The organism is Neopusillimonas maritima (assembly GCF_003576595.1).
Taxonomy (GTDB): Bacteria; Pseudomonadota; Gammaproteobacteria; order Burkholderiales; family Burkholderiaceae_B; genus Neopusillimonas; species Neopusillimonas maritima.
Window position 1 is genome coordinate 357,022 of the sequence record NZ_NQOU01000001.1, and the last position, 57,671, is coordinate 414,692.

Consider the following 57,671-nt stretch of genomic DNA (forward strand, 5'->3'; position numbering starts at 1 on the left):
GGTCGTTCTCCTGATTCGCGGGGCGCACCGGCAAGGGGTTTTTATTCGGAATCACGCTGGGCGACTGCCCGGGAATAATCGATTTACTGTCATTGGTTCGCTCACCACCGCGAATGGCATCCATTAAAGGCATGCGGAAATACTCGGCCATTTCCCCGAGACTCTCCCGCGGGATGAGCGCAACCAGCCACATTACCAGAAAAAAAGCCATCATTGCCGTCACGTAATCGGCATAGGCAATCTTCCAAGCCCCCCCATGATGGGCGGCGTGCTCACGGCGCTTGCGGCGTATAACGATCCGGGGCGCATCACTCATGACGTTTCCCCTGTTTACTTACGACCTGCCGAGCGCGCCTGACGCACATGCTCTTCCAGTTCCTGGAACGACGGACGCTCATCAGAGAACAACACCTTGCGCCCGAACTCAACCGCCAATTGCGGCGGATAGCCGTTCATATAGGCAAGTAATGTAACTTTGATGCACTCAAGCACCTTCAACGATGCTTCGTTGCGCCGCTCCATGGCTGAAGCGGCCGGTGCCACAAACCCGTAGGCCAGCAAAATCCCCAAAAACGTCCCGACCATGGCTTTGGAAATAAGATCGGCCAAAACGGCAGGAGGCTGATCAACCGAGGCCAGCGCTTTAATGACGCCCAGCACCGCCGCCACGATCCCGAAGGCGGGAAGCGCATCGGCAACAACTGATAAAGCGCGCGATGGAACGCTGACTTCCTGATGGTGGGCATCCAGCTCCTGGTCCATCAGGGTTTCGATTTCGAAAGGACTCATATTGCCGCTAATCATCAAGCGCATATAGTCGGTAATGAACTCGACCAAATGATGGTCTTTCAAAATTCGGGGATACTCCGCAAAAACCGGGCTTTTATCCGGCTCCTCGATATCGGCTTCAATCGTCATCAAGCCGTCGCGACGCGCTTTGTTCAACAATACAAAAAGCAGCGCCATGAGCTCCATATACAGGGCTTTGTCGTAAGGCGTGCGGCGAAATATTCCGGGAATGGCCTTGAGCAACAGTTTGATGGAGCGCATGTTGTTCGCCGCCAGGTAGGCACCCAGCGCCGCGCCCCCAATTAAAACGAACTCGAACGGCTGATACAAGGCGCCAAGATAGCCCCCCAACCCCACATAGCTGCCGAAAACCGACAACATAACGATGACAAAACCTAAAAAGATCAGCACGGGTAAACCTCTGATTAATCCTATGAGCGCACTATCATCGCCTGATTCACCCAAAATAAAAATGCCCGTCAACGGGCATTTTTACACCTAAATCCGGCGGCTAAAAAAACAAACAGGGCATTCAAACGGTTACAACCTGCTCCTCGGCCGTGCGACGCGCGCGATTGGCGCGTGTTTTGCCCGCTCTCGGTGGGGGCCGACATATCGCGCAAACAAAGCCCTTCTGAGGGTCGTGGGCATGCGCAACAAAATGCCCTGTACAACGCTCACATTGAGATAATTGCAACAGACCGCTTTCAAAAAACCTGACCAACATCCAGGCACGAGTAAAACTCAACAAGGGCTCCGAAGTATCAACGCCACCGCGGCCGGCCCCGGCCTGCTCCAGGTAAACCTTGTAGGCCTCAATAAGCGCGTAAGCGTTCTTTGAAGGCGTATGCTCGTGAATATACGAATAAATATTGTAAAAAAGGCTTGAATGAATGTTAGGAAGCCACGTCATGAACCAATCAACCGAGAACGGCAACATTCCCTTGGGCGGCGAGCAACCTTTAACCTCGCGATAAAGTTTCGCGAGCCGGTCGTAACTAAGCGAAGTTTCCGCCTGGAGCACTTGCAGACGAGCCCCCAACGAAACCATTTGTGAAGCCAGCATTATTTCTTCGGCTTCTTTAGCGACGCTTTTAATGGCCATGACGATATCCTTAAAACGAATCAGACGGCTTTATCAGGAAGCCGCAACCTCTTCGCGACGCGACAGCAATATAGTGGAGTGAGCTTGCTGCAAAACGCCGTCGAGCACACCGCGTGTTAAAGAAGTAAGCAATGCCGCGTCATCGAGACGGAAACCGCAAACCAGTGAACTTGAACTTGCCAGGCGAACCAACTGCGCCGGCGAAAGTTGCAAAAGAATATCGGCGGCATCTTTACCAATACCCAGGCGGAACATGCCGCTTGCCAGGTTATCGCGTAACAAACGTTGGGCCAGCATAAGATACGACAGGTTGACTTCCTGAATATCCTGCGTAATGTTATTTGTTTGAACTGACACGTTAGTATTCCTTTAAAGATAGAGACAATTGGATTGGCTCAAATTCTAGTGAAACATCTCGACAAGATTATGACAAACAGCTGGTAACAAATGAAAAATCATTAAAAACAAATAGGCCATTTTTCATATAAATCAGAAACTTAGCCCAAAAGGCCTAGATTCACCCAATTGCTCAAAATATCGAAAAACACTTAGCCCAAAGTAAGTTGCAACTAGAAGAGACGAAGGTAAATCAAAAATTATTAAATAAAAACAATTACTTAGGCTTTTCCGCTCTTTTTAAGCCGACTTAAATTGTTAAGTTTTGTTTTATGACGAACAAAATGTACAACACAACCGATGACTAACGGACTAGGCCTTAAAGCCCATTTACTTAAATTTAATTTTGATGTATGAAGAAAAAATACTTACTGGCACTTGACCAAGGTACTTCAAGCTCGCGCAGCGTTTTGTTCGATACGCACGGGCAATTAATTGCCATGGATCAAAAAGAAGTGTTGCCGCGCTTTCCCGCTCCCGGCTTGGTGGAACACGACCCCCATGCGCTTTGGCGTACCCAGCTTGAAACGGCGCAAAATGTCATTGCACGCGCCGGCATTTCCACCCGGGATATTCTGACCATTGGGATAACAAACCAACGAGAAACACTGGTTGCCTGGAACCGATTAACCGGCGAGCCATTGTGCCCGGCACTGGTCTGGCAAGACCGGCGCACACAAGCCCTGTGTGAACAACTTATAGAGTCCGGGCACGAGGCCCTGGTTCAAGCGCGCAGCGGTTTGCGCATCGACGCCTATTTCTCGGCCGGTAAAGCCAAATGGATACTCGACCACATACCTGCCGCAAAGGCCTGCGCCGACGCCGGCCACTTGGCACTGGGAACCGTCGATTCCTGGTTACTCTGGAATCTAACCAAAGGCGCCAATTTCGCTACCGATTTAACCAATGCATCGCGCACTTTGCTTTTCAATATTCGCAAAAACCATTGGGATACATCGCTGCTTGATTTGTTCGAACTGAAATCCTCATATTTTCCGGAAGTTCACCCGTCCGCGCATCAATTTGGTTTTGCCGACCCGCAATGGCTTGGCCACCCAATTCCCATAACTGGGATGGCCGGTGACCAACAAAGCGCCCTTTTCGGCCAGGCATGTTTTAAACCGGGCATGGCTAAAAATACCTACGGTACCGGCTGCTTTGCCCTGATGAACTCAGGCGGCACATTTCAGCTATCAGCTAATGGGTTGATCACCACACTGAATGCACAATCAACGTTGAGCTCACCCAGTTATGCCGCCGAGGGCAGTGTTTTTGTAGGCGGTGCCGTCGTTCAGTGGCTGCGCGACGGCTTGCACGCTTTCGAACGTAGCGCCGATATCGAAAAGCTAGCCCGCAGTGTGCCCGATAACGGCGGGGTTACCGTCGTTCCGGCTTTCTCGGGATTGGGCGCTCCCTATTGGCAACCCGATGCCCGAGGCACCATTACCGGGCTAACACGCGGCACGACACTCGCACATATTGCCCGCGCGGCACTTGAGAGTATTGCGTTCCAAAGTACCGCGCTATTACAAGCAATGAATCGCGATGCCCAAGCAACCGCGCGGGCCGAGCTTTCAGAACTGCGGGTAGACGGTGGCGCCAGCAGCAATAATTTATTAATGCAATTTCAGGCCGACTTGTTGGGTATCCCGGTTATTCGTCCGGCGGTAACCGAAACAACCGCCTTGGGCGCCGCTTGGCTGGCGGGCTTGAACGCGGGGATATATAGCCACACCGACGAACTGGCCGAATTGTGGCAGACTGACACTTGTTTCACGCCTTCAATGACACGCGACGAGGCTGCCGGGAAAATGGCCCAATGGGAGTTTGCTGTTCGCCAAGCCTGTGTTCCCCAATAATTTAGTATTATGCCCACGCCCCTGCCACCCATCACCCCAAAGCATTTATACCCAATTGCCGACGATTGCACTGCCGACAAAGCCTATCAGTGGATCAACCAAGGTGCGCATCTGCTTTGGTCGGGCGATTACCACAATGGCATTCAATTGCTGTCAGCCTTAAAGCGGCGCACCGATAAAAAACGCAAACAGCAGTCAGGGCCCATTAACGCAGAGGCGTTTCACCGCTATCGCATGTTTCAGTCTCAAAAGGCCAGCCTTTTAAACCGACTACTTATTAAAGTGGGCCCTGAATACGCACTCGACTTGAAACGAGCGCCCGATCTTCGAGGCGCATGTGAAGCGGCCTTCGGCGAACTCTCAAACGAAACCCTGATCCCGCTTCGTATGGTCCAAGGTGCGCTCAGCGCCTACGCCTGGCAAAACAAAGGGGTCCATATTCCCGCACTGCCCGAGCCTATTCACGTTCGCTACGGCGTTTTTTCACCGGTGCGGGGAGAATACCTGAACCTGATCCAGACCGCGAAACTGCCGGCGAACACTCAGTGCGCATTCGACATCGGAACGGGTAGCGGAGTCATCGCAGCCATTCTCGCGCAACGCGGCGTCCCGGAAATTATCGCGACCGATACCAGTGAAGATGCCATTCTTTGTGCCGCTGAGAATTTCGCGCGTCTAAAGCTTCAACATGCCATTCGGCTGGTTCAGGCGGACTTATTCCCGCCGCAACCCGCACTCGCCGATTTGATCGTCTGCAATCCACCCTGGATACCCGCACGCCCAACATCGCCAATAGAAGCCGCGGTATATGATCCCGGCAACGAAATGCTGGAAAGGTTTTTATCGCAAGTAACACAACACCTGAATCCAAACGGCCAAGTATGGCTGGTGATGTCGAACCTGGCCGAACTTATTCAACTTCGCCCACCAAACTTCATACCCTATTTGGCTGAAAAGCATGGCTTACGCGTCATTGAGCGCCTTGACACCAAGCCCGGACACGCGAAATCCAAAAATACAAACGACCCTTTATATGAAGCGCGCGCCCGCGAAGTAACAAGCCTATGGAAACTCATTCCTTCCGCCGGCGCAACCGCTAAACTATGAGCACTCTTCGAACACGGAAACATCGAGATACTTATGCTGCGTAAAGCCCTGATCCCTATTGCAGTCTTCATCATCGTTTTGGTCGCACTCACCTTTGGCGAAACAGTGGGTGCCCAAATGCTGCGTTGGCTCAACCATTTAACCGGCCTGGTCATCCATAATTTCGCGGATGTCTGGTACGCGGTTGAAATATTTGTTCACACGCACTTCACCAAAATTATCATTGCCTTGGTTTTAACCGTTCCAATCAGCGTTTGGCTCATTCGGCATCAAGGCGAAAAACTGGCCCGTGGCGTCAGCACCCGCAAAATGGCAATTATCCTGGCAATTTTCCTGGGCTGGTTGGGCGCCCACCGTTTTTATTTGGGCCAAATCGGCTGGGGTATTATTTATTTGATTATTTTGTGGGTGTTCGCGCCTCTGGTCGTCATAATCAGCTTGATTGATGCAATTCGGTATGCTTTCATGAGCGACGATGAATTTCCTGCAGTGCAATCGTAACCTGCGGCAAACCCTGATACATTTATGCGGGAAAATGCCGTTACATTATGTGGCATTGAAAATAGGGGACACAAAATGATCATGGTTTTGCCATTTCTCACCGGCGCCACCGCCGCTTGGCTCGGCGTGGCGGGCAAACGGCGCGCCTGCCTGTGGGCCTGGTTTATAACATTCGTTATATTTATTGCATGGTGCCAATACCACATGACTGACTCTTTGCCGATTTCACTCTAAGGCTGCCATGAGCAATTATCACGTTAGTGCTGCATTCACTTTTCCCCGTTTTCTGAATACGTTGGGGCTGATCGGAATTACTTTCGTACTGGCCTTCGCTTTTGTTTGGCAGTTCGCTTATAACGAACTACCCTGCCCCCTTTGCCTGCTTCAGCGCGTGGCTTTCATGCTGGTGGGTATCGGCTTTTTGCTGAACGCCCGCTTCGGTTCGTCGCCCATACATTACGGCATAACGATTTTATCGGCCATTGGTGGTGCAATCGCCTCCGGTCGTCAAACTTTGCTGCACATCGCACCGGGCGATCCAGGGTTCGGCAGCCCTTTTCTTGGCATGCACTTCTATACCTGGGCGCTCATTCTGTTTGTTGTCATTATTGCTTACTGCGCAGTCATGCTAATGCTTGACCGCACCATGAACGGCGCCGTTGTTACCACACCACCCAACGGAGTGGTGCGCTTAATAATGTGGTTGTTCGTGCTAATGATTGTGGGTAATCTTGCTTCCACTTTTTTAGAATGCGGCTTGGGTGCGTGCCCGGACAACCCCACCGAATATCTCATGCTTAAATAGCCAGGCGTACTATTATGGAAAACAAAACGGCCCGGCTCACAGTGCTGATCGACCCGCGCAAAAAAGAAGCGTTCGAACAACTGTGCGCCGCCCAAGACATCACCCCGTCGCAGGTTGTCAGGCAACTGATTCGTGGTTATCTGGCTGATCACGGCGTCAATTACACCTCGGAACCAACTGAACCGCCTAACACGGTAAAAACCAATAATTAACCCGTTGTATTTTTGTGTGGTTTCAGCCGGGGAATAAACTGCAGCCACGACAGCACCACCCCTACACACACCGCCACGACCAAATCAAGAAATACGGTTAGGGTGAAGGTAACCACCAAGGTCAACGTATCGAGCCACGACGCACGACGAAAAAGTGTCAATGCATGCGGTATTTCACTCATATTCCATGCCACGACGAACAATATTGCAGCCAATGTTGCAAGTGGAACATGGCCGGCGTAAGGCGCCAAAACAAGAATAATCAGGATTAACGTCACGGCATGGACGATACCGGCGATGGGGCTTGACCCACCGCTGCGGATATTGGTTGCCGTGCGTGCGATGGCGCCGGTTGCCGCGAACCCGCCGAACAAAGGGGAAAAAATATTAGCCAACCCTTGCCCAAACAGCTCTCGATTCGAATGGTGGCGTGTTCCCGCCATGCGATCAGCGACTGAAGCGGAAAGAAGTGACTCAATTGCGCCCAACATGGCAATGGCCAATGCCGGGCCCAACAATTGAAGCCAGCGCGCATAGTCCCAATCGAGGCTTTGAAACGTTGGCAACGCCCTGGGAATATCGCCATACACGGAACCGATCGTCGGCAACCATTCAAATCCAAACAACGCCTGCATGAGCGTCAGGACAACCAAGGCTAACAATGGCCCGGGAATACGACCCAACCGGTAAGGCAACCATCTTGGCACAACCACCAACACCAATGACACCAACGCTACGGCGGTGACAGCCCAGCTTAGATCAGGAAACGCCTGAACTAACGCCCATAACTTTTGGTGGAAATGCCCTTCGGGTGCAACCGGCAAACCGAAAAAGTCTTTCCATTGTCCAACCCAGATAATCACACCAATACCAGCGGTAAAGCCTATGATCACAGGAGGGGGAATATACCGGATCACCGCGCCCAAACGAAAAATTGCAAGCAATAACAGAATAGCGCCCGCCATCAGCGTCGCGATTTGCAAGCCGTCGATACCGTGTTGCGCAACAATATCGGCCAAGATAACAATAAATGCACCGGTGGGCCCCGCAATTTGCACCCGGCTGCCGCCGAACACTGACACGCACAAGCCCGCGACAATTGCCGTATACAAGCCTTGCTCCGGCTTTACCCCGGAAGCAATGGCAAACGCCATACCTAACGGAAGTGCCACCACGCCGACGATCAGGCCTGCCACGATATTGGGAAGCCAGTAACGACGCCTGAATAAACCGGCATGCCAGGCTTCGACCAAAGCAAACATTCAAGTACCTTCAAACAAAAAGAAGAATATGTTAATTAAATTAACATTAAAAAATAATCAAATAATATTAAAGTAGGAGAAATCCATTTTCAACGCGTCAACGTTCACGGATGTTGCTTTCCCGCTGCAAACACGCACAAAAGCACTACAATATCCCCCCAATTAACCTTTTCCGAGAATGAAAGTGAGAAAAGTTGTCGCCGGTAAGCTGCACGGCATTCGCGTCACCGGAGCCGATCTCGATTACCACGGATCCATCACTCTGGACCCGGATCACTGTGAAGCAGCAGGGATTCTGCCAATGGAGTTTGTCGACATCTGGAATAAAAATTCCGGTGCGCGTATCAGTACCTATGTGATATATGGCGAGCGCGGTTCGCAGTGTTGCATTCTGAATGGTGCAGCGGCTCGCACCTGCCAGAAAGGCGACGAAATTATCATTTGCAATTCGGTTTACGTTACCGAATCGGAAATCGAACAAATCAACCCTGTCATCCTGACCTTCCACCCCGACAACTCCATTGATGAGCGGCTTAGCTACGACGTTTCGCGCGATAGCCAGAACCGCCTCAGCTTCAATATCATCAAACACGTCTAACTCCTTTTTCAGAAGCACTTTCTTTTTTCTCTGAAATCGGTACAATTTGCCACGTTATCGCTAGGGGTGTCGCCCGGTCATTTACCGTAGGCGTCTGAGAGAGTCCCTTGGAACCTGTTGAGATCATCCTCGCGCAGGAAAGCGACCTTCGTCTTGAATGGCATTCGTGCAACTTTCCTGGCGGGGCTGTCGCCCCTGCATTTTTGGAAAATTGCCCGCTATGAACTCCTCTTCTTCAACCAATCAGGCCCTTACCCCTGTTCCCGAATCCGACCGCGTTTTCGGCTGGCACGAACATGCTTCACTATGGTTCAGCCTGGGCGTTGGACTGTTGGTCATGCAAGTGGGGGCCTATCTTGTCCCATCAGTGGGCACGCGCGACGCCGCTATCGCGATTATCTGCGGCTCGATTATTGGCGCCGGCCTGCTCGCCTGGGTTGCCCGAACGGGCTGCCGCAGTGGGTTGTCGAGTGCAGGATTGATACACCGCACCTACGGCAGTCATTTCGCTCGTCTACCCGTCATTCTGAATATTGTGCAGCTTCTGGGCTGGACCACCTTCGAAATGGTGATTATGCGAGAAGGTACCACCGCCATTGCAAATCAGGCTTTCGGGCTGGAGTTGAGCGGCACCTTGGGCGTCATTGTAATCACCCTGTTTTGGGGGGCTATTCTGCTGGCATTGCTGGCAGGCTCCATGATTAAGCTGGTACGCAAGCTCATTGCGCGATTTGCCCTGCCTCTGGTTATTTTGTCCTTACTGTGGCTTAGCTGGCAATTCCTGGTGTTGCTAAATGAACAAGGCTTGAGCGCTGTTTGGGATCGGCCGGGTAACGGTCAAATGGGGCTGTTCTCGGCCATGGATCTGGTCATTGCAATGCCTATTTCCTGGCTGCCGCTAGTAGCCGACTACGCACGCCACGGCCGCAGCACGAAAGGTGCCCTGGGCGGCACCTGGTTGGGGTACGCCATTGCCAATATCTGGTGCTACAGCCTGGGGGTCATTATCGTCAGTGTTGCAGAGCCCGATGCAGGTCTGGTTAACGCACTTTTGCTGGCACAAGGCGGCTTGGTTGCACTGGGCCTGATCATGATCGACGAGCTGGACAACGCCTACGGCGACCTCTATTCGGGATCGGTATCCACCCATAGCTTGCTACCAAAATGGAGTATCAAACGCTGGGGCATGACGCTGGCGGTTATTAGCATGGTGTTCGCTACGGTTTTACCCATTCACACGCTTGAGCCGTTTCTACTCATGTTAAGTTCCGTTTTCGTTCCCCTTTACGGCGTGATTCTGGGGCGCCACGGTATTGGAACGGGTGCAATTGCCGACAACAGAAAACGGGCCGACTGGTCGGCAGCAACAATCTGGATATTGGGCATTGTGTGCTACCACAGTGTAGGACATTGGGCGCCGGGCCTGGGTTCAGCCCTGCCAACCTTGGCGTTTACCTTTTTACTCGCCTTTGGCACGCGCAGCGCTGCAACACGCATTACCTCGTAACAGCAGTAACATTTTTATAATTATCGGAACGCAAGGTAATACGTAAAATTCCTACACTTGAACCGTCTTAATAACAAGAGGTTCAACAATGCGATTTGCAAAAACCACTTCCGTAATCAGTGCGTTAACGCTGGCAATCGCTTCCTCGATGGCGCTGGCTAAAGGGCCAGACCATCGAGGGCCACATCACGGCAAAGGCCATTCCGCCAAACATTGGGATGGCGGCAAGCACCACAAACGCGCACATCGACAAGCAGAACGATACAAGCGGCATCACGATCGCCATTATGACCGTGGACGAAACTACCATGACCGCCACGACTCAGGAATCGATATTTATGTATCTTTCTTCGGTGACCGACATCGCAGGCTTGCGCGCGATTATTACCAAGAACACTATTACGGCCATTGCCCGCCCGGGCTGGCAATGAAACGCAATGGCTGCATGCCCCCTGGGCAAGCAAAAAAATGGCGAAGGGGATACCCGCTTGGACCCGACATTACGTATTACGATCTGGATCGACACTTGCGTATTCGTTTAGGCCCACCCCCCGACGGACACCGTTACGTGCGTGTTGCATCTGACATCTTGCTGTTGGCAGTGGGTACCAATCTGGTGGTTGATGCCATTGAAAACCTGGGGCGATACTAATTACGACGCCCGGTTTAAAACCTGAAAGGAGCGCACTATGCAATTCGCCAAACCAGCTTATTATGTTGCCACGCTTGCTTTTGTTTTGGCCTCATCAATTGTTGCCGCTCAAGGACCCGGCCCTAAAGGGCCCGGCAACGGTAACGGGCCGCCTGACAAAGTGCAAAAGAGTCATAACAACCAACGTGCTTCAGGATACGACCAAGGCCCTGAATCTCGTCACTCCGGTTCCGCGATCGAAATATCTTTCTTTGGCGACAACCACCGCCGGATCGCCGGGGATTACTACAATGACATGTTTCGCCGCGGCCACTGCCCACCGGGTTTGGCCAAGAAAAACAACGGCTGTATGCCGCCAGGGCAAGCAAAGCAATGGCGATTGGGTTACCCCCTTGGGTCTGACATCACGTTCTATGACCTGGATCGAAACTTACGCATCCGCCTGGGCGACCCTCCGGATGGCTATCGATACGTGCGCGTGGCCTCGGACATTCTATTACTGGCGGTGGGTACCAATATGGTCGTAGACGCGATTGAAAACCTGGGCCGCTATTAAATCATTAAAAAACACCCCGTCGCCAAGTTGAACTGCACCCCAAAAGTTGGACACCCGTCCTAACTTTTGGGGTGTTTCCTATTCGCAACATTAAGCACCGTAAGCTGTTACAGCACAAAAAATGCCATTTAGCGGCCGGCTTGCTTGGCGGTAAGCCCGCCTTTTACACGAATATTCGTTTTCAGAATGTCATGCAAAATGCCGTGAATCTGATCTTGAGAATAACCGGTTACTTCGTTGGCCAGCTTGCCGAACGCCGCCAGTAATTCGGCTTTCTGTTCTTCCGTGCGCCCTTCAATCATGTCGACGTGGAAAATAATGCCCGGCGCATCCCATTGCCCGCCATCCAGGTAGTGGCCTTCCGGCAATTCATGTAACATCACGCGGACTGAAGGCAAAGCGGAGCCCAAAACCTGAACAATGGCATCGCTGGATTTTTCAATCAGCTGTTTTTTCTGAACATTGTTCAAACCTGAAGTGGTGGTAATGGTGACGTATGGCATGACTACCCTTTAAAAGTTATTGAAACTGGATGGCCATTATCGCTTTATGGCCGCTTTTTTTACAAGTCAAAAATCGAACGCTAGCACGGTAGCATGCCGGAGTGAACTGAATGAACTGGACGCAGGAACTGATCGACAGTGCAATATGGCTTTCACAAGTATATGTCGTTACGCTGATATGCTTCGGTTTAACGGTTTGGTTTTTGGCACGTCGCACAGTGTGGGGGCGTCAGTTCTGGCAACTTTCGGGAGGGTATTTTTCCCCCCGGCGCAGTTGGAAGCCCATTCTGACCATTGCTTTTATTCTGTTCCTGACCCTGGCAGGCGTGCGTTTACAGGTGTTGTTTTCAAACTGGTATAACACCATGTATAGCGCCCTTCAGGATTTAAATGAAGCGGCATTCTGGCTGGCCATGTGGTTATTTGCGGCCCTGGCCACCGTCCATGTTTTGCGGTCGCTGCTCGACTACTATGTTCAGCAGGCATTTTCAATTCACTGGCGAACCTGGCTCAACAACCAGTTGCTTGGCCGTTGGCTCGACCGCCAATCCTACTACCGCACCCAACACCTGGAAAAAGGCGTCGATAACCCCGACCAACGTATTCAATACGACGTTACGGTATTCGTGCAGTCGTCGCTGACGCTGTCCATGGGTGTCGTCGACGCACTGGTATCAACGGTTGCCTTTACGCTTATTTTATGGGGTTTGTCGGGGCCGCTGGGCTTGTTTGGCGTTGAGATTCCCCGTGCCATGGTATTTCTGGTTTTTGTTTATGTTTTGGTGGCCACCCTATTGGCGATTCGAATCGGTCGACCATTGATCATGCTGAATTTTTTGAATGAACGTTTCAATGCCGACTATCGTTACGCACTGGTCAGGTTGCGCGAATATTCAGAAAGTATTGCTTTCTACGCCGGTGAAAAAGTGGAAAGCACGCTCCTGCGCGGCCGATTTGCGCAAGTGATCAGCAATGCCTGGGCGATTGTGTATCGATCATTGAAGTTTTTGGGTTTTAACTTTTCGGTTACGCAGGCAGCCGTTGTTTTTCCATTCATTATTCAGGCCAAACGCTTCTTTTCCGAGCAAATCACGCTGGGCGATCTAATGCAAACAGCACAAGCATTCGGGCGTCTGCAAGATAATTTGTCTTTTTTCCGCAATGCCTACGATGAGTTCGCGTCGTACCGCGCAACACTCGACCGTCTAACCGGATTCAACCGGGCGATTGATGAGGCGCAGCAATTACCGCGCCCCAACCTTAATGACCATGCAGACCACCTTAGCATCCGAAATTTAACGGTACACACTCCCAACAACCGGTTGCTGATAGACAAACTTGACCTCTCTCTTACGCCGGGCGATGCGCTGCTTATTCGCGGGCCATCCGGCGCGGGTAAAACAACGCTATTGCGTGCCATCGCCGGCCTTTGGCCTTTCTGTGAGGGTGATATAGAACGGCCTCAAGACCATCTGCTGTTCCTGGCACAAAAACCGTACTTGCCACTGGGCTCGCTGCGCCAGGCTTTGTATTATCCGCAAATCGTCAGCACCCGGGAAGGCCTGCTTATCGACCGCGAAGAGCAGAAAGAGGCGGCAGTGGCAAGTTCCGGCTCAGCGCCCCAGAATCTGGATGAACAGGTCGAAACTCCCTCCACAGTCACCCCTTTGGCGACGCACCAAGACCCTCAGGCGCGTGAAATACTGGAACAAATTCAACTGGGCCATTTAACCGACCGACTCGACGAGGTGAATGACTGGAGCCGGATTTTGTCGTTGGGTGAACAACAACGGCTGGCGTTCGGTCGGCTGATGGTGGCGCACCCAAAAGTTGCCTTCCTGGATGAGGCCACTTCCGCAATGGACGAAGGCCTGGAAGACGCCATGTATCGCTTGATTCGCCGGCATTTACCGGATACCGTCTTAATTAGCGTCGGACATCGCAGCACACTGGTCCGACACCATGCCAAACAACTTAACTTAAAAGGAAACGGTCAGTGGTCGATGTCCAACGACCTGCCGGCCTGACACTGCCATGCTCTCTTATACGATCCTGAAGCATCTGCACGTTACCGCAGCCGTTATCAGCCTGGTGTTCTTTATTGTGCGCGCATACTGGTCGGTCATGCGCTCGCCCAGACTGCAGGGCCGGTTTGTGCGCATTGCACCGCACGTGGTTGATACGATCCTTCTATTGTGCGGCCTTGCCCTGGCCTTCATGATCGGCTTTCACCAAACCTGGATCCTGGCCAAGATCATTGGTGTTATTTTCTACATTGCGGTTGGCATGGTCGCCATCAAGAAAGGCAAAACCGCGACAACGCGCGCGCTTGCCGCAGTCGTGGCAGTATTGATCTTTTTCTATATTGTTGGTGTCGCTTTAACGCATAACCCATTGTCGTGGTGGTCGTAGCAAGGCGCCAAACTAGCGCCTTCCCCGGCCCAGTACGATCACACCGGTTAACACAAAGGCAGTACCAATAAGTTGCAGCACGGTAATGGGCTCACCCAGTAACCAGGCGGCCAAAAACAATACCGAAACGGGGCCGATCAGGCCAAGCTGCGACGTTAACGGTGCACCAATGCGGGCCACCGCCCACATAATCATGAATGTGGGCGCGACCGTATTCAACGTGGCATGAATCAACGATAACTGATAAACCGGCCAGGGCTGTTGCAGGCCCGCCCACGAATGGACCCAGAAAAACTGCGCAATCGTAAAGGCAGCCGATACTGACATTGCATAGGCAACCAGGCGTGTCGCCCCAACCACTTTGATAATTTCGGCCGAGCCAATCAAATATACCGAGTAACAGAGGGCCGACGCCAGCACAAACCCGGCGCCGACAATCACGGCCGGCCCGGCAAACGATAAGTCGTGCAAGAACACAAAAACAACGCCTGCGTATGACAAGGCCAGCGCCAACCACTGGCGTGGCGCAATCGGGCGCTTGAAGTACAACGCAGTGATAAGCAGGACGAAAGTTGGCGAAAGGTACAACACCACTCGCTCCAAACCGGCCGAAATCGTCTGCAGGCCCAGGAATGCGAGAAAACTGGATAAGTAATAACCGATGAAGCCAAGCAGCACAATTTGCCAGCGCTGACGCACGGTAAGGCGCGGTATTAATCCTTTATGCGCCTTGCTCGCCTGGTACGCGGCAACCGCAAGAAAGATAGGCCCAGAAAGAAGCATTCTGAAGCCGATAATCGTAACGGCATCAACCCCTTCGTAAAGATAGGTCATTTTGACGACGACACCCTTGGCCGAAAAGAAGATGGCGCCAAGAATCGCCAGACAATAACCTGCCCAAAACCGCTTTGCAGAGTTAACCGGCATCATTCAATAAATAAAGGGATCGACACAACCAGCAACACGACATAAATAAGGGGGTACAACCGCCCTATTACGCGATTCAGGGAACGGGCCGAATCGGCCCCCCTTTCGGTAAATACGGCGGCAACCAGGCATGACGTTAACAGACTGATCGTTAGCATAATAATGGTGACGTTAAACAACACGTCGGCCAGCGTTAAGTAATGCACCACCGGCAACTCGCGCCCCAAAACAAACTTCAAGGCAATGGTAGTCAGTATCAGGGTTGTTGTTCCCCCTATTCTTGGTGAAGAAAAAGCAGGCTGAACGGTGGGATTGAGCCATAACAGGCCCCACGATGCCAACGCAATAACAATTAAAGGGAGTAAAACCTTGTGAACACCGTCAAGAAAATCATGCTCCACCCGAATATCAATGTCGATTTGTGGATACAAATTACTGGAATGCACCATGCGAGTACGCTCACTAACGTTCCAACTCACATCTTCGGGAACCCAGTTACCGTGAATAACCCGATCAACGGCAGCAAGATCCTCTTTGGGGGTCAGCTCACCCAATTCAAATTCGATTTGCCGACGGTCCATTGCCGCGCTGGTTAAAGTAAGGCTTAATGTTAAATGGCCAAACGGAAACCACGTTAGCTCGCCATCGAAACGCGGCGTCGCCGAGAATTTCTCACGCAACTCCACATGGCCATCGGGCCAGATACTAAGCGAATAGACACGTGCAACCGACAACCCCTTTTCACCGTTAACGTCGATAATCGGATGCCAGATTTGTTGTAACTGCTGTTCCGCGCGCGCGCCCATCCAGATGCGCGGCCCCGGTCTGCCGGGCTCCGGTTCAAACTCCAGACGGGGATCATGCCAGCGCATACCGAACTGCGCGGTTAAGTCGAAGGTGCCGGAACCCAACTTAATATCGTTGATATCCTCAAGCTTCAGGTCAACATTCACCAATGTTGGCTTGTCGGGGCTGGGCGGTGGAATATCAGCCCAAGCCGGCTGCAGCACAACACAGAACAACAACGCAAAAAAAATATACCGGCCGAATTTTGCAACACTCATTCTAAAACCTTTACCCAGCTTAAAACCCCATCAGGCCAAGTCTTGGCAATCACACTTTGCCCAAACTTAATGTAGCCAAAGGACGCCATATTAACCTGCCCCCCGAAACTCGGTCTCCAAACGGGCCAATACGGTTTCAAGCACCGTAATCCGCGCGTGGTGTTTATCGTTGGCCGACACGAGATGCCAAGGGCCAAGAGAGGTGTGGGTACGGCCCAGCATGTCATTCGTTGCTACCCAATATGCATCCCATTTTCGCCGATTACGCCAATCCTCAGGCGTTATTTTGAAAGACTTAAAAGGTGATTTGCGGCGCGCGTGAAAGCGTTCCAGTTGTTCCTCTTTGGTAATGGCCAGCCAGAACTTGATCACAATGGCACCATTGTCAATCATTTGCTGTTCGAACTGATTGATTTCGTCGTATGCATGCTCCCACTGCAACGGCTCTATAAACGACTCCACCCGTTCAACCAGGACGCGCCCGTACCACGAACGATCGAAAATGGCGATTCGCCCAGGCTTGGGCAACCGCCGCCAAAAACGCCATAAATAAGGGCGAGCCCGCTCTTCGTCGGTAGGCGCTGAAATGGGAATGGCCCGGTACTGGCGAGCATCCAATGCCGCCGTTATTCGGCGAATCGCACCCCCTTTACCAGCGGCATCCTGACCTTCAAACACCAGCACCAACGAGCGATTTTTGAATCTCGTATCGCGCAACATACGAGCCAGCCGGCCTTGCAAAACGGGCAACTGATTTTGATAGTCGGCTTTTTTGAGTTTGACTGAAAAATCAATTCCGTCGAGCGAAACGGGCGATATACAAGACAATGACACGGGCGGCTCTGAACAGAACGGATAAACCGGACGCCAGGTCGAAGACGGGCGTTTACGTAAGCCTTTAAGTACTGCTTGCGCGGTGCTGATGACCCGATACAAATCATGTGCTGAAGGAACGATTTGCCAAGGAATACGCGGTTCATGCGTTAAGCTCATTGCCACGGCCCCAGCACGGCGCGCACGATCGAATTTTTTACGTACCTTGAAATCAAGCGACTCTACCTGCCAGGCGGTCTCCGGATTAGCCAGTAACCCGTCTATGTGCGCCTGCTGGGCCTGTTTCGACATGTGAAACCAAAGCTTAACAACCTGTACCCCGTTGCGACTTAAGGTCGTTTCGAAATCACGAATGGCGTGCGTCACCGCCTCCACCTGTTTCCAATCGGGTCGTTTTTTCTTCAATAACTCAAATAACGGCCGATACCACGAGCCGAACACAATTCCGGTAGTGCCTTTTGCAGGCATATGTTGCCAATAGCGCCACAATGGTGGCATTAATGATGCCGGCGCTTCAGGTTCACCAAAAGCCAGGGTGTGAACATAACGCGCGTCCATCCACTCATTCAACAGATTAATGCAGCGGCCTTTACCGACCCCGTCAATACCGGCAATCACAATTAACAACGCCTGATTCGCTCGCCGCAAATGCGCATACTGTGCTTTCAGCAACTGAAGTCGAAGTAGTTGCGCCTGTTGCAGACCTGTCGTTTCGTCAATAACAGGGTCTGCTTCGGCGCGCTCAAGCGAAGCCGCAATATGCGGCGAAATCGGAAACGAATCAGGGCTGTTTTTCATTAAACGCCCCTCAGGCGGTTTGCCCCGTTTGCACTTCAAGCGACTGAAACTGAATCGACAAGCGCTGCGCCAGACGGTGTGAAAGCGCCATAATGGTCAGCGTGAGGTGTTTATCCGGCAAATGTGGAACGACGCCGCCATCACACACGTACAGGTTATCGAAACCATGCACGCGCAGATGGCTGTCAACCACACCTTCGGACGGATCGGCCGACATGGCGGTGGTACCCGCATAATGAATGCCGGTGCCACTGTTGTCGCGGGTTTCATAAATCAGTGTGGAAGAAGCCGACTTCAGAATTTTCCGGCCCCATGCCATCATGACATCCATTTGCTCATGAACCGATTCCGGCATCGTGAAATCAACCGCCACCTGCCTCACCCCGTAACGATCCGTGGTGTCGGCGAGCCGAACTTTATTGTCGAGTTTGCGCTCGCCGGCGCAAAAGAGCCCGAGCGTGACGTAACTGTAAAACAGGTACTTTGCCATCCGTTCCTTGATGCGTGGCGGCATCCATTTCATTTGACCCAGATAGTGAGGGACATCGGGAATACCGTGAATGGCGTGACCAATAAACGGAAATTCGGCGCCATCGGCCAACTTGCCGCGCGACATTAAGATCAGCAAATCGCCGTAACCAATGTCGTAATCGCGCTGCTTGCCCCACAGCCGACGCAATGAAGTGGACAACACCACCTTAGGATTATCCTGCAAGCCGCGACCCAGCATATCGCCGGCATTCCCCAAACCCTGGGGGTCGGTTGCATCTGCCGAGTTGAACAAAATGCGGGGCGTTTCGACGGCCCCCGTTGCCAACACAACCACACGTGCCCGAACCCGACGCTTTTCCTGCGTTTGCGTGTCGAGGTACTCTACTTCATCAACTTGATCATTGCGCTGCGCACTGCGCAACACACGCAACACCTTTGCATTGGAAACCAAACGGTAGTTTGCCAGCGTGGTAATTTCAGGCAATAACCGTGCCGTAAACTTGTATACCGAACCCACCGGGCAGCCCGAGGTACAAATACCGGTGGATACACAAGACGTGGCCATCCCCTGACGCGTATTAATGGCTTTACGATTGGGAATCGCATAAGAATAGCCATCTTTCAGCTTTTGTACCGCATCAACAATCATGTGATCGGCCGGACGCAAAGGCTTGGGCTCAATGAATTCGCCATCCGGAAGCGCATCAAGACCTTCACGTGTGCCACAGACTGTAATGAGTTTTTCGATCGCACTGTAATGTGAATCCAGCGATTGGCCTTCAATTGGCCAATACTTGAAATCTTCACGGGCGAACCGCACGCTGACCCCATTCCACAAGTTTTGCAGCCCATTAACCGCCAAAACCTGAAAATGCTGAAAGCCCCCCTCGGGTCGCGCTGTTGAGCCGTGTTGACCGTCGGCAAACAAGGGATGAACAAACAGGCTGTCGTGCGGATCGCTGGGCCAAACAGTGTTCCGACCTATACCGAAAGTGGAGCCCGGACCCGGTGGCATAACCGTTTTAAAGAAATCGTCTTGAAGACGTGGACCTTGTTCAAGCGACCAGACATTCACACCGGCCTTGGCCAACTGATGAGCAAGAATGCCGCCCCCTGCGCCTGTTCCTACAATACACACATCGCAATCATAGTCACGCTCCACGCGAATCTCCTTTGTTGTCCACTTGCGGCTCTCCAACCCATTCCAGAAACGACGGCGAGGCAAACCGGATATGCTCAAAAAACGCCACGAAAGTCTCGCGTTCGGACCCCATATCGTGCTGCGTCAGCGTTTGTCTCGACTGCCGGCTTACCCGTGCATGAACAATGCGCAGCGCCGTGCGAACCTGGTGATTGTCATAACCTACTTCGCTAATTCTGTTAATTAAAGGGCGTAAATAGGCACGATACGGACTAAGCTCGACAAGCTGCGTCAGCATTTCATGCGCCTGATCCTGGGTAATGTCCGGAGCATCGGTGTACATAGGTGGCGGCGCAAATTGGCCCAACATATGAAACGGACGGCCCGACAACAAATGTTTTTCGATGTCTTCGAGCGAAACACCGCTGGTTTCAGGAATACGCAAATAGGTAAAGATCACGCCTGCAACACAGACCAACGCGTAAATGCCGAACACCCCGCCCAGCCCAAGCGCCGAGACCAGAACCGGAAACGAAAACACCACCAGAAAATTGAAACCCCAATTGGTAAGTGAGGTCACGCCCATCGCCATGCCACGCACATGAGACGGAAAAATTTCAGCCATCATGACCCACGGCAAAGGACCGATACTGGCGGCAAAAGCCGCTATATAAAGCGCCATACCGATGACGGCAAGAATATCGAGCGACTGTATCCCGGTTGCCGCGCCTACGGCAATCATGCCCAAACCCAACGCGGTACCCACGAACCCCAAAAACAAGAGGCGACGACGCCCGATGCGGTCGATAAGATACATACCAACCAACGTCATGAGTACATTAACCACCCCGACGCCAATCGTAGCCATGAGCTGGGTGGAGCCGGAATCAAAACCGGCCTCTTGAAAGACCGTAGGCGCATAGTAAATAACGGCGTTAATGCCACTTAGCTGTTGCAGGAAAAAGAGCCCGATACCCACAATAAACGCCGGCCAGACGACAGGTGCCAGCAAATCGGCCCAACGACCCGAACCGCCCGTGTCCATGGCCGCTTTGATATGCCCAAGCTCTGATTCAATTTCATGCTGACTTACAGACGTGCCACGGACCCGTTGCAGGGCACGTCGTGCGTCTTCGGTACGCCCTTTCAAAATGTACCAGCGCGGCGTATCTTTCAAAACCGCCATGCCAAGGAACAGGGCAATACCCGGCAAAGCGCCCAGCATAAACATAGTGCGCCACTTATCGTCGAAGGCGAAATTCACCAGATAGGCCGAAAGAATACCAATGGTAATGGCAAGCTGATAAACCGAAACCAACATACCGCGCTGCTTACTGGGCGCGCTTTCAGAGATATATAAAGGCGCCACCATGGCGGCCACCCCCACCGCCAGGCCCAGCACTAACCGGCATCCGGTCAGCACCCACACCCCCGGCGCCAGGCCGGCGCACAACGCACCGATCACGAACAAAACAGACGCAAACAATAAGGTTTGACGACGACCGAAACGCTCGGCCAACGACCCGGCCAATAAGGCACCGAACAACGCGCCGAACGGCACGGCGGCCGTCATCATGCCCTCTTCCAACGAGGTTATCTGAAACTCGGCGCGCAAAGACGACAACGCGCCGGCAATCACCCCTTCATCGAAACCAAACAGAATGCCGGCAAGACCCGCTACCAACGCAACAAAATAAATCACCTGACTCCCCCTGAGTTTTTTGATTGGTTGTTTTACAGGCGATCGATTCAGCTTAAGACCGCGCGAGATACTTTCTTAATGGCTGTAATAATGTCGTTGATATCGTTATCTTTCAGAACAGAGGCGATGGTGAGCAATGCCCCGCGCGCATGCATCGCGTCGCACTCAGGCAAAGCGCCATGTTCATAACTGTACTGCTCTGCAAATGAATTCAGCGGATGCGACCATGGAAAGCCATCGGCGCTGTTCGAACGCTTATTCACCAGGCTTGGAATATTGGAATACCAGTGCAGGCCCCAATCACGCATCGTCAAGCAAGCCAAGCTGCCGTCCGGCCCCCTAATACCCTCGGCTTTCAGGGCATCGACAAAGCGTTGCGCATGATCTTCCGTGGGTAATAGCATCAGCATGAAAGGCCCGGAGTCTCCGGCAGGATCGGGCACATGACGAAACTCAAGGCCCGGTGTGCCCTCGAGCGCTTCGCGGATACGCCATTTCGCCCCTCGCATCGCGCCCGTAATTTTTTCCAGCTTGCGCATTTGCGCCAGCGCCATAGCCCCCGTTAATTCCGGCATGCGCGCGCCAACGCCCCAAAGCTGGGTGTTCGGGTCGGAGGTGTCAAGCCGCCCTGCCGGAGTACGCGGATAACCCAAGTCGTGCAACGCAACGATTCGTTTGAACAACGCATCGCTCTGCGTGACAACCATGCCGCCCTCACCGGATGTCATGTTCTTGTTTAACTGAAAACTGAACACACCGATATCACCAAACGTGCCAACGGCCTGCCCTTTAAAGCTGGCTCCCGAAGCCTGTGCACAGTCTTCAATAAGGGCCAGACGATTTTCCCGACATAGAGCCGCAATTTCGTCGATCCGCCCTGGGGCCCCGCTCATGTGAACGCATAATACCGCCCGCGTTTGCGGCCCGATCTTTTCTCGCAAATCGTTCGGGTCCAGGCAAAATGTTTTGTCGACATCCACCAGGCGGGGAATAGCACCCGAGCGCACAACGGCAGATACGCAACTGACCCATAAATATCCGGGCACCAGTACCTCGTCGCCGGGACCCAACCCCAGTGCCGACATGGCAATGCTTAAGCCAGCCGTGCCGGAGGACACGCCTAAAGCATGCTTGTGCCCATATTTCTCGCACCACTCTTTCTCGAAAACGTCGACCATATGCTGGGCCTGCGGCCCGTAAAAGCGGAATGGGCTGTGTGCATCGACCACCCGCATAACCAATTCGCGCTCTTCTTCATTCATCCATCCTGCGCCTGGAAACTCCCAGGGTAATGGTGCTGTTCTAACTGGTTGGCCACCATCAATGGCCAGTTGTTCGGCGGACGTTGATGCAGAATTCGACGACATAACGGGTAGCTCCAGAACGACAAGGGGTGGTCGGACAGCGTCGCACAGTGTAAAGTCAGGAACCGTTGAAGTCTATGCGGAATAACCAATAAAAAAGGACAGTGCTTTGAGAGGTTTGGACCCCAGTTATCGCGTTGCCGCCCTGGTTTGCTGTTTCGGCATTTTGTTTGGTTTTGGCATCACCTCTATTGCCGGCGTACTGGAACGCTTAGCCGTGATATTCCAGCTGGATACCAGTGCTCAGGAAACACTGGTTTCAACGTTGGTCATCGCCTGCTTTGCAGGCGCCATGCTGGCCGCCCCGTTGTCGTCCCGTTGGGGACGACGCCCTGTTATGTATCTGGCATTCGCTTTAACTTTGGCCGGATATGCCGTGATTCTTTCCGAACCTGCTTACGGCGTTCTGATCGCCGCGCGCCTGGCGTTGGGCATCTCGATCGGGCTGTCGTCCATGGTCGTACCTATGTATGCCGCTGAAGCCACGCCGGCCCGAAAACGCGGCGCCGTCGTGGCCCTTTTTCAACTTGCCATCACCGCGGGCATTTTATTGTCGTACACCGTTGCTCTGCTATTCGTGTCGTCTTGGTCGTGGTTCTACATTATGGGCGTTGGCATCATTCCCGGCATTTTGGGTGTTTGGGTTTTAATTAATCTTCCGGAAAGCCCACGCTGGCTAAGTGCAAAGTCTCGGCTGGAAGACGCCGGCAACGCTGCCCGCGCCTTATCCTTGCAGCAAGAGTGGCACGAAGCGGCACGCCAGGAAGAAAGCCTCGATGCAAACACGCATGTACCATCTGCAGCACACCCCGCCACCCCCACAAAAAAATCCCGCACCAGCATTGTGGCCGTGCTGGTGCTGTGCAGTACGCTTTTCATTCTGCAGAATTTCAGCGGCATCGACGCCATCCTCTACTATGCTCCCCACCTTTTCCAGACACTGGGGTTTGCGCCCGGCACTGCGTCACTGGCCGCCACGTTCGGGCTCGGGCTGGCCAATTTTCTGGCTACCATTGTTGCGCTGAAACTGGTCGACAACGCCGGGCGACGTCCATTGCTGATTTTCGGCTCCGCTCTCATGACGGTCGGTCTGGCGCTGGTCATTTTGGCTTCACTCTATGCCATGCCCTATATTGGCTTAATTGGCTTGTGCCTCTTTATCGTTGCCTTTGCCATCAGCCTGGGGCCTTTACCCTATGTCATGATGTCTGAACTTTTCCCCAGTGCAATCCGTGAAAACGGCATTGCCGTCGCCTCGTCAATCAGTTGGCTTTTCAACGCCACCATTGCATTTACTTTCCTGTCGGTCATCAATACCATCGGGCTAAGCGCCACAATTGGCATTTTCATGGTGGTTTGCCTCATGTCCCTCATCATCAGCATCATTTACTTGCCGGAAACCCGGCGCGTTCGCCTAGAGGACATTGAAACCAAGGTCATGCAGGGCGAAAAGCTGCGCAATCTTGGGTTGCCACGCGGTACCGGGCCGAATACTTAGCCTGCTTGTTTTTTGTTTCCAAGGAGTCATCATGCATACCATCACCTGGTTGTTTCTTATTGCCGCCCTACTCCCGATTGTTGCGGCCGGGTGCGCAAAAGCCGGTGCCAAAGGCTTCGACAATGAACAACCCCGCCCATGGCTGGCTGCTTTGCAAGGTTGGCGTGCCCGGGCCAATGCGGCGCAAACAAACACTTTTGAAGCCTTGCCGTTTTTCTTTGCCGCCTGCCTGTACGCCCTGCACCAAAACGCCGACCCAGGTTGGCTGGCCGGCCTGATGGGCGCCTGGATTATCGTGCGCCTGGGCTACCTGGTTTGCTATATCGGTGGATACGGCACGCTTCGCAGCCTGGTCTGGACACTGGCCCTGGCGCTAAATATTGCCATTCTATTTGCCTGAAGATCAATATGCACATTACCAACGCACGCTTGCCCCAACAGGACGGTTTGTGGCAACTTCAACTCTCAAACGACCGTATTGAACGTATCGCTCCCGTCGGCGAGACTCTGCCCGAAAATGGGAAATCAAGCTGTATTGATGCACACGAAGGTTTGGTGATCGCCCCATTTGTAGAGCCTCACATTCACCTGGACACCACCCAAACGGCCGGGCAACCCAACTGGAACCAATCGGGGACACTGTTTGAAGGCATAGAACGCTGGGCGGAGCGCAAATCCATGCTGAACATGGAAGACGTCAAAAGCCGTGCGTGGACCACCCTGAAATGGCATATTGCCAACGGAGTACAACACGTACGCACCCACGTTGACGTTTCCGATGCTTCCTTAATGGCCTTGAAAGCCATGCTGGAGGTGCGCAGTGAAGTGTCGCCCTGGGTTGATCTGCAAATCGTGGCCTTCCCGCAAGAAGGTATTTTGTCGTATCCCAATGGCGAGGAATTGCTTGATGAGGCCCTGCGCATGGGCGCCGACGTGGTCGGCGCGATTCCCCATTTTGAGTTCACACGCGAACTGGGCGTTGAGTCGCTGCACAAAGCCGTTGCATTGGCCATGAAGTACGACCGCCCTATCGATGTGCATTGCGACGAAATCGACGACGAACAATCCCGATTTTTGGAAACATTGGCGATGCTGGCTTACCGGGAGGGCCTGGGCGCGAAGGTAACCGCCAGCCATACCACTGCCATGCATAGCTACAACGGCGCCTATACCTCGCGCCTGATGCGTTTGCTAAGAATGTCGGGCATTAACTTCGTCGCCAACCCTTTGGTAAACATTCACCTGCAAGGGCGTTTCGACACCTACCCCAAACGCCGAGGCATTACCAGGGTTAAAGAGTTGCTGGCCGAAGGCCTGAATGTGTGCTTCGGCCATGACGACGTGTTCGACCCCTGGTACCCGCTCGGCACAGCCAATATGCTGCAAGTACTGCACATGGGAATGCATATTACCCAAATGATGGGCTACCAGGAACTGGACGAGGGGCTCGACCTGATCACCACACATAGCGCCACCACCCTGGGCCTGGCCAATTATGGTGTGCAGGAAGGTAAAGCCGCCAACCTGGTCATCCTGCCCGCAACCAACGGCTTCGACGCCCTGCGCCGTCAAGTTCATGCGCATTACTCTGTGCGTGCGGGGCGCGTTATTGCACACACGCCCCCCAGCACCACAACCATTTATTTAAACCAGGACGAAACTGTATCGTTTCGGTAGAACAAACGGTCACACGCTACAAATAGGCCCGAATACGCTCTGCCATCGCTTCCAGTTCCTCGCGCGCAACGGGTTCGGCTGCATGCATACGCAACACCACCCCTTTTTCATGCGGAATCACATGGAAATGGCAATGCGGAACCGTTTGCCCCGCGGCCACCCCATTCAACTGGGCAATATGAATGCCCTCAACGCCTAACGCCTTTTTTACGGCAATCGCCATGCGGCGCGTGACGCGAATACATGCCTGGGCACCCTCTTCCGATACATCCAGCAAGGTTTCAGCCGGCTCTTTGGGAATAACAAGCAAGTGCCCATCGGCCTGTGGCATTAAGTCCATGAATACCAGCGTGTGCTCATCTTCATACACCCTTACACAAGGCGCCTCGCCACGCAGAATTTTGGCAAAAATATTATTGCTGTCGTAAGCCATCCAAGCTCTCCGATGTTGTTATTGACCAAATAGAAATTGTATGGGGGTATTGTATCGGCACAATATACCGGTGCCGCGCTATTGGGCGCCATGCTGTTGATTATGGTTGGCGGCGGGGTACCGGTAACGCTGGCAAGCACGTTACTGGCAATTAGCTGGATTTTATATTTGGGTACTTAAATGGTGCCGATGAGAGGAGTCGAACCTCCGACCTTCGCATTACGAATGCGCTGCTCTACCAACTGAGCTACATCGGCTGAAAGATTCAGGGTTGCGATTATAGCGTTTTTTGAAAACGCCTTCTAAAACGGCACGAGTTTTCAGACAAAGCCGCGCTTTTTGGCCAATAGTTCACGCTCAAGGCGCCCAACATAGCGCTGCACCATATTAATGGCGGAATTCGACGGGTTCACGAACGCACAGCCCAAACGCAAACGTGTTTTGCCATTGGTAAGGGTTTGGTCGGTTACGTGTTGAATACGCAACGCAGCTGTTAAATTCCCCACCTCGGGCAGCGCGATCTGGCAATCTTCATAAATCGTCCCAATAGAGTGCTCGGGTAACTGCTGCTCATCGTAAAGCCCTATTCCACCAATGCTGATATCGGCAAGCGGCAAACGAACCTTGCGCGTTTTAGTGTCTTCGCTAAGCGTAATAGTACAGATCACCGGATTGACGACCGGGGTTTCGATTCGGTAAGCGTCCCGACGCTGTAAATACGATAAAGCCGCCGGCATTGCGGCCTGAAGCGCAGGTTTACCTTCGAACTCACAGGGCGCCAGGGGCGGGCACACAAACTTGACATGAATGCGATCAAGCGTGACCTGGGCAACGAGCTTGCGAGCGCGCTGCACCTGCTGCGTCACCATGGGGTCATTGAAGGAATCGACAATCAAGCGGTTTTCTTTTGAGTCGACGTCGAGCACCGTGGTAATGGCAGACGCTTCCTGACCGAGCACGTATACGTGAACCAGTGATTTACTGAGTTTAATATTACGTAATACCGACTGAATTTCCAGCGGCGCCGTTAACGTATAAGGATCATCCGGATCGATATCGTCAATCGGCTCCATCGGGCTCTGGTTTTCACTCATGGCTATGACTCATTCGCAATAATTTTATTTGCACTGAAACGTTTAACGTCCACTCAGTTGAAATCTTTAGCTAGCGCCCATGGTGCGTTTTGATTGCCGCAGGAAACAATGACCATACCGACATGAACAACGCCGCCAGCAACGGGCCGATAACAAAACCGTTCAACCCAAACGTCGCCAGGCCGCCCAAGGTGGATACCAACACGACGTAATCGGGCATTTTCGTATCCTTGCCAACCAGCAACGGGCGCAGAATATTATCGACAAGGCCGATAACAAACACGCCGAACGCAATAAGAATGGTGGCATCAACATAGGCACCCGTAACCAGGAAATACACGGCAACCGGGAACCAGATAATTGCAGCACCCACCGCAGGCAATAGCGACAGGAACGCCATAATGACACCCCACAACAAAGCCCCTTCGATTCCCAGCACCCAGAAAATGAAACCGCCTAGCGCGCCCTGAGTGGCGGCAACCACAATATTGCCCTTGATCGTGGCACGCACCACCGTGATGAACTTTTGAATGAGCATAAGTTTATGTTCGTCGTCCAATGGCATAAGCAGCTTAACCGTACGAGCCAGGTGGGCGCCGTCACGCAACAGGAAAAAGAGCAAATACAACATAATGCCCAGACTAATGAGCACTCCGGCGGTATTCTGCCCTATATTCACGGCCTGGCCTGCAATAAACTTGCTGCCCTCAAGCGCGCCTGCCGACAATTTCTCTTGAAGGCTGAACATATCCCCCAGCCCAAGCTCTTGCAATAATTGGTGCACGGAATCGGGCAACGCATCGACTATACGCTCGTAGTACAAGCCAAGACTCAACTCACCACTTTCAAGGCGCTGGTAGATCAATGCCCCTTCCCGAAGTAAAGCACTAATGAGAACAAGCAGCGGGAAAATCACAATGACAAGACAAATGAGTAATGTGGCGAGTGCGGACAAATTCGGATAACGGGGAAAGCGCTCGGTAATACGCCGGTGCAGGGGCGAAAAACTCACCGCCAGGACAGCCCCCCAGAAGATCGCACTGTAATAAGGCAGCAACAGCCAACCGAATGCCAGTGACACTACAATTAACAGGGTCACAAAGCTGCGGTAATACGTACCATTTTCGCCCATGTATGCTCCGTATGTTCCAATAATTTGAGCCGATCCGCTTCCAAAAGCGGACAAGCAGCCATCATACCGCTAAACTTCTGCAAACCGTTTACTTAACCCCGAACGCATCCGAAAAATGAGCCTCATCCCTTCCCGAATGCCCGCTTCATCATCAAACAATTCATCAGTCGCTCCACTACTGGTGCTGATCATTTATCTTTTAGGGATGATCGCGCTATGGACGATATCCACTGCTGCGAGCCATCGGGCCCCCTACCTGGATGGCATGGAAGGGCTTATTTGGGCGTCCAGCCTGGAATGGGGGTACGCCAAACACCCTCCTCTCCCCACCTGGATTCTGTATGTACTTGTCGAACTATTCGGTCGGGAAGTTTGGGTTTCCTTTTTTGCCGGGCAGCTTATGTCGGCGGCGGCATTGGTTTTTGTATACCTTTTCGGCTGTGAGATTACTTCCGCGCGACGCGCCCTCCTGGCCACTGTCATGGTGTCGGTCACCATGTACTTTTCGCTTCGGTCAACCATCTACAACCATAATACGGCGCAGCTTTGGTCAATTGCCGCCTGCATTTGGCTGTTTTATCGCGCATTGAAATTCGACTCCCTGGTTAATTGGGCCGCGCTGGGTTTCGTGGCTGCCTTGGCCATGCTCACCAAATACAGTGCTCTGGTTCAGTTCGCTGCATTTTTTCTTTTCATGCTTGTGCATGGGGATTTGCGTCGCAAATCAGTTCAAAAAGGCTTGCTGGTAGGCGCCTGCATATTCCTTGTTGTCTTGCTACCGCACTTGCTGTGGCTAATCAGCCACCATTTCGCTCCCCTGCAGTACGCCGACGCCTCCATGCAAAGCAACAGCTATTCGCAAGCATGGCAAAGTATTATCGCGTTCGTGCTCGACCAACTGGCGCGCCTGAGCCCCATGGTTCTGCTTTGGGGTGCGCTGTGGTACTGGCAACGACGCAAGCCCATTGAAACGCTTCACCTGGCCACCGACCAAACCTATGCGGGCATGCTGAATGCGGGCGCGCGGCAGTTCCTGTTATGGGTGGGGCTGAGTCCCTTTCTTTTAACGGTAGCCATTTCGGCAGCTTTGGGAACCAACCTGACCGCATCGTGGGGCACGACTTTTTTTATTCTGTTCGGCTTCTACGCCTTCTGGAAACTGAAAGGCAACGACCGTATCTGGCTGCAACGCACCCTGGTTCTGGCGGTTGCAATGCAACTGATCATGGCACTCGCGTACGGGCTGGCGCGCGGCCCCATTGCCGAATATGCCGGGCGCGACGCCCGCTCGGTTTTCGCCGGGCCGGAGCTCGCAGGCAAACTTAATGCAATATGGGAACAACACGTTCCCAATACGCCCGTGCCCCTGGTGGCGTCGGACCGATGGTTTGGCGGTAATATCGCCCTGAACCTGAATCGCAACACCCAGGTTTTCATTGGTGCCAACTACTTCCAGTCACCTTGGCTTGATCCGGAAACGGCATTGAATTGCGGCGCACTCGTGGTTTACGCACCCCAAGCAAAAGGATATTGGTCCCCCCAACTAATTGCGCTTTATGAGTCGGCCGGCATAAAGGGGGAGTTCGAACAACACTGGTCGCGCTCCAAGCGCAGCCCATCGTTCATGGTTAAATGGGGTATTATCCCGCCCGGGCCCCAATGTGGTCAGGTGAAGAACTAAACAGCAGGCTAGTTTGCCTATAAAAGTTTTTGTGTGCTATAGTATTGTTCTTTCAATTCCCCGATAGCTCAGTCGGTAGAGCGACGGACTGTTAATCCGCAGGTCACTGGTTCGAACCCAGTTCGGGGAGCCAAGAATATCAAGCACTTACGCCACCTTTAATCGGGTGGCGTTTTTGCTTTCTGGGTTTATGTAAGCACTTTGTAAACACTTTAGACAAATCCTTCGGTTTTACCCCCAATTTGTCCTACAAGGTCAAGTAAATAGGCTCAGTTACACGACAGCGATAACATCGGCAACATCATCCATTAGGTTTCTGCCCACAGAACCACGACCTCAACGGCCGCGCACCCCTTCACCCATCTTCCTTTTTATCTCGCACAGGTTCTAGCAACAGGTCCACCACATCGACACCCAGCGCGTGAGCGATTCGCTCTAGCCCATCAATGCTAATGTTGGTAACACATCGTTCAAGCTGAGAAACATACGTTCGGTGAAAATCAGCCAACTCAGCCATGCGCTCTTGGCTAAGACCTTGTTCGATACGCAGTCGCTTCAAATTCGCAGCTATTCGACTGCGTGCTGCATTTTTAATGGGAACTGTGTTCGTGCTCATGCACGAAGAGTGGCGGACTACTGCTTAATATACTACAGTATGTAACTCTACTGCCTTTAAATCTCTATAGTGGAAATGAAACATACACTGATTAGCTCAACGAATAGAGCGATATAGCCCTATTCAAAGCAATGTAAGAAATATTGCAAGAATGTGCTCGCTTTATCCGTTTGCACGCCATTCGCCCGGCTGGGACCAGCCTAATCAGAACCTTCCAATTACACATTTTTGTAGGAGCAAACATGCCCAAGGAAGTTTCCTTCACAGAACAGCACGTCCGGGAATCCCCATGCGAACGGCAAGGCGACTATAACTACTACCAGACATTATTTGCAACCGATCCAGTAACAACGCCCGAGCTTGTAGATCGTAGTGATTCCAGGTTCAACGTGCCCCAGCAGCTCTTTTACGGCAACGTTTTCCCTACGGGTTTGCTGTAGGTCGGTTGTAAAACGGTACCGCAATGCGTGGCTTGGCTGCTTGACGATACATTCGACCGAACTGCGACGCGCCTCAGACAAAATGCGAAATGGAGGGCGGCTCTATCAAATTATGTTGCGATTTCTATAACCAGCTGATAAGGTGTTACGAAACTTTAGGAGAATTCTATGAAAAAATTTCTTACTGCGTTCGCTAGCTTAGCGGCAGCTTTTGCCGCCGATGCAGCACCGAGTCCCGGAAATGTATCTAGTGCCTCGTTTGCTAAAGACTCTCCCAACGCCACTGTGAGCCAAGGTACGGTTTTGGGTGAGAATTTCACCGTTAAGAACACAAATGGCGACGAATACGACTTTATTCTCAAAAAATCGGAAGATTCTGGTCTGCTGATGGCGTATCACTCTTCCCACCGATCTCACAGTTCCCACAGTTCCCACAGTTCTCACAGGTCTCACTATTCGAGCCGCTAGTTAAGCCCTTCATCACTTGAGTGGCAGTCCGCCGTATGAGGACTTTTTTCTTTGGAAATTAATAATGAAATTAAATTTAAACAAAGAAATCTACAGTATTGAAGCAACGCAAAAAGCCGCCTACAGGTTCATTGATCGCCTCACGATCTTGATCGAACCAGTTGGAGATGAGTTGGTTTGCACAATCGATCCTGTTGAAGGTCACGAAGAGAGACTCGACGATCACGTCGCGAACTTCAAGCGTGAACTGCTAGATCAACAACTACGAAAGCAGATAAAAGAAGAGACAGAGGCTGTTCGCAACTTGATCTTGGCCTATACGTTTTCACGCACGGGGTTACAAGGGTGACAAAATTTAAACCTCTTGTTGAGTATCAGGCCAATAAAGGTCAGTATGAATTGCTGCCCTTTAAGTTCGAACCATTAAGCGAAGATGATGTTGTCATCACAAACTTCGTGGGCGAATTTGCTTTCATCTCACGTGATGAGTTGCGCGCTACAGTTAACAAGAACCTCGATCCAAGTAGCAAAACTTACTCCTTGATGCGCTCTCGCCACTTCATCCGAGAGCTTGGGGATGAGGCCAGTGTTGAGCTCTTAGGTCTTAAAACGCGTACAAAATATAGCAAGCTCCGAAACTTCACCAACTTGCATATTTTCGTGGTAACGCTGAGATGCGATCATAGTTGCCAGTATTGCCAGGTATCACGCCAATCTGAGAACAGGGCTGCCTTTGATATGACTATAGACATGGCCGAAAAAGCCCTCGCCATTGTCTTTCGATCACCGAACCCTGCCATCAAGATCGAGTTCCAAGGTGGTGAGCCGTTGCTCAACTTCGACTTGGTCAAGCATATCGTACTGAGGGCCAAAGAAATTAATGAAACTCAGCAACGTGATCTTCAGTTTGTTATCACAACCACCTTGTCACTCGTAACCGACGACGTTTTGGCTTTTTGTAAGTCACATAAAATTTATTTGTCCAGCTCACTCGACGGTCCTGAAGACTTACACAATCATAACCGCCCCAGACCCGGCCGTGACAGCCACGCACGGTTCGTAGAAGGCCTTGAAAAGGCGCGCAGTGCGCTAGGTTATGACGCTGTTTCGGCCTTAATGACTACGTCTCCGGCCAGCTTGACTCGAGTTAGAGACATTGTTGACGAGTACCTAAAACTTGGTTTTGATGGAATCTTCTTACGCCATTTATCGCCTTATGGATTTGCGATCAAAACTAAGAGCTATGGCGCATACAACGTCGAAAGATGGCTAAAATTTTACGAGGAAGGGCTCGACTACATTATTGAAGTCAACAAGCAGGGGGTCAGGTTCACCGAGCATTTCGCTGCGCTAATGCTGACCAAAATGCTGACGTCGAACGATCCTGGCTTCGTTGATTTAATGAACCCATCTGGTGCTGGCATTGGTGCAGTAGTCTTCAACTATGACGGTGATATTTACGCGTCGGACGAAAGTCGAATGTTGCGTGAAATGGGTGACACGACCTTTAAAATCGGCAACCTGAACACGAGCAGCTATGAAGATGTATTTACCAATGAAGCGCTACTTGGCCCACTAGAAGACTCATTCACGTTGTCGGCTCCCATGTGCAGTGACTGTGCTTTTGAGCCCTGGTGTGGCGCTGATCCAGTATTCCACTACGCAATGCATGGGGATGTGCTCGGCAGAAAGCCAGAATCCGAGTTCTGCAAGCGCATCATGGGCGTGGTTAAGCTCCTTCTGGAGCGGATGAGGTCTGACCCCAAAGTAAAAACTATCTTTATGGGGTGGGCCAACAGATGCTGACGCTTTCGGGTAGAGTAATTCGCAAGTCGGAGGTTGCTTCTGACACCAAGGAACCAGGTCTTTATAGCCTGTCGACTAATGCCACTTTGCCCTCGCCCTTACGGGATATGAAGGCATTTCTCGCACGAGACTCTTCGACTGCACCTAGCGGCTTCAAGCGCTACTTCGCTCTTCCGGGTGCCTCGCTCGAAGGAATTCCACCCGAGAAAATAACCCGCCTAGGTCCAGAGTTTGACTACTTTGGTGATGGGGATGTCGTGAGTTTATCTCCCGATGGCCGTATTCGATCAATCTTTCGTGCCAATTCAAGCCACAACAGTATCTTGCTCACGGAGCAGTGTAATCACTACTGCCTGATGTGTTCTCAGCCACCTAAACGCGTTGATGATAGTTGGCTCCTCAATGAAGCTTTCGAAGCTATCAAAATGATACCCCGTGAAACAGCAGAAATTGGTTTCACTGGAGGAGAGCCCACAATCTACGGGGGTGGCTTCATCAAGTTGCTCCAACACATTAAAAACTGGCTACCCAAAACGAGTGTACACGTGCTGTCTAATGGACGAGCCTTTGCCGATGAGAAATACGCTAAGGCCTACGCTCAGGTAGAGCATCCCGATTTAATGATCGGAATACCAATTTACTCAGCTGACGCCAGCTTGCATGACTATGTTGTTCAATCTAAAGGCGCGTTTGACGAGACGGTGCGGGGCGTAATTAATCTCAAGCGCTACAAGCAGAGGGTCGAGATAAGAGTAGTTATCCACAAACAAACGTGCGATGGTTTACCCGAGCTGGCCAGTTTCATTGCTAGGAATCTGCTCTTTGTTGATCAGGTAGCTTTGATGGGCCTCGAGAATATTGGTTTCGCCAGAGCAAACATCGACACTCTTTGGGTCGATCCAGTCGAATATAAGGATCAGCTCAGCGAAGCAGTACAAATTTTAACAAGCTACGGCATCCGGGCGGCGGTCTACAACCATCCCCTTTGCTTGGTCAATGCAGACGTCTTTCCAGTCTACGTCAAGTCCATCTCAGATTGGAAAAACGAGTTTGCGAAGGAATGTGAGCCTTGTCGTCGGAAGAGCGAATGCGGTGGATTCTTTTCATCAGGTATTCGTAACGGGTACAGTCAATCGCTGACCCCCTTTTTGTGAGGAGTCCTTGTGGTCATCGACACCCTACTTTCAAAAACTGAAATTAGCTTGAGATCAAGTTCCACGACTTTACTTCTTTCAACCGATGGCTAGGCCTACGGCTTCAGACAGGGCGTTCGGAATACTGCTCTGTGCGGCTGCTGCATTAGCTGCTTCCTACGCCTTTTGGAAAGAAAGTATAGCTATCGCGCAGTCGCTGGCGTTACTTACGACCATCTTGATAGTTATGGTGATTCTTTGCCCTAATAAATTCGGGAGGCTCAAGCTTGCCTGGCTATGGTTTGGTGAGCGGCTTGGAGCGTTTGTAAACCCCCTGGTTCTTACAGCGCTCTACTTCATAATTGTGACTCCTACTGCCCTTATTTCCCGGTCGCTTGGTCGAGACGCTCTCAGGCTTAAGCGGCGCAGATGCTCTACTTATTGGATTCAGCGGCCGCCGCCCGAGCGTAAGCCAAAAGATTTCTTTAACCAACAATATTAATAATCCTATGAGTCTGTTGTACGAGCTGCTTCAGTTTCTTAAAGCCAGAAAAAAGCTCTGGCTTCTTCCAATTATTCTGATCATGCTCGCGTTGGGCGGTTTGATGGTCGCGGCCAAAGGTTCAATTCTTGCGCCCTTCGTCTACACGATTTTCTGACTATATGCGTATTCTTGGCATTTCCGCTTACTACCATGACGCTGCTGCGTGCCTTCTCATAGATGGAAAGATCGAGTGTGCAGCGCAAGAGGAGCGATTTACACGAATCAAACATGATGCAAGCTTTCCGATGAATGCGATCCAGTTCTGTTTGGGATACTCCAATACAAAACCTTCTGAAGTCGACTACGTCGTCTTCTATGACAAGCCGTTTCTCAAGTTTGAAAGGCTACTTGAAACTTACCTCGCATTTGCTCCACGAGGCTTTCGCAGCTTTTCAAAGGCTCTTCCCGAGTGGATTAAGGACAAACTATTTCAGAAATCTCAGTTACTGCACGACTTGAATGAGCACATTGATGAGAATGTGAATTGGAAGCCCCGCTTAACTTTCTCTGAGCATCATCTAAGTCATGCCGCGAGTGCGTTCTTCCCTTCGCCGTTCGATTCGGCTGCAATTCTTACGATGGACGGAGTTGGGGAGTGGACGACAACATCAGTCGGGCTCGGGGAAGGAAATCGCCTGACGATTGAACAAGAGATTCAATTTCCTCATTCGATTGGGCTTCTTTACTCAGCATTCACTTACTACCTAGGCTTTCGGGTGAACTCCGGCGAGTACAAGGTGATGGGACTGGCACCTTATGGGACGCCAAAGTACGCAGGTCTAATTAAGAATAATCTCATTGACATCAAGACCGACGGGTCGTTCGCTCTCAACCTGCACTACTTCAATTACTGTACGGGCTTGACTATGACGAGTGAAGCTTTTCATGATTTGTTCGGGGGGAAGCCGCGTACACCTGAGACAACACTTGAAGAGCGCCATCTTGATATCGCCGCATCTATTCAAGCCGTAACTGAAGAAATTGTATTGGGCTTAGGCCGAGCAATATCACTGCAAACTGGTGCCCGAAACTTGTGTCTTGCTGGAGGTGTGGCGTTGAACTGTGTTGCCAACGGTAAGCTGGCTCGGGCTGGTATTTTCGATAGGCTCTGGATTCAGCCTGCAGCAGGAGACGCAGGGGGAGCCGTCGGTGCTGCATTGGCCCTAAATTACCAGCTGCTTGGCAGAAGTCGCGTTGTATCCTCCTCCGACGAAATGAAGGGTGCTTTCCTAGGGCCCGAATATGTTCAGAGTGATATCGAGCAACGGTTATTAGCGTGCGGTGCTCGCTTCAATGTGTTCGAAGAGAGCCAGCTGCTGACTAAAACTGCAGAGGCTCTCGCGAATGGAAGGGCTGTTGGCTGGATGAACGGTCGTATGGAGTTCGGCCCACGTGCGCTGGGGGCAAGAAGCATACTCGCCGATCCCAGATCTCCGACTGCCCAGCGGGAGCTCAACCTGAAGATCAAATTTCGGGAGTCATTCCGTCCCTTCGCGCCCAGCGTCCGTGAGGAAGATGTAAAAGAATGGTTCGACCTAAGCGAAACTAGCCCTTATATGTTGTTAGTGGGGGAAGTGGCGGAGCACCAGCGGATTCCAGGAAATGACAGCTTCGATAAGGTAAGCGGACTGGATAAGCAGGCAGTGCAAAGATCAACCATACCTGCGGTCACACATGTGGACGGGACTGCACGGATCCAGACTGTGAGTCGCGATCTAAACCCTAGGTTCCACGGACTGTTAAGCCGCTTTAAGGAAATGACCGGATGTCCGGTGTTGGTCAACACGTCGTTTAACGTTAGAGGCGAACCAATCATAAACACTCCTGAAGATGCCTTCAAATGTTTTCTTGGCACTGGGCTTGACGTGCTCGTCGTGGGAAACTGCTTTCTTGAGAAGAGCGAACAAACCGTCGTGTCGCCCGGCCCGCATCATGAGCTTTATGCACTCGATTGACCATACTCTAGTTTCATACTGAAATGTCTACACTTCGCGAACGAGCAAAGAAAGTCCTATTTATAGCTGTAGCAATTGCGCTCTTGGGCGGCACACTTGCCTTGGCCGAGTTAATTGCAGGTTGGACCGAAAACGTCAAACTTACACGCATTGAGACTAGGACATTCCTTAATCAGTCCGCTCCGTTGATGACCACAACGCGCTGGCTCCGCCCCCATTTGGCTGACGAGTTTATAAACGAACAACCTGATGCGGAACTTAAGCGACTACTACGGACAGACTCATTCGGTCTTGTTCTTGGACCACCGGACATTCGATATCAAGACTCGACACGGAAAATACTTTTTCTCGGGGGATCTACTACTGAAAATAATGAGGTCGATGAGCAGTATCGATTCCCATTTCTTGCGGCATTTCAGCTGAGCAAGTTTTCTAGTCAAAGTTTTGAAGGTCTAAATGCGGGAGTGCGCGGCCACACATCGCACGACAGCATAAATCTCTATTTAAATCATCCTTCCAGCAGCATCCGCGATGCTGAGGTGGTTGTCGTGATGCATAACATCAACGACAGACTACGGCTCACGCTGAACGAAACGTATCGATCTGATTTTTCACATTCTTCGGAGGCCACATCGATTGGACTCATAGACGCAGGAACGGAGTTGATCCGATCCGTGTGGGACTGGGCACGTCTTAATAGCAATTTGCTATTCCTCTCTGATGCTGTAATTCGAAGAATTAACCGGGCAGAGAACGGACAGGGTATCGAAGTAAGCGAGAGGACTCTTGATGCCTATTCAGGGGTCGCATCAAGCCGCGTTCACATATTCGAGCAGAGCCTCCGAAACCTCATCGCTGTTATCAAAGCCAATGGCCAGTTGCCAGTCCTAATGACCCAACCACTTGGTCGGCAGTCCGTAGAGCAGGATATTTTCAATGAGGCAATACGTAGTGTTGCAAAAACAGAATCGGCTGGAATTATCGATCTCGCGAGAGCATTCGAGGCCCTATCAGACAAGCCGACTCTTTTCTACGACGACCATATCCACTTTAATAATTACGGATCGAAATGGGCTTCAGAAGTGATCGCTCAGACACTCCATCAGATCATTGGGGAAAAAAACACAATTACTCCTCAAGAGTCATTTACGTGTCCGGATCTTCGAGTAGGCGGAAAATCACTCTTAACTGCACCCCTTCATGAAAATGTTCTTCGAGGACGTTACCCAAGCTTCGACAGTTCAGATCAGCGACTCTTGTTCCAGCGCAATCACTTAGATGGAAGCGAGATTGTCATTTTGAATATCGTGTCTGGCATGATGGAAGAGGTTTTTCGAAGTAGTGATCCCTTGGGGCTTGAACATCCGACGTGGATTGATGAGCAGCGCATTCTCTTCACTCAGCGCTCTGGGGACGATCGCCGTCTGATGGTCTTTGACCTCCGGGACAGAAAAGCAAAACAACTACTGGTGGACCAAGAGTTGCAAGGCGCAATAGCGAATGTCGGATCAGACAATGCCATTTACTTCTCGGGATATAAGCATGTTGATCAACAACCTCCCGTTCTGTATGAACTGACCGAGTCCGCCGGTATGCCGAGACCAATTACCATACCTGGCGAAGAAAGTTGGAGACCATTCGCTAGTACAAATGGCGATATATATTTCATCAATAATTCGACTGGTCGATACCAGGTCTACACAAAGAAACGCGACGAACCACTCTCCGCTAAGCGACTTGTGATGCAGTCCGACTATGAGCAATGGGATCCGGCTGTTTCAGCGGATGGATTGCTGCTCGCATTTGCTCAGCGAGAGGGAGGAAATTTTGATGTATTCACGATGCGGAATGACAGCCATGATCAAAAGGCCATCAGACGTATTGGGACGGCAGAGAACGAGTGGGACCCACGATTTAGTCCAAGTGGCCGCTATCTCTTATACGCTGCCACGTCTCCATTCGGTGATCAAATTCGTGCCATTTGCCTTAAGTAATACAAGATAAGTACGAGACCTAACAGTTTGTTGTGTGCTCGATGTAAGCGCCGCTGTAATACGGACCGACTTCACAAGAATAGATCTGGAAGCTTAAAAAAGCCAAAAACCAAAACCACAACCTACTACAAGTCGAAAATTTTTTGTTTTCGCTCGCGTGCGCACGTACTGCTTCGCAAACTTTGCTTCTAGGTCAAACACCAACTTGATACTGACCAACCCTAACAACGAAAAATAATCACCTTTGCGTTAAAGGATTTCAGCTGAACCCATCCAATGGACAGCATCAGGCCCTAGAACAAATTGAATTCTCTAATGCTTACTCCTTTCTATTATGTAAGCGTACGCCCATTACCGTCTTGCGTTACAGCTGGATTTCGCTTAACCGTTCATTGACATCATCCAGGTCGAAGTGGGCGGGGTCAAATGTCCTGCCGCACCATTGCTTCATATCCGCATGTTCAGGATGCGACGTATCCGCCATGATCTCCAGGAATTCTTCGTATCCAGGGATGCCGCCAACATCTTCAGGTGGACAGGCATACGCCCCATCCAGGCACCAGGGTGATTTCAGAGGGCCGTCAAGTTCGGCCAGCTCCAGCAGTTTGATTTTATGCCACCAGGCATCACCGAAGTCGTAGACATAATCGAAGGTGGCAATGCCACCCAATGCCTTGTCCAGACGAACCCGTTGCTCGTTTTTCACGTCCGGCTCAAAGAAGTCCGGGTGCGGTTCACCGTAATGCGTGTGGTTGATAATGAACTCATGCAAATGCCCCCCTTCCCAACCCATCGCCCGCAGCAGGGTGACGTGCAGCTTTCGCAAGGTGATATTTGCCGGAACCACAATGATGCGATAGATCTGCGGCTTACTATCGCACAACTCAATGCGCAACACCATCGCATAGCCATGCAATGGCGTCACCTTATTTGAGCTCAGGCGGCGCGATCCTGTCCGGTGCAGTGTGGCTTTAGGTTCCATGGCAACAACTCGTCGATTCGATTTACAGGGTGCTGGGCAATACGGGCCAGCACCTCGCGCAAGTACGCCATGGGCTCCATGCCGTTTAGCACTGCACTGCCCAGCAGGCTATAAATGGACGCCGCGCTGTGGCCACCGGCATCTGATCCGGCAAATAAAAAATTCTTGCGCCCCAGGGCTACGACACGCAAGGCCCGCTCGGCCGCATTATTGTCGATCTCAATACGGCCATCATCAACATAGCGCGTGAGCGCCGCCCAGCGACCCAAGGCATAGCGAATGGCACCCGCCAGTGCCGACTTGCGTGAGACAGATCGTAGCGTATCGTTTAGCCAGGCGTAAAACGCTTCGAGCCGTGGTCCGGCACGGGCCTGGCGCACCTGGCAACGCACATCGGGCGGTTTGCCCCGGATCTGCGCTTCAATCTCATACAGCTGCGCAATACGCTCAAGTGCATGCAGCGCTTCAGGGCTGGCTTGTTGCTCGGCTATTTCATAGAATTTGCGCCGTGCATGGGCCCAGCAAGCAGCCTCAAGAATTCGTCCACTGGCATACAAGGCATTGAACCCGGCATAGCCATCTGCCTGCACAATGCCCTGGAAGGGCTTTAAATGTTTCTGCGGGTGCTCACCCTTACGATTCGGCGAATAAGCAAACCATACAGCGCCAGGCTGCGCGGATCCGAATGCGCGATCATCACGCACGTAGGTCCACAAACGGGCGGTACGTGTTCTTCCGCGCCCTGGGGCCAACACCGGTATGGGTGTATCGTCAGCATGTACCTTATCGCCACCCATTACGTAACGATGCAACGTTTGCACCAAGGGGCGCAGTAATTGGCTGCTGCCAGCCACCCAATCGGCCAGCGTAGAGCGAGGTAGTGTCACACCGTGACGGGCATAAATAGCGCTTTGCCGGTAAAGAGGTTGATGATCGCAATATTTGGCTACCAGCACTTGGGCCAGTAACCCGGGGCCGGCCAGCCCTCGGGCAATCGGGCGTGATGGCGCCGCCGCCTGCACAATGGTGTCGCAGCGCCCACAAGCCAGCTTGGGCCTAACCGTACGAATCACCTTGAAGCTGGAGGGTACGAACTCCAACGTTTCGCTGACGTCCTGGCCCAGGAATTTGAGCGTGCCGCCACAGGCCGGGCAGCCGCAGGTATCGTTTGCCGCCAGTACCTGCTCTTCACGCGGCAAGAAGTCGGGCAGACTTTGACGTGCAGGGGTACGCGCACGCTTTAGAGCAACGGGTTTATGAACGCCAATACCATTGGCTTGACTGGGCGTATCGGGTTCATCGTTTAACCCCAGCGTTAATTGCGCTAGAAGATCACCGCTACGCTCACTGCTGCGCCCGAAGCGTTCGTGCCGGGCCTTGGCTAACTGCAAACGCAAATAGTCATTTTCTTGCTGCAATGCCTTGATTACTGCCCATAAAGCAGCCGGATCAGAAGAGGCAGTGAGTGCGTTTTGCATAGCCGATATTTTACCAAATATCGGCTATGTCTAATGCATTTAAACGCCTAAAATCCTAATAAAAATGCGCATTTCGAAGCATTGAATCATTTAAACCCGCAGTGGGCGATGCGTGCGCTGAGGTCGACGCCAATCAATCCCTTCAAGCAGCATCGACAACTGCGCCTGGGTTAAGTAAACGGCACCCGATTCTGCACTGGGCCACACGAAGTGCCCATGTTCTAGACGCTTAGCCAATAGACACATCCCATCGCCGCTCCACCACAAGACTTTTAAGCGATCCCCCTTGCGGCCCCGGAAGACAAACACATGTCCACTGAACGGATCTTCGGCTAACTTGGATTGCACATTGGACGCTAAGCCATCGAAACCGCGGCGCATATCGGTTACCCCTGCAACCAGCCAGACCTTCGTTCCTGCCGGCAGACCAATCATGTGCGCAACAGCTCAATCATGCATTGCAATGCGCGCGGATCGGCGGCACCGTGTACGACAATTTTTGCATGGCCAAGATGCAGTTCAATTCGCCCCGTCGTGTCAACAGCGTCAGCTTCAACACCTCGAGCCGTTGAGGCATAATGTTCTGCTTGCCGCCCTGCGGGCAGCGCATTAATATGTATTGGCACTAACGTAGCGTCCTGACTAACCGGCCCAAAGTCACCCCGACGATATTGCCAACGCCAGTTATGCAGTTGGTTGGCGTTCAGCCCGTGCGTCAGGGCAACGCGGGCAATTGAGGCACCTCTGGCCATCGATTCCTGTACAACCTGGCGTTTGAATTGAACGGTATAACGGCGGCGTGGTTGGCTCGTTGGCTCAACAACAGAGATAGATGAGTTGCTCATCAAACTAAATGTCCATTTAAAATTAATGGACATTTAGTTTGATGAGATTTATGTGGGAAAGCTAGACGGTATTGGTCGGACGCTTACTCTATTATTTGCTTATGTTCCGTTACTTTGCAGATGGTATTTCTAGATAGTGTACGAAAATCGGGCAAAGGCACCCCTAAAAAAACCGCATATAAGTACGGTTTTCGGGCCTGATAGGATAATTATAGGTACGATTTCTGGGCTTATAGGCAGTATCATCAGTACGATTTTCGGGCAAAGACGGTTACTTTATGGAGTCCACAATCGATAAGCACCACGAGGAAGCGCCTGCGGTCCTACGTCCATATCATTATGATGAAATAACGGGTGCCAAGTCACTGCATACCACGCGGCTACGTTAGGCATCCGCCCTTTGCGAGTACATAGAATCAAACCTCGCTCCTCAAGGACCGTTAATGCTCTACGAATTGTGTCTTTGCTTGTCCAACCCCGCTTTTCACTCAGATAACGCCAGGACGCGCTTAAACGTCCGTTATTCGAATAGTTAGTAGTCAATTGCATTGCAATATCCAGTAGCAGTTTAATTTGCTGACCCGTCAAAGATTTAAAAGCCTCTGACTCCAAGACAACATGAGGTAGCGCAAGAAATCGTCCACCATCCCGGTATTGCCTAGCTGTTTGATTGGCCATATATCATCAGGTCCAATAGCTAAAGCGACACGACCAAGCTTGCTGCAAATTTATTGCAGCCCTCCCACCGCACTGAACACGTTTATCCTGGCAAACTATTAACCGCCTAGGTTTGCCTAAAGCGAACGCTTTTTCCTGTCGTGCCGGGCTAGCTATCATAGTGCTTGCCCTCCGTTGCAGACACAACATCAATCGGCCAACCAAAATGCAACCGCTGACAGGGATGTGACAGCTTAGTATTCGCATTTCGGGCCAACCACCGATAAATCAGCCTACGGTCTGTTACCGTGGTCATGTACACTCCGGGCCTACATTTTCTCCCATCTCGGTCAACAAAACTAATTCGCTCGCATGGTATGTCAAGCCCACGACGTCGAAGTTGTGCTATTAGGTCAGGGCCGTTGCTACAACCCACTACTTTGTCTAATTGTTCCCGAGTAATAGGTCGTCTCAAGAGCGCCTGTATCGCCCTCAAATGCCTCGGGTTGCTCGTACCGTCAAATTCACGAGTTTTAATTAATTGGCGCCGATGCATGCTTACACCCCTATGATGGCCTTAATATCGGCCACGCGCCATGCTAAACGCCCATTAACTCGCAATGGGCGAATGGGTCCATTTTCACGACAAGCCCACACTCTTAACGTTTGTGGCTTACGGTTCAAGTAAAAGGCCGCAGTTGCAGTATCGACCGTAGGCTTGGTCAGTGCATCAAGGGCGGTGCAACCTTTTTCTGAGTCAATTTGGAAGGAGCGAATATTTTGAGAAACGTACATTGCGTATCACCTATGTTGATTAATGGTGATACGTATTCTTTAACCTGAAACCTCAATTCCATACCCGTGTGGGCGTCAGCGGGCACGAGTGGGCACAGGCGTCCACTATTCGCTATTTCTTTTTACTTTGGTACGACATTTTTTTTCGTAATGCGTCTTTGTTAAATGTTTTAACAGCGTCACCCTTTCCGTAGTACTTAATATCTCCCTCCGCGTAGCCAACTAATGGGTGTGAACACGGAACCCTCTCAGCAAGACGCACAAGCTCAGCCCATACCGCGTGATAGTTCTGCGGTTCGGCGGCGTTTTTCTTGGCCTCGTTTATGATATGTTCGAGTGCGTGAACTCGGTCTCTAAGCTTGTGGACGACAGATTGTTCGCGCACTGGGCTGGATGCTTCGTCACCACTCCAATTGCTTTCGGCTAAAAATCCTTCAACATCGAGTTCATCTATTCCAATTGACTGCTGCACCAAAAATGTCTGAAGGGCTGAAACTTCACAGGGGAACGATAAAACGGGCTCACTTAAATTTCCCTTAGGGTGTTCTGTGAGGACAGCCCTTTCCTCGGGTGTTAGTTGAATGTCGTTAGGTATCTCTTTGATATAAATCCCGTCGCCCCTTACGCTCAACCAACTGCACCACTCCTCAGGGTCCCATACTTGAAATATTCTTATGAAATCACTGTATCCAATGTTTTTCATGGCATCCGTTCAATGCTCACCCTCCGTAATTTAGGTGCCAGCGTCAGGCCAGTGAAGGTGTCCGGTTTTTCGCCCCGTCGGGCTAGGCGCTGGCGTAAGGATTAGGTAACCGATTTGCTTGACCTCTGCCATTGATAAGAAGGCGGTAGAACCCAATCTTCTACCCGCTCAAGAATTCCGGGGCTGCCTGTTACTCCCCTGTATCAAACCTCGGCAAGCATTCCTATATTTCCAATTAGGCTGCGTACAACACGGTCTCTGGTGTCCTTGTTTCCGGGGTCATCTGCTTCATCTTCAGACATGTAATAAAACAGGCGTTCACACTGCGAGGATAGGGTTGCGATTTACTCAAAAATAACCCCTATCTCGCCATAAGGAATACCATTGATAGAATTGTCATGAGCCATAATGCAATCTCCTGTATTGCGTTGTGGTTAGGGGTCACTCGGTACTCGCACTACCTCGCGCCCCGCTTACCTGAAACCGTCAGGCGGCGGTACTTTTTTTCAGTTTCAATGTTTCTTCTTTTTGCTGTTCGATACCCGCCTGCTCCAAGATCCAGCTTTCAATCTTTACGTGCCAAACACGCAGTAAATCAATAGAGCGGCGACGGTAATGCTTTTCGGCAATCGCGGTCGGCTTGTGGCCCATAATTTGCGCCACCACGCCCGCCGGACACTCGACCCATTCAGCCAGCGTACCAAACGAACGGCGCAAACCATGCAAGCTTAGCGCAGGTAAACCCGCGTTTTTCAATGCCTGATTATGTGCAATGCGTGGCTCAGTGATATGCCCGCTTGTAGACGTAGCACTAGCAAAAACAAACGGAGAACGCTTCAGTGCGTCGTCACTATGCAAAAGCACCACACGTGCCGGTTTCAGCCCGTCGATCAGACTTTTGACGTAAGGCGTTAGCGGTATGATGCGCTCGCCCTCTACCTTGTCGCGTATCTTTAACGTATTCCATGTCAAATCCACATCCTCCCATTGCAGTGCGGCCATTTCGTTGCGCCGTGCGCCGGTCAATAGTAAACATTGCAAATATGTGGCTTGAATCGGGTTTGAAATGCGCTGTACGTGGTGAAACCATAGCTTTACCTGTTCGCGCTGCAAACAATCATCCTTTGCTTGCGGCTTGGGCAAATCTTTCTTCATGCGAGTGCAGGCGTCCGGGTTCACTTGGTCGCGGTACTCAGGCCGGTCTGAACACCAGTTCAGGAAAGTACCCAGTAAAGACACGGCTAAACGTGCGCGTGTTGGTCGGTATGCTTGTTGCTCTAACCAGCCTGCTACTGCGTCGCGAGTGATGCTCGATAATGGCAACTCAAGCAACGGACGCAATATGCCCGGCTCTTTCTTGTCGGGCATCCCTTCGCGGCGTCCTCGTTTGATTTTCTGCCCACCTTCGCGGCTCATGGTTTCATGGTCGGCTTTGTGCCGTTCACTCCATTTTGATGCGCGGGCTTTTATATATGCCTGCCATGCCTCAAGCGCAGGAGTGTTGGCTTGTTTTGTCTTTTCACGCTTGGCAATGTCGGCGGCAGTAACCTCGGCTTTAACCTCTCGTGGGTCACGGCCTTGGTCAATGAGGGCTTGCAGGCGGCGGGCTTCGGGTCGCGCCCCCGGCGTGATTACCTTGCCTGTTTTTGGTTCCCGGTATTCCTCCAGGCTCCATACATTTACATCACCAATGGTCACTCGCAGGCTTTTCCCGTTTAGGCGGCCTTGGTAGATATATGCCTTCGCGCCTAAGGTCGCACGCACAGCTAGACCATTAACGTCGGCATCCCACAGAAAGGCTTGAGGCTTGTCAGCCGGGCATGTAAATGCCCTAACGCGTCCTGCCGTCAATTTCAATTTTGCCATGCTCAGCGATTTCCATGTAAGCATTATGTAAACATTATTATGGAATATCACTCAACATTAATCAACCTACGGATTTATGTAAAAACTCCGTAAAGCGCTTATTTTCTTGTTATTTTTGTTTTTATCAACACTAAAAAATATTACACAATATGATATTTTGCAGACTGTTAATCCGCAGGTCACTGGTTCGAACCCAGTTCGGGGAGCCAAGAATTCTTAAATATATCAAGCCCTTAGCGAAATTCACGTTAAGGGCTTTTTATTTTGTTTGAGACGGAATATGAGACGCTGTCGCATATCCAGTAGTTAGCCCCTCGCTATGGCTCATTGAGGGTAGCGGCCTACGATTGACTTCGCCAACATAACAATCAAACGAGCGATTTCATATTGTCGCGAGGTCACAGTAAGGCGATTGAACTCTGCAATTAAATGTTACTCTTTCAGTTATAAATTTAACTAGGGAAAAATATGGGTTCCCAAAACGGTTGAAGGTCGTAACACACGAAGTGACGCATAGCTATTCACTTAGTTCTAGAAACCATACTCGGCAAACGGAAATAGTGACAACACACGATCATGGCGAAATACACTTTTTTAGATCTCGCTCTTGATGTTCTGGCTTCGAAGCAAACTCCCCTTACTGTGGAGCAGAATGTGAAGCGTCCCGATTCGGCCCTCATGAAAATAGGCGCCTGGCCTGCTCGATTCATCCTAAAGGCGAATGCCGAACACCTTACCGGGTTGGAGTTAGAGAGTTTCCAAAGTATTGAGCAAGAGGAAACGACGGAGACGCCCAAGTTTCTGGAAAAACATCTCCATCCCTATCTCGTATGGTTCGCTGCTAGTGAATTTTCCCGCTTTGATGTCACCTGCAAGACAATCTGCCATGGCAAGTCCACGAAAAAGGGAGCGAAGACGAACGAATGGCTTCACCCCGATATTGTTGGGTTCTCGCTTAATCAAGAATTCGATACAGTATTAACAAATGAAGAACTTGCCGGCACTCTGCAACCCAGTGAGTGACTGCTCTTGACATTCAGTCTTCTATCTGGGAAAACCTTTCCTCAAAAGCCAGCCGCACGGCGATCGCATGAGACTGCCCAAGTTCATATTTCTAAAAATTCAGTACGCGACGACTAAATGTAACCATAAGACCAACCACATTGGATTGTGCCATCTCCGAAGGACCGAGAGAGAGGGGGCAAATCGAAACCATTACGAGGTACTCAAATGACGCCCACCTACTTACTTGAAAAAATTGCACGGCATGGCACCGCAGCGCAACGACTAATCGACGAACGCAACACAAACAAAGGAGAGCTTAGCTCCGACCATTCGGATATTACAGCTATCGCGTTCGATGCGGCAGACTTCGTTTGGTCTTACCTCATACTGAAGGGGCATGATGAGACGCAAGAGTCACGCGAGATACGAAATCATATAGCGCAAGAAATTGTGAAAGTGCTCGAAAGCTACCCGTGGATTACAGAACAAGAGAACCCGTAAGCACAGAGGCATTAGAACAGGAACAAAAGAATGACAAATAGCCAACAACGAGCCGCTTTGCAGCGCCAGATCTGGGCGATTGCCAACGATGTACGTGGCGCTGTAGATGGTTGGGATTTCAAGCAGTATGTGCTGGGCACGCTGTTTTACCGCTTTATCAGTGAAAATTTTTCCAGCTATATCGAGGCTGGCGACGACAGTATCAACTATGCCGAACTGCCCGACAGCGTCATTACCCCTGAGATCAAAGACGACGCCACCAAAACCAAGGGCTATTTCATTTACCCAAGCCAGCTGTTTGTTAACGTTACCAAAAACGCCCTTGGCAACGAAAGTCTGAACACCGACTTGGCCGCTATTTTTGCTGCTATCGAAAGCTCGGCCAATGGCTACCCATCAGAGGGCGATATTAAAGGCCTGTTTGCCGATTTCGACACCACCAGCAACCGCCTGGGTAATACAGTGAAGGATAAAAATGCGCGCCTGGCCGCTGTGCTTAAAGGTGTGGCCGGCCTGGAGCTTGGTGACTTTCACGGTAGCCAGATCGACCTGTTTGGCGATGCCTACGAATTCCTGATCTCTAACTACGCGGCCAACGCTGGCAAATCAGGCGGTGAGTTTTTTACACCGCAGCACGTATCCAAGCTAATTGCTCAGCTAGCCATGCATGGGCAAACCAGCGTCAACAAAATTTACGACCCCGCCTGCGGTTCGGGGTCGTTGCTGTTGCAAGCGAAAAAGCACTTCGACGCCCACATTATTGAAGAGGGCTTCTTCGGCCAGGAGATCAACCACACCACCTACAACCTGGCGCGTATGAACATGTTCTTGCACAACATCAACTACGACAAGTTCAACATCCGGCTAGGCAACACCCTGATCGACCCGCACTTTGGCGACGACAAGCCCTTTGACGCCATTGTGTCTAACCCTCCCTATTCGGTGAAGTGGGTAGGTGCAGACGACCCCACTTTGATTAACGATGAGCGTTTTGCGCCGGCAGGCGTGCTGGCACCGAAATCGAAAGCCGATTTTGCTTTTGTATTACATGCTCTTAGCTACCTTTCAAGCAAAGGCCGCGCCGCCATTGTTTGCTTTCCCGGTATTTTTTACCGAGGCGGTGCCGAGCAAAAAATCAGAAAGTATCTGGTCGACAACAACTATGTGGAAACAGTGATCTCGCTGGCGCCCAACCTGTTTTACGGTACCACCATTGCGGTCACTATTCTTGTGTTGTCAAAACACAAAATCGACACCACCACCCAATTCATTGACGCCAGCGGATTGTTCAAAAAGGAAACAAACAACAATACGCTTACCGATGCACACGTCGAAGAAATTATGCGGGTGTTCGACAGCAAGGCGAGTGTTGAGCACTTTGCCCGATCCGTTTCGTTTGAAGACATCGCTGCCAACGACTACAACCTGTCGGTTAGCAGCTATGTGGAAGCCAAAGACAATCGCGAAAAGGTGGATATCGCCCAGATTAATTCGGAGCTGAAAACCACTGTGGCTAAGATTGATAAGTTGCGGGCTGAAATCGACACCATCGTGGCAGAGATTGAGGGTGAGGAGCTTGGGGCATGAGCCGCGTGAGTTTTATGGATAAGCTGCTGGATGGAAGTAGATATGACTACGTGCCCCTGGCGCAAGTTGCAAAGATTAAGCATGGAAAAGATTGGAAAGGCTTAAAGGCGGGTGATATTCCAGTTTATGGTTCAGGTGGCGTGATGGGCTATGTCAACAATTACTCATACGATAAGCCATCTGTTCTGATACCTCGGAAAGGCTCAATTACAAATATTTTCTATGTCGATACGCCGTTCTGGAATGTTGACACCATCTACTACACCGAAATCAACATCTCAAGAATTGTTCCAAAGTATTTGTATCATTTTATTAAAACCATCGACCTAATGGCTCTGGATACTGGGTCGGGAAGGCCTAGTCTGACACAGACAATTTTGAATCAAATTCAAGTCCCCATCCCATGCCCGGAAAACCCCAAAAAATCCCTTGAAATCCAGGCTGAAATCGTTCGCATTCTGGATGCATTCACCGAACTTACCGCCGAACTTACCGCCGAACTTACCGCCCGCAAAAAACAGTACAACTACTATCGCGATACGCTGTTGAGCTTTGAAGAAGGGGAAGTGGAGTGGAAGACGCTGGGGGAGGTAGCTAACATTCAGCGTGGTGGATCGCCTAGGCCAATCGCGAAATACATCACTGAAGATGAGAATGGAGTTCCGTGGATCAAAATAGGTGATACATCACCCGGATCAAAATATGTTACCAGCACAGCGCAGAAGATCACGCAAGAAGGCGCAAAAAAGTCTCGCATTTTGAATGCGGGTGATTTCATCATGTCCAACTCAATGAGTTTTGGGCGACCTTACATCCTTGGCATAAGTGGCGCCATTCATGACGGATGGGCTTCAATCAGCGGATTTAGTGCGCGGTTGAATTCAGACTATCTGTATCACTACCTTTCGTCCGACAATGTACAAAACTATTGGGCAGGAAAAATTAACAGCGGATCAGTGAGTAACCTTAATGCAGATATCATCAAAACATTGCCAGTGCCCATTCCCGACCTTCCCAGTCAGGAGAAAATAGCAAACATCCTCGATAAATTCGACACGCTCACCACCTCCATCACCGAAGGCTTACCCCGCGAAATTGCCCTTCGCCAAAAGCAATACGAGTACTACCGAGACCTACTGCTAAGTTTCCCTAAACCGGAAGCGGCGAAATCCGTTTTAAACGCATAGGAGGGAGCTTGTGCCCAACCTTAGCCTGCAAGACCAGACCACCGAGTTTTTGCTCTACACAGCACCCAATGGCCAGATCAAGGTAGAGGTGCTGCTTGGCAACGAGACCCTGTGGCTGACTCAGAAACGTATGGCGGAGCTGTTTGGCGTAGGCGTGCCAGCTATCTCCAAGCATCTGGAAAATATCTACGATTCCAATGAGTTGCAACGCGAGGCAACTATTTCCATTTTGGAAACAGTTCGCCAGGAGGGCGACCGTAATGTCAGGCGAAAAATTGAACACTACAACCTCGATGCCGTGATCTCGGTGGGCTACCGGGTTAACTCGGCCCAAGCTACCCAGTTCCGTATCTGGGCAACCCAACTGATCAAAGAGTACATCATCAAAGGCTTTGCCATGGATGATGAGCGCCTGAAAAACGGTCGTTACTTTGGCAAGGACTATTTTCGCGAACTGCTGGAGCGGGTGCGTTCGATTCGCGCCAGCGAACGGCGAATCTATCAGCAAATTACCGATATTTTTGCCGAGTGCAGCATAGACTATGACCCCAAATCGGAAACCACGCGCCTGTTTTACGCTCACATACAAGACAAGTTTCACTTTGCAATTACCGGCCACACAGCGGCTGAAATCATTGCCCGAAAAGCAGATGCCAGCCAGCCATTGATGGGTATGAGCACATACAAGAATGCGCCCGCGGGCCGGGTGTTGAAGTCGGACTCGGTAGTGGCAAAAAACTATTTAAGCGAGGCTGACATCAAGAAACTGGAGCGTACCGTCTCTGCTTTTTTTGATTACATCGAGGGTATTATCGAGCGCAAGAAACCATTCACCATGGCCAGTTTTGCCGAGAGCGTAAATAAATTTCTCGCCTTTAACGAATATCAAATTCTGGAGGGCTACGGCTCTATAACCCGGAATCAGGCCGAACAAAAAGCCTTTGCCGAGTATGAAAAGTTCAACAAGCAGCAGCGGATCGAGTCCGATTTTGACCGTGAGGTGAAAAAGATGCTGAGCAAAAAAGGCCAGCCCAATGAATGACTACAAAACCATTGCCGAATCCAAAAACTTCATCGTTCTGGATAAATACACCAAGGAATGGAAGGTCGCCGAAAGCTACCAGAGTGAAGGTGATCTGGAACGCGAGCTGATTCAAGACTTGACCAATCAAGGCTATGAGTACCTGCCCGGTTTGAATAACCCTGATGCAATGCTGGCCAACGTGCGCGTGCAATTGCAGGCCTTGAACAATGTAGAGTTTTTACAGAGCGAATGGCGGCGTTTTGTTGAAACCTATCTGGACAAACCCAGTGACACCATCGTCGATAAAACCCGAAAAATTCACGATGATTACATTCACGACTTCGTGTTCGATGACGGGCGCATCCAGAACATTTACCTGCTGGACAAGAAAAATATTGCTCGCAATAAAGTGCAGGTCATCAAGCAGTTTGAGCAAAGTGGCAGCCATGCCAACCGCTACGACGTAACCGTTTTGGTAAACGGTTTGCCCCTGGTGCAAATTGAGCTTAAAAAACGCGGCGTGGCCATTCGTGAGGCTTTCAACCAGGTTCACCGTTACAGCAAAGAGAGCTTCAACAGCGAAAACTCTTTGTACAAGTATTTGCAGCTTTTCGTGATCTCCAACGGCACCGACAGCCGTTACTTTGCCAACACCACCCAGCGCAACAAGAACAGCTTCGACTTCACCATGAACTGGGCGAAGGCGGACAACAGCCTGATTAAAGACCTAAAGGACTTTACTGCAACTTTCTTCCAGAAAAACACCCTGCTGAATGTGTTGCTGCATTACTCGGTATTCGATGTAAACAATACGTTGCTGGTTATGCGACCGTACCAGATTGCGGCTACCGAGCGCATCTTATGGAAGATCAATAGTTCGTACCAAAGCAAAGTCTGGAGCAAACCGGAAAGCGGCGGTTTCATCTGGCATACCACGGGCTCTGGGAAGACCTTAACCAGTTTTAAAGCCGCCCGTTTGGCCACCGAACTGGATTTTATCGACAAAGTGTTTTTTGTGGTTGACCGCAAGGATCTGGACTACCAGACCATGAAGGAATACCAGCGCTTTTCGCCAGATAGCGTGAATGGCTCAGACAGTACGACCGGCCTGAAACGCAACCTGGACAAGGACGATAACAAGATTATTGTCACCACCATCCAGAAGCTTAACAACCTGATGAAGAGCGAGGGCGATCTGCCCATTTACGGCAAGCAAGTAGTATTTATTTTTGACGAGTGCCACCGCAGCCAGTTCGGTGAGGCGCAGAAAAACCTGAAAAAGAAGTTCAAAAAGTTCTATCAATTTGGTTTTACAGGCACCCCCATCTTCCCTCAGAATGCCCTGGGCGCTGAAACCACGGCCAGCATCTTTGGCCGTGAGCTGCATTCTTATGTGATTACCGATGCCATTCGCGATGAAAAAGTACTGAAGTTCAAGGTGGACTACAACGATGTGCGCCCACGGTTCAAAGCCATCGAAACCGAACAGGATGAGAAAAAGCTCAGTGCAGCAGAAAACAAGCAAGCTTTGTTGCACCCAGACCGTATTCAGGAAATATCGCAGTACATTCTGAAGAGCTACCGCCAGAAAACCCATCGTTTGCACGCCGGTGCCAAAGGCTTTAACGCCATGTTTGCTGTAAGCAGCGTGGATGCGGCCAAGCTGTATTACGAATCGCTCAGCAAGCTGCAAACAGACAGCGACAAGCCACTAAAAATCGCCACTATTTTTTCTTTTGCGGCCAACGAAGAGCAGGATGCCGTGGGCGATATTCCGGACGAAAGCTTCGATGTTACGGCCATGAACAGCAGCGCCAAAGAGTTTTTAACGGCGGCCATTGCTGACTACAACGCCTACTTCAAAACCAATTTCGGTGTAGACAGTAACGGCTTTCAGAATTACTACCGCGATTTGGCCAAGCGGGTGAAGTCTAAAGAAATAGACCTGCTGATTGTGGTGGGCATGTTCCTTACTGGCTTTGATGCACCCACCTTGAACACCTTGTTCGTAGATAAGAACCTGCGTTACCACGGCTTGATGCAGGCATACTCGCGTACCAATCGCATTTACGACGCCACCAAAACCTTCGGCAATATTGTCACCTTCCGCGACCTGGAAAAGGCAACGGTCGACGCCATTACCCTGTTTGGGGATAAAAACACCAAAAACGTGGTGCTGGAAAAGAGCTACAAGGAGTACATGGAAGGCTTTACCGATGTGGTCACCGGTGAAGCAAGACGCGGCTATATGGATGTCGTAAACGAGCTTGAACAGCGTTTTCCAGACCCAGCGGCCATTGAAAAAGAAGCCGACAAGAAGGCCTTTGCCAAGCTTTTTGGTGAATACCTGCGCGTAGAAAATGTACTGCAAAACTACGATGAATTTGCCAGCCTGAAAGCCTTGCAAGACATTGACGTTAGCGACCAAGAAGCGGTTGAAGCGTTTAAGGCCGCGCACTATTTGACCGATGAAAGCCTGGCGGCACTGCAAGCCATAAAAATTCCGGCCGAGCGCAAAATTCAGGATTACCGCTCCACCTACAACGATATTCGCGATTGGTTGCGCCGAGAAAAAACAGCCAACGAAAAAGACGCTTCTACCATCGACTGGGACGACGTAGTATTTGAGGTGGACCTGCTGAAATCCCAGGAAATCAACCTGGACTACATTCTGGAGTTGATCTTCCAGCACAACAAGAAAACCAAAAGCAAAGCCGACCTGGTAGAAGAGGTACGTCGTGTGATTCGCGCCAGCCTGGGCAACCGCGCCAAAGAAAGCCTGGTGGTGGACTTTATCAACCAAACCGACCTGGACCAGATGGGCGATAAAGCCAGCGTGATTGAAGCCTTCTTCACCTTTGCCCAAGCCGAACAGCAACGAGAAGCCGAGGAGCTGATCAGCGCAGAAAACCTGAATACGGAAGAAGCCCGGCGCTACATCACAAGCTCGCTGAAGCGCGAGTACGCCAGCGAAAATGGTACCGAGCTGAACACCATATTGCCCAAGATGAGCCCGTTAAACCCGCAATACCTGACCAAGAAACAAACTGTTTTCCAGAAAATTGCGGCTTTTGTAGAGAAATTTAAGGGTGTGGGCGGGAGGATTTAGAAATACAACGGAGTCGGCATGACTAAGAAACAGACCACACGGTACAGCGGACGCAGCATTCAGATAGGTATCGTTGATACTGCCCTAACAATCGCAGGGCTGACTGCGTTAGTCGGCGGGTTGTTGGCGTTATATCGGGACTCTGCAGCGTTAGCGGCTACAGGCATCGCCGCAGGTATCGCCCTGCTATTTGCAGCTACGGTCAGCAGGTTTGAATTTCTAAAAGGATTCGGGATAGAGGCCAAGGTCAGGCGATTGGACGCCACCATAGACAAAGCAGAGCAAGCATTAACCGGATTGAAAGAACTAACACTACTAACCTCGAAAACTACGGTGAGGCTGTTCAGCTCGGTAGGACGTATTGGTGGAGCACCGACTTTTGATGAGCGGCATGAACTGATAATAGGTTTCGAAAAAATCCTCAGCGAAACTGGAGCCACAAAAGACCAAATACGGCAGACTTGGGAACCGTTGCTCAAAATATGTGTTTTTGACCTGATGCTAAAGCCCGGTGAGGTGTTCAAGGAATATAGCCAGCCTTTTCGCCAAAAACTACAGGCCCAAATGCATAACACTTCGCCACTGACACCCAGCCAAGAGGAAGAAAACGCTGCAATCATCCGACGACAACACAACCTTGATAACCACTATTCAAACTGCCTTGCTCGCCTTTATAAATCACCACTAAATCAAGCGCCACAGATCATAGATGAACTGGTTAACACGGCTCCGGAACTTGATGAAGATGCAAAGCAAAGGTTTACGCAGGCTATCAAGCCTTATCGGGACGAAGTGGCATATCTGGTAAACAATCTGTCATTCCGCAATATTCAATTCTGGCGTGATGGCATCCCCTGTGAGTAATGATATACATAGTGGAGTTTGCAGACTCGGCGCTTAGCTCATCCACGTCTCCCCTAAGTACCAATCGCTTCCTTTCTGCCTTAAGGGGAAATTGCAAAAACGTAGTTTATAGACTACACTTGGTCGATGATAGAGTTAAAGCAGACAGCAACCTATGAGAAGTGGGAAGCCCGACTCCGTGACAAGCGTGTGAGAACCATCATCGCAGCCCGCTTGATGCGTTTGGCGGAAGGCTTGCCGGGCGATGTTGAACCGGTAGGCGAAGGGATTAGCGAGCTGCGGATTCACTACGGCCCAGGCTATCGAGTTTACTTCCAGCGACGGGGAAACCTTCTGGTTGTCCTGCTATGCGGCGGGGATAAAAGCACCCAGGCCCGCGACATTGCTACTGCAAAGAAACTTGCCACCGAATGGAGCGACCAAGATGACTGAGAAACTAACGACCTACGACCCTGCCGCTGCCCTGGTAGATGATGAAGAAATAGCATTCTTCATGGCCGATGCCTTTGAAACAGGCGATGTAGCCTACATTGCCAAGGCCCTTGGCGTAGTTGCCCGCGCTAAGGGGATGACGGAAATAGCCCAAAAAACCGGCCTTTCCCGTGAGCAGCTTTATCGATCGTTCAGTGAGCGTGGCAATCCGACGTTGAAGACCACCCTGGCAGTGATGCGAGCACTTGGGGTCGATATGACGGCCAAACCGCATGTCACGAGCTGATCACTAGACCCTCGTGAAAGCGTGTGTAATTTTAGTTACCGCGCTACCGGAACGGTGCCGATATAAATGGCCTATTTCGGCCAAGAGCTGTCGTTCGGGGAAGCTAGGCAACTCCTTTGAGCCTGAGGAGGAATGTGCCCAGCTTAGTCAGAGCCGAGATTGGCGCGACGATTTTGCTCAAGTCGGTCAGAGCGGAGAAATCACCTTCCGCTTTCATTCTCTTGATCGCGTCATCGACGTACTGCTCGAGCTCAGCAGCAACTAGGTAAAATATGAATATATTATTTACATCACCGCCATTGTCGCGTTCACCTTCGGCGCACTCCTTGGCGGGTACATCGTTAATGCGGCCAGGCAAAGCGGGCGATACCAGCGCGTTGGGTACGTTGTAGAGTGGTTCGCGCTTGTTTGTGCATGCGTGCTGGCACTCACAACAGCCCCGCGGCCCGATAGTTGGAGCGGAATTGCGTTGGTTAGCATGCTCGCCTTTTCCATGGGTATCCAGAATGCAATTGTCCGCTCTTACGGCATTCAGGATTTGGCCACGAATGTCATGACCATGACCTATACGGCAATCTTTGCCGACTCCCATTTCGTTAAGGGAAATAACCCGCGCTGGCAAAGACGGGTAGGCTCCGGCCCCTAAGCACTAATCTTCTATTCTCCAAAAATGTTGTCAAGCCAGTTGTAAATGACCGCGTTGGAAAGCGGCAAGTTACCCAATTGGCAGTGCATGTCGGCGCCCTCTTCCGGTTCAAAAATGCGGCTGGTTACCGGCCCGGACACCGCTTGCCGAAACCGCTCGTGTTGGCGAAACGCCTCGTCGCCCTCGCCGGCCCCCACCAGCGCCAACGAGGGACACTGGATTGCCGCCAAATTTTCAACCCGATAATCTCTCAATACATCAATCCATTCGGAAAAACGCTCGACGCCGAAACGACGACAGGCCGACTTGAAGGCCAGCTTTATTTCCTGAGTCATGTATTGCTCGGGGACCTCGTCCACCTCGGCCAACGAAACGTCCTCGTCCGGCGGCACTTCATCACTTTCAAGATGCGCGAAACCACGCATATAGGCGCCCAGGTCAATAATGGGAGAATTAACAATTAATGCCCGAATCCGTTGATCGTGCGCCGCCGCCCGTGAGGCGAAGTATCCGCCATAGCTGATTCCATACAGCGCCAAACGCTCGGGCGCCACCTTTTGATGTCGAACGGCGTAATCGATAACGGCTGAAATGGGTTTTTCGTAGTCGGGCCGAAACAAAAGACGGGGATAGCGACGCAGGCAACC

General features: G+C 51.3%; 56 protein-coding genes, 2 tRNA genes, 1 pseudogene and 1 riboswitch (2 of these 60 only partly in view). Of the genes and pseudogenes, 34 read left to right on the forward strand and 25 right to left on the reverse strand.

The features are described 5' to 3' along the window. The 4 genes from motB to flhD all read right to left on the reverse strand — a co-directional run. Window positions 1-316, reverse strand: partial view of a flagellar motor protein MotB gene (gene motB / locus CJO09_RS01770; protein ID WP_114419687.1) — the beginning only. Its footprint begins 632 nt before the window's first position; 316 of the gene's 948 nt are visible here — the first part of the coding sequence; it begins with the start codon at window positions 314-316; the stop codon falls past the left edge of the window. Window positions 317-330: 14 nt separating this feature from the next. Next, window positions 331-1,200 carry a flagellar motor stator protein MotA gene (motA, locus tag CJO09_RS01775; protein ID WP_114420146.1) on the reverse strand — a complete coding sequence of 290 codons (870 nt, stop codon included), beginning with the start codon at window positions 1,198-1,200 and terminating at the stop codon, window positions 331-333. A gap of 121 nt (window positions 1,201-1,321) precedes the next feature. Then, window positions 1,322-1,894 carry a flagellar transcriptional regulator FlhC gene (gene flhC / locus CJO09_RS01780; RefSeq protein WP_119440824.1) on the reverse strand — a complete coding sequence of 191 codons (573 nt, stop codon included), beginning with the start codon at window positions 1,892-1,894 and terminating at the stop codon, window positions 1,322-1,324. A gap of 33 nt (window positions 1,895-1,927) precedes the next feature. Beyond that, window positions 1,928-2,251: a flagellar transcriptional regulator FlhD gene (gene flhD / locus CJO09_RS01785; RefSeq protein ID WP_114419689.1), complete on the reverse strand. Its 324-nt coding sequence runs from the start codon at window positions 2,249-2,251 to the stop codon at window positions 1,928-1,930. 392 nt (window positions 2,252-2,643) lie between these two features. On the opposite strand from flhD, the gene glpK reads away from it, so the two are divergent. The 6 genes from glpK (at window position 2,644) to CJO09_RS01810 (ending at window position 6,774) form a co-directional block, all read left to right on the forward strand. Beyond that, window positions 2,644-4,149, forward strand: coding sequence for a glycerol kinase GlpK (gene glpK, locus CJO09_RS01790; protein ID WP_119440825.1), 1,506 nt, complete (start codon window positions 2,644-2,646; stop codon window positions 4,147-4,149). A gap of 9 nt (window positions 4,150-4,158) precedes the next feature. Beyond that, window positions 4,159-5,256: a methyltransferase gene (locus CJO09_RS01795; protein WP_119440826.1), complete on the forward strand. Its 1,098-nt coding sequence runs from the start codon at window positions 4,159-4,161 to the stop codon at window positions 5,254-5,256. Window positions 5,257-5,289: 33 nt separating this feature from the next. Continuing rightward, a complete protein-coding gene (locus tag CJO09_RS01800) occupies window positions 5,290-5,757 on the forward strand; it encodes a TM2 domain-containing protein (RefSeq protein WP_114419692.1) in 468 nt (155 codons plus the stop codon). Between the two features lie 81 nt (window positions 5,758-5,838). Then, window positions 5,839-5,991 carry a DUF5993 family protein gene (locus CJO09_RS15730; protein ID WP_245961223.1) on the forward strand — a complete coding sequence of 51 codons (153 nt, stop codon included), beginning with the start codon at window positions 5,839-5,841 and terminating at the stop codon, window positions 5,989-5,991. Window positions 5,992-5,998: 7 nt separating this feature from the next. Beyond that, window positions 5,999-6,562 carry a disulfide bond formation protein B gene (locus tag CJO09_RS01805; protein ID WP_119440827.1) on the forward strand — a complete coding sequence of 188 codons (564 nt, stop codon included), beginning with the start codon at window positions 5,999-6,001 and terminating at the stop codon, window positions 6,560-6,562. 14 nt (window positions 6,563-6,576) lie between these two features. Next, complete coding sequence (locus tag CJO09_RS01810; RefSeq protein WP_114419694.1) at window positions 6,577-6,774, forward strand: ribbon-helix-helix domain-containing protein; 198 nt, start codon at window positions 6,577-6,579, stop codon at window positions 6,772-6,774. Between the two features lie 23 nt (window positions 6,775-6,797). Here the strand turns inward: CJO09_RS01810 and CJO09_RS01815 are convergent. Further along, window positions 6,798-8,036: pseudogene (locus CJO09_RS01815) on the reverse strand (SulP family inorganic anion transporter); the annotation flags it as partial. A gap of 184 nt (window positions 8,037-8,220) precedes the next feature. On the opposite strand from CJO09_RS01815, the gene panD reads away from it, so the two are divergent. From panD to CJO09_RS01835, 4 genes are all read left to right on the forward strand, one after another. Continuing rightward, the gene (gene panD, locus CJO09_RS01820; RefSeq protein WP_119441345.1) at window positions 8,221-8,634 is read left to right on the forward strand and encodes an aspartate 1-decarboxylase; all 414 of its coding nucleotides are present in this window, start codon (window positions 8,221-8,223) and stop codon (window positions 8,632-8,634) included. A 52-nt stretch (window positions 8,635-8,686) separates the two neighbouring features. After that, window positions 8,687-8,791: riboswitch (TPP riboswitch) on the forward strand. A 63-nt stretch (window positions 8,792-8,854) separates the two neighbouring features. Next, window positions 8,855-10,141, forward strand: coding sequence for a purine-cytosine permease family protein (locus tag CJO09_RS01825; protein WP_114420148.1), 1,287 nt, complete (start codon window positions 8,855-8,857; stop codon window positions 10,139-10,141). A gap of 88 nt (window positions 10,142-10,229) precedes the next feature. Then, a complete protein-coding gene (locus tag CJO09_RS01830) occupies window positions 10,230-10,793 on the forward strand; it encodes a hypothetical protein (RefSeq protein WP_119440829.1) in 564 nt (187 codons plus the stop codon). Window positions 10,794-10,830: 37 nt separating this feature from the next. Then, entirely contained in the window at window positions 10,831-11,349 is a 519-nt protein-coding gene (locus tag CJO09_RS01835; protein WP_119440830.1) for a hypothetical protein, read from the forward strand. A 128-nt stretch (window positions 11,350-11,477) separates the two neighbouring features. On the opposite strand, the gene CJO09_RS01840 is transcribed toward CJO09_RS01835, so the two are convergent. Next, complete coding sequence (locus CJO09_RS01840; RefSeq protein ID WP_114419698.1) at window positions 11,478-11,852, reverse strand: tautomerase family protein; 375 nt, start codon at window positions 11,850-11,852, stop codon at window positions 11,478-11,480. Between the two features lie 110 nt (window positions 11,853-11,962). Between CJO09_RS01840 and CJO09_RS01845 the strand changes: the two genes are divergently transcribed. Both CJO09_RS01845 and CJO09_RS01850 read left to right on the forward strand, forming a co-directional pair. Continuing rightward, a complete protein-coding gene (locus CJO09_RS01845) occupies window positions 11,963-13,879 on the forward strand; it encodes an ABC transporter ATP-binding protein/permease (protein WP_114419699.1) in 1,917 nt (638 codons plus the stop codon). A 7-nt stretch (window positions 13,880-13,886) separates the two neighbouring features. Further along, a complete protein-coding gene (locus CJO09_RS01850; protein WP_114419700.1) occupies window positions 13,887-14,264 on the forward strand; it encodes a SirB2 family protein in 378 nt (125 codons plus the stop codon). 12 nt (window positions 14,265-14,276) lie between these two features. Here the strand turns inward: CJO09_RS01850 and CJO09_RS01855 are convergent, their stop codons facing one another. The 6 genes from CJO09_RS01855 to CJO09_RS01880 all read right to left on the reverse strand — a co-directional run bounded on the left by CJO09_RS01855 (window position 14,277) and on the right by CJO09_RS01880 (window position 22,589). After that, on the reverse strand, window positions 14,277-15,194 hold the full coding sequence (locus CJO09_RS01855; protein WP_119440831.1) for a DMT family transporter: 918 nt from the start codon (window positions 15,192-15,194) through the stop codon (window positions 14,277-14,279). Beyond that, window positions 15,191-16,255, reverse strand: a complete 1,065-nt coding sequence (locus CJO09_RS01860; protein ID WP_119440832.1) for a ligand-gated ion channel — start codon at window positions 16,253-16,255, stop codon at window positions 15,191-15,193. The genes CJO09_RS01855 and CJO09_RS01860 overlap by 4 nt, the downstream gene beginning before the upstream one ends. A gap of 90 nt (window positions 16,256-16,345) precedes the next feature. After that, window positions 16,346-17,887: a polyphosphate:AMP phosphotransferase gene (gene pap / locus CJO09_RS01865; RefSeq protein WP_119440833.1), complete on the reverse strand. Its 1,542-nt coding sequence runs from the start codon at window positions 17,885-17,887 to the stop codon at window positions 16,346-16,348. Window positions 17,888-17,897: 10 nt separating this feature from the next. Continuing rightward, window positions 17,898-19,541, reverse strand: coding sequence for a GMC oxidoreductase (locus CJO09_RS01870; RefSeq protein ID WP_218961008.1), 1,644 nt, complete (start codon window positions 19,539-19,541; stop codon window positions 17,898-17,900). Then, a complete protein-coding gene (locus CJO09_RS01875) occupies window positions 19,531-21,222 on the reverse strand; it encodes a sugar porter family MFS transporter (RefSeq protein WP_119440834.1) in 1,692 nt (563 codons plus the stop codon). Before CJO09_RS01875 ends, CJO09_RS01870 begins: the two co-directional genes overlap by 11 nt. A gap of 47 nt (window positions 21,223-21,269) precedes the next feature. Then, window positions 21,270-22,589 carry a DegT/DnrJ/EryC1/StrS family aminotransferase gene (locus tag CJO09_RS01880; protein WP_119440835.1) on the reverse strand — a complete coding sequence of 440 codons (1,320 nt, stop codon included), beginning with the start codon at window positions 22,587-22,589 and terminating at the stop codon, window positions 21,270-21,272. Window positions 22,590-22,695: 106 nt separating this feature from the next. Here CJO09_RS01880 and CJO09_RS01885 point away from each other — a divergent pair, with 106 nt between their 5' ends. Genes CJO09_RS01885 through CJO09_RS01895 form a run of 3 tightly spaced genes read left to right on the forward strand, consistent with a single transcriptional unit; the run spans window position 22,696 to window position 25,761 of the window. Next, window positions 22,696-24,084 (forward strand): sugar porter family MFS transporter, encoded by a 1,389-nt coding sequence (locus tag CJO09_RS01885; protein ID WP_218961009.1) that lies wholly within the window; start codon window positions 22,696-22,698, stop codon window positions 24,082-24,084. A gap of 31 nt (window positions 24,085-24,115) precedes the next feature. Continuing rightward, window positions 24,116-24,484 (forward strand): MAPEG family protein, encoded by a 369-nt coding sequence (locus CJO09_RS01890; RefSeq protein ID WP_119440836.1) that lies wholly within the window; start codon window positions 24,116-24,118, stop codon window positions 24,482-24,484. An 8-nt stretch (window positions 24,485-24,492) separates the two neighbouring features. Further along, window positions 24,493-25,761, forward strand: a complete 1,269-nt coding sequence (locus CJO09_RS01895; RefSeq protein ID WP_119440837.1) for a cytosine deaminase — start codon at window positions 24,493-24,495, stop codon at window positions 25,759-25,761. A gap of 16 nt (window positions 25,762-25,777) precedes the next feature. Here the strand turns inward: CJO09_RS01895 and CJO09_RS01900 are convergent, their stop codons facing one another. From CJO09_RS01900 to CJO09_RS01915, 4 genes are all read right to left on the reverse strand, one after another. Then, window positions 25,778-26,194 (reverse strand): HIT family protein, encoded by a 417-nt coding sequence (locus tag CJO09_RS01900; RefSeq protein WP_119440838.1) that lies wholly within the window; start codon window positions 26,192-26,194, stop codon window positions 25,778-25,780. Between the two features lie 181 nt (window positions 26,195-26,375). Next, window positions 26,376-26,451: transfer RNA gene (locus tag CJO09_RS01905), tRNA-Thr, on the reverse strand. 63 nt (window positions 26,452-26,514) lie between these two features. Then, on the reverse strand, window positions 26,515-27,288 hold the full coding sequence (locus tag CJO09_RS01910) for a flagellar brake protein (RefSeq protein ID WP_119440839.1): 774 nt from the start codon (window positions 27,286-27,288) through the stop codon (window positions 26,515-26,517). 70 nt (window positions 27,289-27,358) lie between these two features. Then, complete coding sequence (locus CJO09_RS01915; RefSeq protein WP_119440840.1) at window positions 27,359-28,420, reverse strand: AI-2E family transporter; 1,062 nt, start codon at window positions 28,418-28,420, stop codon at window positions 27,359-27,361. A gap of 115 nt (window positions 28,421-28,535) precedes the next feature. On the opposite strand from CJO09_RS01915, the gene CJO09_RS01920 reads away from it, so the two are divergent. Both CJO09_RS01920 and CJO09_RS01925 read left to right on the forward strand, forming a co-directional pair. Then, complete coding sequence (locus CJO09_RS01920; RefSeq protein WP_119440841.1) at window positions 28,536-30,101, forward strand: glycosyltransferase family 39 protein; 1,566 nt, start codon at window positions 28,536-28,538, stop codon at window positions 30,099-30,101. 57 nt (window positions 30,102-30,158) lie between these two features. Then, window positions 30,159-30,234 (forward strand) — tRNA-Asn (locus tag CJO09_RS01925). Window positions 30,235-30,456: 222 nt separating this feature from the next. Here CJO09_RS01925 and CJO09_RS01930 read toward each other — a convergent pair. Next, entirely contained in the window at window positions 30,457-30,717 is a 261-nt protein-coding gene (locus CJO09_RS01930; protein ID WP_119440842.1) for a helix-turn-helix domain-containing protein, read from the reverse strand. Window positions 30,718-31,325: 608 nt separating this feature from the next. On the opposite strand from CJO09_RS01930, the gene hxsA2 reads away from it, so the two are divergent. The 7 genes from hxsA2 (at window position 31,326) to CJO09_RS01970 (ending at window position 39,057) form a co-directional block, all read left to right on the forward strand. Beyond that, on the forward strand, window positions 31,326-31,625 hold the full coding sequence (hxsA2, locus tag CJO09_RS15670; RefSeq protein ID WP_218961010.1) for a His-Xaa-Ser repeat protein HxsA2: 300 nt from the start codon (window positions 31,326-31,328) through the stop codon (window positions 31,623-31,625). Between the two features lie 64 nt (window positions 31,626-31,689). Then, window positions 31,690-31,974, forward strand: a complete 285-nt coding sequence (gene hxsD / locus CJO09_RS01945; RefSeq protein ID WP_119440844.1) for a His-Xaa-Ser system protein HxsD — start codon at window positions 31,690-31,692, stop codon at window positions 31,972-31,974. Beyond that, entirely contained in the window at window positions 31,971-33,431 is a 1,461-nt protein-coding gene (gene hxsB, locus CJO09_RS01950) for a His-Xaa-Ser system radical SAM maturase HxsB (protein ID WP_119440845.1), read from the forward strand. Before hxsD ends, hxsB begins: the two co-directional genes overlap by 4 nt. Beyond that, entirely contained in the window at window positions 33,425-34,585 is a 1,161-nt protein-coding gene (gene hxsC / locus CJO09_RS01955; protein WP_119440846.1) for a His-Xaa-Ser system radical SAM maturase HxsC, read from the forward strand. Before hxsB ends, hxsC begins: the two co-directional genes overlap by 7 nt. Before the next feature lie 488 nt (window positions 34,586-35,073). Beyond that, window positions 35,074-35,223: a DUF5989 family protein gene (locus tag CJO09_RS15890; RefSeq protein ID WP_342772181.1), complete on the forward strand. Its 150-nt coding sequence runs from the start codon at window positions 35,074-35,076 to the stop codon at window positions 35,221-35,223. 4 nt (window positions 35,224-35,227) lie between these two features. After that, window positions 35,228-37,063, forward strand: a complete 1,836-nt coding sequence (locus tag CJO09_RS01965) for a carbamoyltransferase family protein (RefSeq protein WP_119440848.1) — start codon at window positions 35,228-35,230, stop codon at window positions 37,061-37,063. A 23-nt stretch (window positions 37,064-37,086) separates the two neighbouring features. Then, the gene (locus CJO09_RS01970) at window positions 37,087-39,057 is read left to right on the forward strand and encodes a GDSL-type esterase/lipase family protein (RefSeq protein WP_119440849.1); all 1,971 of its coding nucleotides are present in this window, start codon (window positions 37,087-37,089) and stop codon (window positions 39,055-39,057) included. A gap of 364 nt (window positions 39,058-39,421) precedes the next feature. Here the strand turns inward: CJO09_RS01970 and CJO09_RS01975 are convergent, their stop codons facing one another. The 7 genes from CJO09_RS01975 to CJO09_RS02015 all read right to left on the reverse strand — a co-directional run bounded on the left by CJO09_RS01975 (window position 39,422) and on the right by CJO09_RS02015 (window position 46,383). Further along, the gene (locus tag CJO09_RS01975; protein ID WP_119440850.1) at window positions 39,422-40,039 is read right to left on the reverse strand and encodes a plasmid pRiA4b ORF-3 family protein; all 618 of its coding nucleotides are present in this window, start codon (window positions 40,037-40,039) and stop codon (window positions 39,422-39,424) included. Beyond that, on the reverse strand, window positions 39,994-41,517 hold the full coding sequence (gene tnpC / locus CJO09_RS01980; RefSeq protein WP_119440851.1) for an IS66 family transposase: 1,524 nt from the start codon (window positions 41,515-41,517) through the stop codon (window positions 39,994-39,996). Before tnpC ends, CJO09_RS01975 begins: the two co-directional genes overlap by 46 nt. A gap of 90 nt (window positions 41,518-41,607) precedes the next feature. Beyond that, the gene (gene tnpB, locus CJO09_RS01985) at window positions 41,608-41,952 is read right to left on the reverse strand and encodes an IS66 family insertion sequence element accessory protein TnpB (protein ID WP_114420214.1); all 345 of its coding nucleotides are present in this window, start codon (window positions 41,950-41,952) and stop codon (window positions 41,608-41,610) included. Continuing rightward, window positions 41,949-42,362: an IS66-like element accessory protein TnpA gene (gene tnpA / locus CJO09_RS01990; RefSeq protein WP_119440852.1), complete on the reverse strand. Its 414-nt coding sequence runs from the start codon at window positions 42,360-42,362 to the stop codon at window positions 41,949-41,951. The genes tnpB and tnpA overlap by 4 nt, the downstream gene beginning before the upstream one ends. Before the next feature lie 1,215 nt (window positions 42,363-43,577). Next, window positions 43,578-43,814 (reverse strand): hypothetical protein, encoded by a 237-nt coding sequence (locus CJO09_RS02005; protein ID WP_218961011.1) that lies wholly within the window; start codon window positions 43,812-43,814, stop codon window positions 43,578-43,580. Between the two features lie 112 nt (window positions 43,815-43,926). Further along, a complete protein-coding gene (locus CJO09_RS02010; RefSeq protein WP_119440854.1) occupies window positions 43,927-44,517 on the reverse strand; it encodes a hypothetical protein in 591 nt (196 codons plus the stop codon). 486 nt (window positions 44,518-45,003) lie between these two features. After that, entirely contained in the window at window positions 45,004-46,383 is a 1,380-nt protein-coding gene (locus CJO09_RS02015; protein ID WP_119440855.1) for a tyrosine-type recombinase/integrase, read from the reverse strand. 576 nt (window positions 46,384-46,959) lie between these two features. Between CJO09_RS02015 and CJO09_RS02020 the strand changes: the two genes are divergently transcribed. From CJO09_RS02020 to CJO09_RS02070, 10 genes are all read left to right on the forward strand, one after another. Next, the gene (locus CJO09_RS02020; RefSeq protein WP_119440856.1) at window positions 46,960-47,406 is read left to right on the forward strand and encodes a hypothetical protein; all 447 of its coding nucleotides are present in this window, start codon (window positions 46,960-46,962) and stop codon (window positions 47,404-47,406) included. 207 nt (window positions 47,407-47,613) lie between these two features. After that, the gene (locus tag CJO09_RS02025; RefSeq protein ID WP_119440857.1) at window positions 47,614-47,889 is read left to right on the forward strand and encodes a hypothetical protein; all 276 of its coding nucleotides are present in this window, start codon (window positions 47,614-47,616) and stop codon (window positions 47,887-47,889) included. Between the two features lie 30 nt (window positions 47,890-47,919). Further along, window positions 47,920-49,476 carry a type I restriction-modification system subunit M gene (locus tag CJO09_RS02030; protein ID WP_119440858.1) on the forward strand — a complete coding sequence of 519 codons (1,557 nt, stop codon included), beginning with the start codon at window positions 47,920-47,922 and terminating at the stop codon, window positions 49,474-49,476. After that, window positions 49,473-50,663, forward strand: a complete 1,191-nt coding sequence (locus CJO09_RS02035; RefSeq protein WP_119440859.1) for a restriction endonuclease subunit S — start codon at window positions 49,473-49,475, stop codon at window positions 50,661-50,663. The genes CJO09_RS02030 and CJO09_RS02035 overlap by 4 nt, the downstream gene beginning before the upstream one ends. 88 nt (window positions 50,664-50,751) lie before the next feature. Then, a complete protein-coding gene (locus CJO09_RS02040; RefSeq protein ID WP_245961198.1) occupies window positions 50,752-51,705 on the forward strand; it encodes a virulence RhuM family protein in 954 nt (317 codons plus the stop codon). Then, window positions 51,698-54,796, forward strand: coding sequence for an HsdR family type I site-specific deoxyribonuclease (locus CJO09_RS02045; protein ID WP_119440861.1), 3,099 nt, complete (start codon window positions 51,698-51,700; stop codon window positions 54,794-54,796). The genes CJO09_RS02040 and CJO09_RS02045 overlap by 8 nt, the downstream gene beginning before the upstream one ends. 18 nt (window positions 54,797-54,814) lie before the next feature. Further along, a complete protein-coding gene (locus CJO09_RS02050; RefSeq protein ID WP_119440862.1) occupies window positions 54,815-55,660 on the forward strand; it encodes a hypothetical protein in 846 nt (281 codons plus the stop codon). Between the two features lie 126 nt (window positions 55,661-55,786). Then, a complete protein-coding gene (locus CJO09_RS02055) occupies window positions 55,787-56,092 on the forward strand; it encodes a type II toxin-antitoxin system RelE/ParE family toxin (protein ID WP_119440863.1) in 306 nt (101 codons plus the stop codon). Further along, entirely contained in the window at window positions 56,085-56,378 is a 294-nt protein-coding gene (locus tag CJO09_RS02060) for an addiction module antidote protein (protein WP_119440864.1), read from the forward strand. Before CJO09_RS02055 ends, CJO09_RS02060 begins: the two co-directional genes overlap by 8 nt. 337 nt (window positions 56,379-56,715) lie before the next feature. Beyond that, a complete protein-coding gene (locus CJO09_RS02070) occupies window positions 56,716-57,024 on the forward strand; it encodes a YoaK family protein (protein WP_245961224.1) in 309 nt (102 codons plus the stop codon). Between the two features lie 11 nt (window positions 57,025-57,035). Here CJO09_RS02070 and CJO09_RS02075 read toward each other — a convergent pair whose 3' ends face one another. After that, window positions 57,036-57,671 carry the 3' portion of an alpha/beta hydrolase family protein gene (locus CJO09_RS02075; protein WP_119440867.1) on the reverse strand. 585 nt of this gene lie beyond the right edge of the window, so the window shows 636 of its 1,221 coding nt (coding positions 586-1,221); the start codon falls outside the window, past its right edge — the gene reads right to left on this strand; the stop codon is at window positions 57,036-57,038.

Coding starts and splice junctions, on each gene's coding strand:
- flhC (WP_119440824.1), bottom strand. CDS start 1,894: ATGGCCATTAAAAGCGTCGCTAAAGAAGCCGAAGAAATAATGCTGGCT.
- glpK (WP_119440825.1), top strand. CDS start 2,644: ATGAAGAAAAAATACTTACTGGCACTTGACCAAGGTACTTCAAGCTCG.
- CJO09_RS01795 (WP_119440826.1), top strand. CDS start 4,159: ATGCCCACGCCCCTGCCACCCATCACCCCAAAGCATTTATACCCAATT.
- CJO09_RS01800 (WP_114419692.1), top strand. CDS start 5,290: ATGCTGCGTAAAGCCCTGATCCCTATTGCAGTCTTCATCATCGTTTTG.
- CJO09_RS15730 (WP_245961223.1), top strand. CDS start 5,839: ATGGTTTTGCCATTTCTCACCGGCGCCACCGCCGCTTGGCTCGGCGTG.
- CJO09_RS01805 (WP_119440827.1), top strand. CDS start 5,999: ATGAGCAATTATCACGTTAGTGCTGCATTCACTTTTCCCCGTTTTCTG.
- CJO09_RS01810 (WP_114419694.1), top strand. CDS start 6,577: ATGGAAAACAAAACGGCCCGGCTCACAGTGCTGATCGACCCGCGCAAA.
- CJO09_RS01825 (WP_114420148.1), top strand. CDS start 8,855: ATGAACTCCTCTTCTTCAACCAATCAGGCCCTTACCCCTGTTCCCGAA.
- CJO09_RS01830 (WP_119440829.1), top strand. CDS start 10,230: ATGCGATTTGCAAAAACCACTTCCGTAATCAGTGCGTTAACGCTGGCA.
- CJO09_RS01835 (WP_119440830.1), top strand. CDS start 10,831: ATGCAATTCGCCAAACCAGCTTATTATGTTGCCACGCTTGCTTTTGTT.
- CJO09_RS01840 (WP_114419698.1), bottom strand. CDS start 11,852: ATGCCATACGTCACCATTACCACCACTTCAGGTTTGAACAATGTTCAG.
- CJO09_RS01845 (WP_114419699.1), top strand. CDS start 11,963: ATGAACTGGACGCAGGAACTGATCGACAGTGCAATATGGCTTTCACAA.
- CJO09_RS01850 (WP_114419700.1), top strand. CDS start 13,887: ATGCTCTCTTATACGATCCTGAAGCATCTGCACGTTACCGCAGCCGTT.
- CJO09_RS01855 (WP_119440831.1), bottom strand. CDS start 15,194: ATGATGCCGGTTAACTCTGCAAAGCGGTTTTGGGCAGGTTATTGTCTG.
- CJO09_RS01860 (WP_119440832.1), bottom strand. CDS start 16,255: ATGAGTGTTGCAAAATTCGGCCGGTATATTTTTTTTGCGTTGTTGTTC.
- pap (WP_119440833.1), bottom strand. CDS start 17,887: ATGAAAAACAGCCCTGATTCGTTTCCGATTTCGCCGCATATTGCGGCT.
- CJO09_RS01880 (WP_119440835.1), bottom strand. CDS start 22,589: ATGTCGTCGAATTCTGCATCAACGTCCGCCGAACAACTGGCCATTGAT.
- CJO09_RS01890 (WP_119440836.1), top strand. CDS start 24,116: ATGCATACCATCACCTGGTTGTTTCTTATTGCCGCCCTACTCCCGATT.
- CJO09_RS01895 (WP_119440837.1), top strand. CDS start 24,493: ATGCACATTACCAACGCACGCTTGCCCCAACAGGACGGTTTGTGGCAA.
- CJO09_RS01900 (WP_119440838.1), bottom strand. CDS start 26,194: ATGGCTTACGACAGCAATAATATTTTTGCCAAAATTCTGCGTGGCGAG.
- CJO09_RS01910 (WP_119440839.1), bottom strand. CDS start 27,288: ATGAGTGAAAACCAGAGCCCGATGGAGCCGATTGACGATATCGATCCG.
- CJO09_RS01915 (WP_119440840.1), bottom strand. CDS start 28,420: ATGGGCGAAAATGGTACGTATTACCGCAGCTTTGTGACCCTGTTAATT.
- CJO09_RS01920 (WP_119440841.1), top strand. CDS start 28,536: ATGAGCCTCATCCCTTCCCGAATGCCCGCTTCATCATCAAACAATTCA.
- CJO09_RS01930 (WP_119440842.1), bottom strand. CDS start 30,717: ATGAGCACGAACACAGTTCCCATTAAAAATGCAGCACGCAGTCGAATA.
- hxsA2 (WP_218961010.1), top strand. CDS start 31,326: ATGAAAAAATTTCTTACTGCGTTCGCTAGCTTAGCGGCAGCTTTTGCC.
- hxsD (WP_119440844.1), top strand. CDS start 31,690: ATGAAATTAAATTTAAACAAAGAAATCTACAGTATTGAAGCAACGCAA.
- hxsC (WP_119440846.1), top strand. CDS start 33,425: ATGCTGACGCTTTCGGGTAGAGTAATTCGCAAGTCGGAGGTTGCTTCT.
- CJO09_RS15890 (WP_342772181.1), top strand. CDS start 35,074: ATGAGTCTGTTGTACGAGCTGCTTCAGTTTCTTAAAGCCAGAAAAAAG.
- CJO09_RS01965 (WP_119440848.1), top strand. CDS start 35,228: ATGCGTATTCTTGGCATTTCCGCTTACTACCATGACGCTGCTGCGTGC.
- CJO09_RS01970 (WP_119440849.1), top strand. CDS start 37,087: ATGTCTACACTTCGCGAACGAGCAAAGAAAGTCCTATTTATAGCTGTA.
- CJO09_RS01975 (WP_119440850.1), bottom strand. CDS start 40,039: ATGGAACCTAAAGCCACACTGCACCGGACAGGATCGCGCCGCCTGAGC.
- tnpC (WP_119440851.1), bottom strand. CDS start 41,517: ATGCAAAACGCACTCACTGCCTCTTCTGATCCGGCTGCTTTATGGGCA.
- tnpB (WP_114420214.1), bottom strand. CDS start 41,952: ATGATTGGTCTGCCGGCAGGAACGAAGGTCTGGCTGGTTGCAGGGGTA.
- tnpA (WP_119440852.1), bottom strand. CDS start 42,362: ATGAGCAACTCATCTATCTCTGTTGTTGAGCCAACGAGCCAACCACGC.
- CJO09_RS02005 (WP_218961011.1), bottom strand. CDS start 43,814: ATGTACGTTTCTCAAAATATTCGCTCCTTCCAAATTGACTCAGAAAAA.
- CJO09_RS02010 (WP_119440854.1), bottom strand. CDS start 44,517: ATGAAAAACATTGGATACAGTGATTTCATAAGAATATTTCAAGTATGG.
- CJO09_RS02015 (WP_119440855.1), bottom strand. CDS start 46,383: ATGGCAAAATTGAAATTGACGGCAGGACGCGTTAGGGCATTTACATGC.
- CJO09_RS02020 (WP_119440856.1), top strand. CDS start 46,960: ATGGCGAAATACACTTTTTTAGATCTCGCTCTTGATGTTCTGGCTTCG.
- CJO09_RS02025 (WP_119440857.1), top strand. CDS start 47,614: ATGACGCCCACCTACTTACTTGAAAAAATTGCACGGCATGGCACCGCA.
- CJO09_RS02030 (WP_119440858.1), top strand. CDS start 47,920: ATGACAAATAGCCAACAACGAGCCGCTTTGCAGCGCCAGATCTGGGCG.
- CJO09_RS02035 (WP_119440859.1), top strand. CDS start 49,473: ATGAGCCGCGTGAGTTTTATGGATAAGCTGCTGGATGGAAGTAGATAT.
- CJO09_RS02045 (WP_119440861.1), top strand. CDS start 51,698: ATGAATGACTACAAAACCATTGCCGAATCCAAAAACTTCATCGTTCTG.
- CJO09_RS02050 (WP_119440862.1), top strand. CDS start 54,815: ATGACTAAGAAACAGACCACACGGTACAGCGGACGCAGCATTCAGATA.
- CJO09_RS02055 (WP_119440863.1), top strand. CDS start 55,787: ATGATAGAGTTAAAGCAGACAGCAACCTATGAGAAGTGGGAAGCCCGA.
- CJO09_RS02060 (WP_119440864.1), top strand. CDS start 56,085: ATGACTGAGAAACTAACGACCTACGACCCTGCCGCTGCCCTGGTAGAT.